Genomic DNA, 51,025 nt, shown 5'->3' with positions numbered 1-51,025 from the left:
GCCGATGAAGGTGGTCTGGGCGACGTAGGGGATGCCGTGGGCCACCATGATCTTCGTCAGGTTCTTCTTCTGCTGGAGCTTGCCGGGAATCACGCTGCCCGCGGGCGTGGTGGTGGTGTCGGCAAAGTGGGGCGTGGAGGAGGAGCGCTGGATGCCGGTGTTCATGTACGCCTCGTTGTCGTAGCACACATACACCATGTCGTGGCCCCGCTCCATGGCGCCGGAGAGGGACTGGAACCCGATGTCGTACGTGCCGCCGTCGCCGCCGAAGGCGATGAACTTCCACGTCTCGTCGATCTTGCCCCGCTTCTTCATGGCCTTGTACGCCGTCTCCACGCCGGACATCGTCGCGCCCGCGTTCTCAAACGCGTTGTGGATAAAGCTGTCCTTCCACGCGGTGTAGGGGTACATGAACGTGGACACCTCCAGGCAGCTGGTGGCGGAGCAGACCACCGCGTGGTCCTCCGGGTTCAGCGCGCGCAGCACCGTTCGCACCGCGATGGGGGAGCCGCAGCCCGCGCACATTCTGTGGCCGCCGCTGAGGCGGTCTTCCTTTTGCAGTTCTTCTTTCAGATTGTAGCTCATGACTGTTCTCCCTCCTTATTCCCGCACGTCCAGATAGCGGTAGGTCTCGCCCGTGACGCCGGTCTTGGCGATTTCGCCCAGCTCGGCAAAGACGCGCTGGATGCTCTCCACCCGCACGTCCCGGCCGCCCAAACCGTAGATATAGCTGATGCCCTTGGGGGCACTGATACCTGCGGCGTACAGGGATGCGGTGACCTCGGCGTACATGGGGCCGCAGTGGCCGTTGAAGCTGTCGTCCTTGTCCATCACGGCAAAGGATTTCACGTTCTTCAGCGCCTCGCAGATCTCCTCGGCCGGGAAGGGACGGAAGGAGCGGACCTTGATGAGACCCACCTTCCTGCCCTGCGAGCGCAGCTCGTTCACGGCCTCCTTGGCGGTGCCGGCGGAAGACCCAATGATAACAATGGCCTCCTCGGCGTCGTTCATCTCGTAGGTCTCGATCATTCCGTAGGACCGGCCGGTCATCTGGCCGAACTCCGCGCCCACCTTCTTGATGACTTCCTTAGCGTCCATCATGGCCTGGGCCTGCTGACGCTTGGCCTCCATGTAGTACACGGGGGTGGCGTAAGCGCCCACGGCCATAGGTTCGTCCTTGTTCAGCAGATAGTGCGTGGGCTTGTACTCGCCCACGAACGCCTTGACCTTCTCGTCTTCCACCAGCTCGATGTTCTCAATGGCGTGGGAGGTGATAAAGCCGTCCTGGCACACCATGATGGGAAGACCCACGGCCTCGCCAATGCGCATGGCCTGGAGGTAGTTGTCGTACGCCTCCTGATTGGTCTCGGCAAACAGCATCAGCCAGCCGGCGTCCCGCACGCCCATGGCGTCAGAGTGGTCGTTGTTGATGTTGATGGGGCCGGAGAGGGCGCGGCAGCTCACCGCCAGCGTGATAGGCAGGCGATCGGATGCCGCCACGTACAGCATCTCGGTCATGTAGCAAAGGCCGCAGGAGCTGGTGGCGGAAATCGCGCGGCAGCCGGCGGCCTGCGCGCCGATGCAGGTGGACATGGCGGAGTGCTCGGATTCCACGGGGATGAACTCCGTGTCCACCTGCCCGTTATCCACGTATGTAGAGAAGTACTGGGGAATCTCAGTGGACGGGGTGATGGGGAACGCGCCCATGACGTCGGGGTTGATCTGCTTCATGGCGAAGGCAACGGCCTCGTTGCCGGATAGTCTTTCTCGAATGCCCATTTTTTTCGTCCCTCCTTATTTCTCGTCCTTGACCATCGTGATGGCCCCGAAGGGACACGCGTTGGCGCAGATTCCGCAGCCCTTGCAGAAGAAGTAATTGAAATCCCCGCGTTTGCCGTCCTTCACGGGAATGGACATATCCGGGCACACGGGAACGCACAGCAGGCACTGCTTGCACTTGTCCGCGTCCAGCACCGGCTTCATGGTCCGCCAGTCGCCGGTTTCAACGGTGCAGGACGTGCCGCCCTCGAAAATATTACAGCCGGGAGTGATATCCTGCCACTTGACATCCGGCGTCATCTCGCTCGCTTTCCAGCTCATCCTACCTGTACCTCCTCCATAGAACGCTTCAGGGCGCGCATATTGCCCTCAATGACCTGGGGCTTGCTTGCAAACTTGTGTTTGAAGGAGCCCTCCATATCCTTGATGAAATCGTCCACATCCACGACGCCGGTGACTTTCACGATGGCGGCCAGCATGGGGGTGTTGGGGAAGTTTTTGCCCAGCTCCTCCTCGCTGATCTTTCCCGCGTCGATGGTGCACACCTTGCCCTTGTAGCCCTTCAGCTTCGGGCGCAGCTCGGCGGGGGTCTTGCTGGAGTTGATGACGATAGCCCCTTGTTCCTTCAACCCCGCGGTCACGTCCACGGACGCGATCAGGGTCTCGTCCACCACCACCACGTAATCGGGGAAGTAGATGTTGGAATGTACCGTGCTCCGCTCAGAGCTGATGCGGTTGTACGCCGTGATGGGCGCGCCCATGCGCTCCGGGCCGTACTCCGGGAAGCCCTGGACGAACTTGCCCGTGTTGAACGCCGCGTCGGCCAGCAGCAGCGACGCCGTCTTTGCTCCTTGTCCGCCTCGTCCATGCCAACGGATTTCTACGATGTCTTTCATAAGTCCTGTATCATCCTCTCTTATTTCGGCCGTCGAAACCGGCGGCGCTGACTGCAAAATATTATAAACCTATCCAATTTAATTTGCAATACCTATGCAAGTTGCACAAAATTCGTTCAAAATGTTTGACGGCAAAATCTTGTACAAAAATTCACCCATCTTTTAGCTAATTAGCTAAAGTGCCCTCCGGTACAACCGGAGGGCACTTTTCAAACGTCAATTACTTTACGCGGACGATGCAGGTCAGGCTGTTCCCGTCGTAGGACATGGTAATGGTTGCGTTCCCGGCGGACACGCCGGTAACGGTGCCGCTGCCGCTGACGGTGGCCACGTTGGGATTACTGCTGGACCAGGTCTGCGCGGTCGTAATCCCGGTGTTCTTCAGCTGGAAGGTCTCGCCCTTGGAAAGGGTAATATCCTCCCGGTTCAGCTTCACCTCGCCGCCGGAGGGTAAAGGCTCCGCAGCGGTCCCGGTGCCGCCCTTTACCCGGACGACGCAAAGGCCCTTGCCGGTGCCGTCGGTGGCATAGATATTGATGGTACCGGCGGAAACGGCCGTCACTGTGCCGTTTTCATCCACGGAAGCGATCCCGTCATCTTCGCTGTACCAGGTATAGGTTCCGCTGCCGCCCGTGGCCGTCAGCTTCACCGCGGGATCCCCCACCGGGATCGTAAAGTCCGTCTTCGATAGGGTCAATGTGTTCGGCAGAGCGGCAACCTCTTCCACGTTCAGTTCACCTGTCCCGGTTCCGGTCCCGGCAGGGGAATTCGGCTCTATGGAAGAATCGCCCGATCCCGGCAAGCCTGCGCTCCCGGACGAAGACGCGGAGGAACCGGCGGACGAACCGCTGCTTTGAGATTGGGAGGACTGAGACGACGAAGCGCCCGAAGCCGCACCCCCGCCGCCAAGCTTCTCCTTGATGCTGTCGCCGAAGAACAACCAGCCCAGCATCAGCGCCAGCACCAGAATCACGATTACCAGCAACGACGTTAAAATACTCGGGTCCTTCCGATAGGACGAACGCTTACCGCTTCGGCGGCGGAGGGGGCGCTCCTCCTTCACGGCTTCTTCCTCCTCGCAGAAAGGGCAGTATTTATATGTATCGGAATATTTTTCCCCACAGTCTGGGCACCGTTTCATGGCCATAAATATCCTCCTCAAAAATGACGGGTTTTTTTATTTGTCTACTTAACATAATACTGAGTTTTTACGGTGCAGTCAATACCGCGCCGCCGAATTTTGTGGAATTCCGTCTTTTTTGCTGGATTCCACTTGCTTTTAGGCGTTACCGCCTCTATAATATTTTAAAAACAGTCGGCCTGCGGAGCTCCGTGAGGTCCTGTATAAAAGGGAGAGACTCCATGGATACGATCCTGATCGGCGTGGCGGGAGGTACCGGCTCCGGCAAGACCACCCTGACCCACCACCTGAAAGACCACTTTGGTGAAGATGTCACGATTATCGGCCACGACAGCTACTATAAGCGGCAGGAAGGCAAGACCTATGAGGAGCGGTCAAAGCAGAACTATGACCACCCCAGCGCGTTTGACACCGATTTGCTGATTGAGCATCTGAAGGCGCTGCAGCGGGGCGAGTCTGTTCGGTGCCCCGTATACTCTTATAAGGACCATAATCGAACCGACCAGACCGTTATCGTTCATCCCGCCAAGGTCATCATCGTGGAGGGTATTCTGATTTTTCAAAATCCAGTCCTACGGGATATGTTCGATATCAAAATCTTCGTGGAAACCGACGCGGACGAGCGCATCCTACGCCGGGTTCTGCGGGATGTGGAGGATCGGGGGCGGAGCCTCCAGTCCGTGGTGAACCAGTATCTCACCACCGTGAAGCCCATGCATGAGCAGTATGTGGAGCCCTCCCGAAAGTACGCGGATATTGTCGTATTGGAGGGCGGGCACAATCTGGTGGCGCTGGAGATGATCATGCAGCGCATTCAAAATCACATCGACAAGGATTAAAAAATTGGAAGGGGCCGCCTGTTGGGCGGCCCCTTTTCCCAACCGGTAGACCGCCGCCGCAGGTGGTCGGAGACTGCACCGAAAGCAGTTGCTTTTCCATGCGCTTCTCCCTGTTTCGTCACTTCTCTTACCAATTAGACGCAAAAACTTCAAAAAAGTTCCCGGACAGAGCGGAAAACCGCCCCATCCGGGAATGAATTGCCGATGCCCTATGGCAGATGCGATTTAGAGGCCGCATCTGTTCAGTAACCATTATTTTGCAGCCGGTTTAATCGTCGCCCTCCGGGCCAGCAGCCAGGTCCCCAGCAGGAACACCGCCGCCCAGACCAGCAAAAACGCAATCAGCGCCCATAGGTCGGATGCCAAAATACGGGCCGGGCGCACCAGCCACGGGGAAAACCGATCGATCAGATTGGGAAGTCCAATACCCAAAAACAGTCCCATGCTCACGCCCAGAATCCACTTGCCCAGTCTGTCCAGCCGCCAGAAGGCCATAGTGCACAGCATTCCCAAAAATCCGAAACACAGGCACAGGGCAAACAGCATACAGGCCATCCGGACATAGTCCCACGCCGGCATGACGCCGACGGTGGAACTACCGTACGCAATCTGGTAAATATCCATCATTTCGATTCTGCCGTTCCTGCCCGGATAAATCACCTGTAAAACCGCAGACAGCAAGGAGAGCACCGTCGAGGCGGCGGCAAACGCCGCCGTACAGCTGAGGACGCTGCCCCAGAAGGTGCTGCGTCGGCTCAGGCCGAACTGGTTTCCCAGCCGCAGGTCGCCCCGCGGGACCACAATGCCGATTACAAGAGCCCAGATCGAACCGACGAAAGAACCCGTTCCGTTCATGGTCACGGAAGATCCGGCAAGCGTGATACTCAGCAGAAGCGGAACCAGAAGCAAAACCGCAATCAGAGCCGCCAGAGATTTCAGATCGTCCAGCAGACGGTAGCGACAAAACGCCTTCATGTCCGGTCCTCCTTATCCATCAGGGCAATAAAATAGTCCTGTAAATTCAGTCCCGTGATCTCAAGGCCCTCCGGAACCTGTCCCGGCTCGCCCTCCACGGCGGCCGTCTTCAGCCCGCCGATGCCGGTCTCGTTCAGCACCGTCCGATCCCTGAGGTATTCGTCCACAGCGGCGGCAGGACCGGATACGGCATACGCTCCCGCGGTCAGTTCCTCCACCGGGGCGTCCTTCAGGACCCGGCCCTTGCGGATGACCACCGCGTGCTCCACCAGATTGGCCGCCTCGTAAATGAGATGGGTGGAGAAGATCACGGTACATCTGTTGGCGGCATATTTTTCCAATAGCAGCTTGTAGAACATCTCCCGGTGTTGGGCATCCAGGCCCAGTACCGGTTCGTCCAGCAGCAGATACGGGGCATTGCAGGCCAAAGCCAGCACTAGCTTAAAAATGGAGCCGTATCCGGTGGAGAGCTTGTTGATCTTACTTTTTGTGTTCAGCTCGAATCTCTGCGCCAATGCCTCCGCCTCCGCCTCCGCCTTGTCATAGCCGGAATAGAATCCCCCCGCAAGGCCCAGAGCCGTCTTCACCTTCATATCCTCCGGGAACAGGTTGCCCTCGCTCATCAGGAACAGTTTCCCCAGCGCCCTGTCGCAATCCGTCCGCTCCCCGTCGATCCGGATTTCTCCCTCCGACGGGAATATCCTTCCCGCAACCAGATTCATCAGCGTGGATTTTCCCGCACCGTTGTTACCCAGAAGGCCGTACATTCTCCCGTCCTCAAAGGTTACGGACACGCCCTGCAGCGCCTCTACCTGTCCGAAGCGCTTTGTCACGTTTTTCATCTCAATTGACATCGCCGTCAAACCCCCTCTCCACCAACTGCACCAGTTCCGTCTCCGTTAGCCCCAGCTGACGGGCCTCGTGCACCATGCTCTGCACAAAATCCTCAAAAAAGCGCTCTCTGCGCTGTCCGCGCAGCTTTTCCCGCGCGCCGGACGCAACAAACATCCCGACTCCCCTTTTCTTATACAGCAGTCCCGCGTCCACCAACAGGTTGATGCTCTTCAGCGCGGTGGCAGGATTGATTTTATAGGTCACCGAATACTCCGTGATGGACGGTACCTGGCTCTCCTCCGGATAAGCTCCGGAGAGAATGCCCTCTTCAAGCTGGTCCGCCAGTTGGAGAAAAATGGGCTTTCCCTCATTGAATTCCACGGCGCGCCTCCCTCTTGTTTTATAGTTAATTAGTTGAGTAATTAACCGTGTAACTAACATAGCACCGCCTGACCAAATTGTCAAGCGGTGTTCCAAAAAAGTTTTATTTGCATTTACTATCAGTCGTACTTATAATAAATAAAAAAACGTAAAGGAGAAAGCGCCATGGCGGTGAAGCTGGAGCTCTATCGGGTATTTAAGGAAGTGGCTGAGGCGGAGAATATCTCCGTGGCCGCAAAAAATCTCTATATTTCTCAGTCAGCGGTCAGTCAGTCCATCAAGCAGTTGGAGACGGCCCTGCAAGCCCGGCTATTTTCCCGCAGTCCCCGGGGCGTGGCTCTGACGGGCGAAGGACAAATGCTGTACGACTATGTCCGCTCCGCTCTCGGGCTGCTTGCCACCGGTGAGGACAAGCTCTCGCAGGCGCAGCAGCTGCTGCTTGGAACGCTGGTAATCGGCGCCAGCGACACCGTGACGAGCCAGTTTCTCACACCCTATCTAGACGCGTTCCACCGTCAGCACCCCGGCATCCGTCTGAAGATCGTCAGCGGCCGAAGTGCAAAGGTCCTGAGCCTTTTAAAATCCGGCGCGGTAGACATTGCCTTCGCCTCCACTCCCACAGAGCGGGAGCATCTGGAAACCTGGCCCTGCTTCCCCACCCACAGTGTATTTGTGGCGGGAAGCGGGTATGGCTGCGACTTTGAGCACGTCTACTCCCGGACGGAAATCGCGGCGTTTCCTCTGATTCTACTGGAGCGCAAGGCCAGCTCCCGTGGCTTTCTGGAGCAGGATTTCCTTCTGTGCGGGGTAACGCTGAATCCGGAAATTGAGCTGAGCTCCCGGGGGCTTTTGGTGTCGCTGGCGAAAATTGGCCTGGGCGTGGCGGGTGTGACGCTGGAATTTGTCCGGGACGCGCTGGACGCCGGAGACATCCGGCTTTTGAAAACCGACTTTACCATTCCCGCCCGGAGCGTTGAAATGTGTACGCTTCGGGACGTGGCTCCCACGGCGGCGGCCGGAGCTTTCATGGAAATGGTAAGGGACGGGACGGGCAAATAAACGTTTGAAGCGCAAAAAGGCGGCGGCGGAAAGTTTTGCTTTCCGCCGCCTTTTCATTTTTCGCCGTCTTCCCGTCAGGCGGAGCTCCTGATGCAGGGACGACACATTTTGCATGGCTTCTATAGACTCCAGGAGAGTCTCCATATCCACCGCGCCCCGGCCGCAGACGGGTTTGGCTTTTCGCGGCGGCTGCCGCGAACCGTCCTCCGACGCACAGTGGTCATTTTCCCGGGGATTGATCCGAAACGGGTCAATCCCTCTATCTCAACGGCTTCGCCGTCCGCCTTGCCGGACGGAACCGGAAACACAAACCTCTTCCGCTTTCTCTGCGGATCAGGCCGCGGGAGTATTGCCCTGGCCGCTTTGGCCGCCCTGCCCGTTCTGGCCTCCAAAGCCGTTGTTAAAGAAGTAGTTGAACAGGTCATCCATGTTGCCGTTGCCATAGTAGCTGTTGCCGTTGTTCTGATTATTTTGGTTGTTCTGGGTATTCTGCTGCGTGTCTTTTTGATCATCGGTCTTCTTGTCCGCGGGCACGCTGCCCCATGTGACCTTTACCGTCTGGGTCTTGCCGTCCCGATAGATGGTGAAGGTGGAGGTGTCCCCTGCGGAGTAAGATTTCTTTGCTGCCACAAGATCCTCGGAGGTGGCGATGTCGGTGTCGTCCACCTTGGTAATGACGTCGCCCATCTTCAGTCCCGCCTTGTCGGCAGCGCTTCCGTTTTCCACAGAGTAGACAAACACGCCCTGCGAGATATTATAGCGGTACTGCTCCGCCATCTGGGCGGTCATGGTCCCCTGGGTGATGCCAAGGTAGGGCTTGTTGGTAACGTAGCCGTTCGTCATGATGTCCTGAATCATGGCCAGCACGTCGTTCATGGGGATGGCGAAGCCCAGGCCCTCCACAGATTCGCTGGAGTAAGAGGAATACTTTGCGGACACGATGCCCACCACCTCGCCGTATTGATTGAACAGCGGGCCGCCGGAGTTGCCGGGGTTGATGGAGGTGTCGGTCTGAATCATGTTGAAGGGAGTACCGTCCACGTTGATGGCCCGGTTCACACTGGAAACCATACCGCCGCTCATGGAGAAGGTCAGCTCGCCCAAGGGGTTGCCCACCGCCAGCACATGGTCGCCGACGTTCAGCGTATCGCTGTCTCCCATGGTCACGGGCTGGAGTCCGGTGGCTTCGATCTTCAGGACCGCAATGTCATAGTCCTCGTCGCTGCCGATGACCTTCGCATCGTACGTATCGCCATTGTAAAGGGTCACTTTCACCGTTTTGGCGTCCGCGATGACATGATGGTTTGTGACGATGTAACCGTCGGCAGTCAAGACAAAGCCGGAGCCGGCGGAAGCAGTCTCCACAGACTGTCCGAAAATGTTGGTGCCGGAGCTGCCGGTGGTGTTGATGGACACCACCGAGTTCACATTCGCGGCATAAACCTCCGAATCGTTCATAGCGGTCTTTCCGTCCACGGTTTTAACGGAGACAGCCGTTGCGGGGCGGCTGGATACGTTCACACTGGTGGAATTTCCGCTTTCGGAAACTCCCCACATGACGCCCGCGCCCGCCGCGCCGCCCATCAGCGCACAACTCAGGGCCAGGGCCACGATCTTGGCGCCGCTATGGTTCTTTTTCCAATCTTTTTTTGAATTGGCTTCCCACGGCTCACGGTAAGATGCTTCTACCACCGGCAGGGGATTCTGCGGTTCGCTGCCGTCCTTGCGGTAAGTGTAATGATACAGGTTGTTTTCGTCGTTATACATATCTGTTTCCTCCTTATGTATATTCGGCGTCATCGCCTACCCGTTCCATTTCCATGTGGACGAGTATAGCGAAAAGACGTGTCTGAATTATGAACTGGGTTTTAAAAAATTCTTAATGTTCGGAACGGGCAATTTATTGATCCTGCAAGGCGTTTCTTTCTTGAACCTTTGACCGAAGTATAATATGCCAAACTTAAAACAACATTAAAGTACAAATAATTTTTTGAACTACTTTTTCAACTTAAAACTATTAGGCATACAGAAATGCAGAAATTTGACAACATTATCCGAATACGCATTATCACTAAATTTCTGCCGTTAGTAACAAATCGCCCTCGGAGAGCAACACTTTCCGAGGGACTTTATTCCTTATTCAGATTGTTTATTCCTTTGCCGCTACGAACCATCTTCCCTTCTCCAGCCAGAGATAGCACTCCTGCCCACGAATCAGGCAGGTATACCGGTCACCCACACCGCCAACGGTCTGGCACGCGGCCCGGCACACATCCAGCACCTTGTCCACGGCATATCGGTGCTCCGGGTCATATTGCCTGCACGCCCCGGTGATGCCAATGGATAGAACCCAAGTATATTCGTTTATTTTATTGCAGAGGCGATATTCTTTGTTGAGAATATTGACTTTTTATACGGTGTGTAGTTATACTTGTGCAAAGATATCCCCGATAATAGCAAACCTGGCAAAAGCCAGGGACGCAAAGCCACGGGTCTAAGGCATTTTATGCTATGATAGCCGGGCTACCGAAGAGGTCACAGAGTTTTTGAAACTGTGTGCCGTTTCGGCATACAGTTTTTTGCTTTACAGAAAGGAAATGAGGAAATGAAAAAATGGCTTTCACTGCTGCTAGCTACGATTTTGGTGTTCAGTTTATCGGTATCGCCTGCTGCGGCAAAAGGAAACTCCGGGAAAAGCAGCTCGGCTTCTGCTTCTTCAAAAGCGACAGAAGAAACTTCCGAGACCGGCTCTTCATCCGAAGCTGCTCCTAAAACAGCCAAGACGCCGAAAGAAGCGTCCCAAAAGACGGAAACCCCAAAAACATTTAAGGATGAACTGAATGCGCAAAAGAAAGATCTTCAGCAGCAGAAGAGCGATTTGAATCAGCAGAAGGGGACGCTGCAGGCCCAGTATAAAGCTATGCTGGCCTCTGGGGATGCGGATGGTGCCGCAGCTCTATTGAAAAACATTCAGGAGCTGAATCAGCAGATTCAAGAGACGCAGGCACAAATCAAAAAAATTATAAACGAGCGGTTTATGGTGGCCAAGACGCTGTACACGAATGAAGAACTTGCACAGTTTTCAAGCGTGTCAGAACTGATTGACCGGATGTATGCAGACGCCGAGGTCTTACGCGCCGGCAGCGTGACTGTAAATAATCAAATCATCAAATTTGACACACCGGCTTATATTAAAAACAGCACGATTATGGTACCGCTCAGAGCTATCGCAGCAAAAGTAGGCGGCGAAGTGACTTGGAACAGCGAGACCCAGACAGTCACGATTACCAAAGATAGTACCGTGATTGAAATCACGCCAGGCAGTATGACAGCGCTGGTCAATGGCGAGCCTGTTAAAATGGATCTCTCTGCCACCGTGACTTGTGGCAGGACGTATATTCCTCTTCGGCTTTTAGCGCAAGCACTTAACCTGGAGACGGAGCAGGACAGTGAGAATGGAACTGTGGACATCGAAGACGGTACAGCGGATACCGACTCCATCGACTCCACCGGCACTTCCACCGGGGACGCTGCAGCGAATACCGCAGCCGCTGATTCCACAAATACAGATACCACTTCTTCGGATGCAGCTCAGGGTTAATCGTCAGAATTGAATTCGATGCAATTTCAGATTTTACTTGGCAAGAAAATGGAGAATAATCGATGGATCAGCCTTGGTCCTCCGCGCCTTGTTCCGTGGGAGATGCGGGATCTTGCAGAAGCGTCCGCAGGATGGACGATGATCAACCAGTCAAGAGTCGCAGCGGCAACAGAATTGATCCCTAAATTGGAAAAGGGGGTTTTTAATTTAATGAACAGGGCGGAGTGTTATTCCCTTTTTGAATTAAAGCATGGCATTGGAGCCATTGATACCATGCTGAAATTTTACAATGAGCTGCTCAAAGAGTGCAGAGAGTACCCTTTTGCGGAGCTTTCCTGTAAAGTTATTGACTGAGAAGGATCGAGTCCTCAGGAAGGACACACTGCGACTGGTTTGAACCAGCTTGGAACACCAGAAATAAGAGCTGTCGCCCCTGTCCTAATCGGATGGGGGCGGTTCTCTCCCCCCTCCACCTCAACCATTAAAAACCGCTGTGGCTCTAATGCTACAGCGGTTTTTAATTTTGGTAACAACCCGGTCAACAACCCGTTCATAAACAATTCTATCGAAGCAACAGCCCCCCGTGAGAACCGCACTGGCTCCCACGGGGGATTGCTTTATTCCGAGGCAACAAGTAACCGGCACTGTCCATTGCCATTATGTAGTGCTTATTGGAGGGGTTCCTCCTTGAGGAAAAATTTTGATATCCTGAATTTTAATGTTGGTATATTCGACACTGTCAAAATAGTACTTGTCCCCAGATATGTTTCCTCTTGTCCGCGAATCAAAGCTTAAATAAATTTCAACGTGGGTCCAAAGTTTTGAATTCGCGTCCCTGACTTCAGCATGAATAACTCCATTTCTTGGTAGTGTCGTTAAAGTTCCCGGGGGTACATACTCGCTGGAAGCTGGGTAAAATGTGACATTCAGCAGCACAATTGAATTTGGAACTGTCGCACTATTTAGCATTCCAAGCAGAGCGCTTTCAACACTCGGATTAACGGAGAAGGTCGCCCTTCCATAGTACTCATTCGTTTTACCATCATAAATATATATGCGCGGTGTTGCGACTCTGTCAAACACACACATCCGCCCCTTTCCCACCCAGTATATTCAATGCTCACAAAAAAAATCCCGCGTTCGGGTGCGCCTCGCATTGATAAACAGGAGCAGCCGGATGCCATACGACGCCCGGCTGCTCCTTTAGGAGATTGGATGAGGGTAAAATGAAAAAACTCGTCTCTTGCAAGTATGATGATACTGACAATATGTTAAGCAGAAAAGCGTAGACTGTTACGAATCTTTAAAATCTCTGCCAAGACGCAAAATTCCCCGGGGCCTGCCAGGCAGTAAGCTCCGGGAATTCTTGTGTCCAATTTGGGCATAGAATTAAAAATGCCCCGTAGGAGCCAAAACTTCCGAGGGGCATTTTTAAGTTATCAGCCGATAGGCCCGCAGCAGCAATGCCAGGAATTTCCGTCCCAGACCCAGCCGCAACACTAGCAACGGCAACAGCATCTACACCACATAAGGTACACCTCCTTTCACCGGGGTATGTACCCTATGTGAAAGCCGCTGCAATACAGTATATTCAGTTGGAGCTTTTGAGGTTCTCCGTTAATCCAGTTTGCATGCTTTTAGTTCCTGCTAAAGTAGCCACCAAATCGAAATATGCATATTATATGGCAGCAGGATTACGCCATTAGGTGTAATCTTGAAATAAGTCTTAGGAGAATAATCATTATGAATGAAACTCTCCCTCGGAATTTAGAGTGCGCTGAATCTATGTCTGACGGTGCAGTCAATGCCGCTCCTGGCGGCCGGCCGTACCCTCCGGTTCCGACAGATGCTGAATCTGTTGATATGGTAGCAGCTGCTGAGGCGCGAATCGCGACCAGCTTGGCCTCCTTCCTGGAACTATTCCTTCAAAAAGTCTGTATGATCCGCGATCCTGCTGAACAGGCTAAAGTTATTAAAGATGTCTTGTGCGCATACACCTGCAAGGAAAAAGCAATGGCAGCTCTGTTTAATGCGCTTGCAAATAAAATTTTGGCCGATAAGGGCTTAGTCCCCGGCGATGGCGGCGATTGCTGTTAAAAACAGAGATGATCCAATTTCTCCGTTTTAAGTGCGTCAGAAAGGCGGAAGCCGATGAATAAAGAAGATTTTAATCGGATCAATGGCTCTTCTATGCCTCAGTTTCGATTTAATTGTCCAGAGCCGAAGAAAGAGGAAACCATTTTCCCCTGCCGCTGCCATGATTGTGATAAGACGGTTCTCTATTATCAAACCTGCGTAAGCAAGTGTGAATCCGAACTTTTTTGCAGTGCCGCTGACCGGCTTATTTGCGAGCTGCAAAAAGCGCGAACCTTATGCGAACTGAAGCAGGTTTTTGATATGATGAGTAGCCTGCTAACAGCTAGTGCAGCGAAGGAGTTATCGCTGGCGGAAATAGTTAGGGCATCCAATTGTATAACTGAAAAGCCAGATCACGAATGTGACTGCTGAACGCCTTCAAGCCCGCCCAGAAATTGTTTTTTGGGCGGGCTTGATTTAAGGTTAAAACAGGATATCGTGGGAAAGTGCCGCCTCGTTAATATAGACTCCCCGAAACATTAAAAAGCAGTCTCACTCTAGCTTGCAATACAGCGTGAGACAAGTCTGGCAGGATTGCACACATTCGGACGCCACCGCCAGAAAACGGCATAGATTGAAACACGTTCAACTAAGAATTATTTGAATATACCGATAGGAGAGGAGCTGAAGCCATGTATAATTTGGTTGCAAATTTGACTAACGAAGTTCACGATGGAATCACAGGTAAATTTTTAGGATATGTCACTTTTGAGTTACCGCAAACAGAAGAAGAGAAACTGTTGAACTTGGTTAATTACGGAGAGACGCCGCAAAGCCTAATTCTGCTTAATGCTGATATAAAAAAAACGGCTGAGGACTACGTTCCTCCTGCGCTAATCAAAAAGTATTCAAGAGCCGGGATTTTACGTGCTTCATTCAGAGACAAAGATTCTGGCACATTTATGCCCGTCGAGATTCACTTAACGTTTGATGTAAGAGGAAAAGGCCGACAATATGCGAATTTATACCATTTTGATAGCGCGGAGTATAGTAATATAAAAGTAGACGCAATCAGGTATAATACAAGCTCAACTTGATGGCCTACTGGGTATGTCCGAAATGTAAAATTTCCCCGGGGCCTACCGTATAGCAGGCCCCGGAAAGTCTCATTTATTATACTGCCGTCTCCATCCCGACGGCCTGCAGCTTCCGGTCGAACCCCCCGCCCCGGTAGATAAATACCAGCGTCCGCACCTGCTCATGCGTCAGGTTGATGATGTCGCCGTTGCCAGCCGCATCGGAGCCATCGCCCTGAATGATGCCCGCCGTCATGAGCTTGTCGATGATGGGTCGGAACTTCTCCGGCACGTCCTTCAGCTTTTCATAAGTAACCACTTCGTCTTCCTCGCTTTCTTCTGGGTCATAGGCGGGCCGCACGGCCCCCTTGATAACATCATTATTGCGTGGCCGCTCCTGCACCTGCCCGCCGTTGGCGTCATTTCCGGTTCCGGTGTTTCCCTCAATGGCAACGATACCGGACGCCGTGATGCTCTCGACGATCCCAGTGTGGTCCGTGGCCGCGCCGCCCGGAAAGTCGTAGATCACCACGTCACCCGCTCGGTAATCCCCGGTCACCCAGCAACCCGCCGCCTGCGCCGCCCACATCATGGTCCCGCAGGAAGCCGTGGTGGTGTTGGGCAGAAGGTCGGTGGCTTCGGCCTGTGCAAAGCACCACTGCACAAACATCATGCACCATGGGTTGCCGTCCATCCCAAACCACTTGCCATATTTCGTTCGGTTGCTGCCGCGCGGGTTTTCCGTGTACTCCAGCTCCGCACGGGCGATGGCAAGGACGTCACTTGCTTTCGGCATTGCTCACCGCCCCCTCGACCGCGGCATTCTGCACCTTTTGTGCAATGGTAGCAGCAATAGAATCAACGTCCGCGTCCGCCTGCACTGTCAAGGATTTCGGCAGGTCCCCGACGGTGATTTGCGCCAGAGCCTCCTTCAGCTTATCGAAACCGAACATTGCACTGTAAGCAACCAGTAAGCCGACGATCACGGCGGCAACCACCATATACCACAGCACCGCTACGGCATTAATCTGGCAGTAGGCAAAAAATGCGACTAATGTCAACACCACGGACAACAGCACAACGAGGATGTTCGTCGGGATCTTGTTCCATGTACTTTTCTTGACAACCTCAGTCAGTAAGTTCACGACCACCGTCAGCGCGCCGATGATGGTGATAAGTGCTGTAATGTTTGTAATATTCATAAGAGCCTCCTATAAATCGTTATCGAAATTGTTGCTTGCGGCGGCATCGTAGGTGATGCCGCCTTTTGTGTTCTCTGCTTTGGATTTCATGAAATAATGCCCCAGCACGTAGCCGGTAGCCATCTGCAATGCCCCGATCAGGGTGGTGAGGTACGGCAGAGATCCGGTGAACTGCATCTTAATGCTGAGCCAACATAGATACAGCACAATGTAGGTGCAACTGCCGTCGACTGCCAGCACGCCCAGCGCGATCAGCTTAGAGCCCGTCCAATGCTTGCGTTTGGTTTTATCCATCCACAACCTCCATCTTGCGCAGATCCTCCACCAGCTTTGTCACGGTTCCGTTTCCGCCCAGATTGTGATACTGCTCATAGAGCTTGTTGACGTTTTCCAGCCCGTGCAGGGTGATCGTCCCGCGCTCCTGGTAGTGGTAATATGCCCGCAGTATCCGGTCCCGCAGCAGTGCCTGAATGCCCAGCTCCGTCGCACGCTGTTTGCGCCACAACATGCGTACAATCACGATCAGCCCGCCGCCGATCAGTCCGAAAAGCCATTTCAGCCACCACTCAGCGGCGATAGCTGCCATATGTAGGCCCCCTTATATCATTCTGTAATGCGGCCTCTGGCCGCCCCGGACCGCGTACCGCATCCAGTCAAGCCCGACGATCACCGGCCCGCTCACAAGGCACCACAGGGCCGCAAACTGCGGGCAAATCTGCCCCAGCAGATTACCAGGCAGACCGGAGTAGTCCCACACGCCCCAGCCCAGCCAGAGGTTGACCACGCACCCGGTCACAAACTCCGCCGCCGTGATGGCGAGGCCGCACAGGATGGCTTGTGCCCAAATCGGACACCGCCACGGCAGCTCCGCGCCCATTCGCTCCATGACCACGCCCACCAGCAGCGCCAGCACCAGCATGGTCCAGCTGATGTCCCCGGGATGGCCCCGTGCGGTCTTCCAGGCGACCTCCAGTAAAAAGTACACTGTCCCGACGAAGCATCCCAGCAGCCCGCTTAAAATCACGTCTCCGGCCTTACGCATTGCCGCCTCCCAGCACCGTGGCCATGTGCTGCGCCAGATCGTCCGGCAGCTCTGCTCCGTAGGTGATGGCCTCCACGTCCGCAATGGCGGTGCAGCGCTTGACCCACGCCCGGACGTGGTTGCAATAGGTCTGGTGGTACAGGACGTGAGCCGTGGCCGCCGTGGCCATGATGGCGATGTCCGCCGCCGGGTAGATTTCGCAGAGCGCCCCGTCCAGGTGGTAGGCGTAGCCGGTCTTTCCTGCGGCAATAGCCTCCTGCGCCGTGGATAGGTTGATCTGATCGGGCAGGGTCAGCGTGATATGCCCCGCCGTGCCGTCGGAGAGCGTCACATCGCACCCGGCGGTGATGGCAGCGTCGCAGGCGGCGTTGACCTCCGTCAGCTTCGCGGCTTGCACATCCGCCAGCGTCGGGACAATCGGCTCCGCCGGGGCCGTGTTGCTGAGGATGATGGTGTTCCCCTCGATGCGGGGATGCTCCCAGTTCGCCACGGTATCCTCCCGGATCTGCATGCCGTCGTCGGAAAAGAGCTTGACCATGGTCCCCAGCGCCGCCGGGATCTCCTCCAGCGTGTAGCGTACCTCAACAATGCCCAGGGCCGTCGAGGCTACGGCATAGTGCTTGGTGCTGCCTGTTGTGATATACATAGGCTTACCTCCTTTTACGCAGTAATATTAAGCCGATACTTACCGTCGCTGCCCAGTGTTTCCGACGGATAATTCTGTGTATCCGAAACTCCATAGCCAACAGTTTGAGTGACCGCCTTTAACATCCCTTCATAATACCGATTTACCGCGCTGCTATCCGTATTGTATACGACACCGTTAATGAGAACGGGCGCAGAGAAGAAGTACTGGCAGGTTGCGTATTTCCCCGTCAAAAGAGAGTTCATGGAGGCAGCATTGGCGCTGCTCGGTGCTGGGGATGTAATGCTGTGAATGGTACCGGACAATACCACCGCACCGGCCGACGAAACTGTTACCGTGTCAGAGTAGTAGATCGTGTATCCGGCAGGAACATCGTGATAATTGGTTCCATACTGCTGCACAACTTTAGCAGATACTTTGTACGCATAGTTTTTTTCTGCGTTTCCTCCGCCCCGGTTAACTTTTAAAGCCTGTCCCATTACCGCGTCACCTCCAGCTTCAGTGGGAAGGCCGTGGTGGGCGCAGCCGTGCAGACGAACTTAATTGCATTTGCAAGGGTCTCCATGGTCTGTACCTTGCTAAACGCCTCGGCATATAGCTTGTTTGCGGCGTCGTCGCTTCCGGGGTATATATCAATCTTGACGCCCTCGTCCGATGCCAGAATCCCAGGCACGCTGACCGTCTGTGTGTAAAATGCACCGCTGGCTGTCCAACTCACAGGCACGGTACAGTAGAGCAACTGCTCAGTTGCTGCCCCGAGCTGCGCCGGGGTCAGCGGATCGCTGCCACCTGTCGCGTGGTTGGCCGCGTGGACCGCCGCCGCCTTGCCCCCCAGCGCGGTATAGGCCGCCGCGATCTCCGCCCCCACGCTGGTCTCCGTCCAGTGGCCCGCCGTCCACGCCTCCGCCGCCGTGATGGCCGTGGTGCATTTGTATAGCTTGCCGTCTTTAGTTCGGTAGGCCCCCACGGCATAGGTTGCAGCAGGGTCGTACTCCTCCGCCGACTTTGCCGCCGACACCACCGTGTCCAGCTTTTGAAAATTGGCATTCAGTACGGCGATGTCGGCATAATCACTGCCCTCCGGCAGATTCAAGCCCAGATTTGCAGTCGTTGTCATGCGTTCAGGTCACTCTCCTTTACATCTGCCCAGGTGCGGGAGGCCAGCGCCCCCCAGGTGCGGGGCTTCACCGCGTCCCAGGTGTTGTAGATGATGATGTAGTCCCAGCCCAGGTGCGCGGGCATGATCTCCCGCAGCGAGGCGGTGAGATCGTCCATGTTGGGCGGGATGCCGATGGTCCCCACAAACTTGATGGCCACCCGGAACTGTTCCGGATTTTCCGTGACCTCCACGTCGCCGTTACTGAAGCTCTCCGCCACGTTTTGGATCATGGCCACGGTGGTGACGCCCGCGCCCCGCAGCTTGGACTTGACCCGGCTGCGCCGGAAAGCGGTGTCCTTGGAAACCTCCACCGGGATGCCCAGCGCCTCCTCCCAGCTTTTAAGGCCCCATGTGGCCGTGTCCACGTTCAGCTGATCACACAGGCTGTCCTGCGCCTGCCACAGGGCCAGCCGTTCCGGCTCCAGCGCCTGCTGGATGTCCGCGAACTCCGCGCCCTTCTGCAAAAACTCCGGGTACCGCTGAATCAGCATACTCACGAGACTGTCACCCCCGATAAGACCGGTACCTCGTCGGCCGCCACGGTGACGTTGGCGGTACCGCCGCCCACCGTCAGGGCGGAGTAGTCCACTACGCCGGGGATGGAGAGCAGCAGGAACGCCACCCGGTTATAGAGCACGGTGTAGGTCTTTTCGGAGATCACATCCAGTTCCGCGTCCAGATTCTGCGAAAAGTTCCCCGCCACAAGGGACTTGAAATAGGCCCCCACGGTCTCCGCCAGCGCCGTCTGTACCGCCGCTTTTGTGGTGGTACCGTCAATGGTCACGGCGGCGCTCACCGAAAGACTCTTGGCCGTGGCGGACAGGACCGTCACCGCTGGCCCCACGGGCCGCTCTGCGCCGATGTGGGCGGCGGCGGCACTGATTACCTCCGCATCCACCGCGCCGCCCTCCGGAGATGCCAGAAGCACCTTCACCGTCCCGTCGCCGTTCCACTTGGCAATTACCCGGGAGTAGCCCACGCCGTCCACCTCTCCGGCCCACGTCTGATAGTGGTAGGGATTCCCAGAGGTAGGGGAGCGCCGCATCCGGGAATAGTAGCGCTCTACCAGCGCCGTGTCCGTTTCCGCGTCCGTGCCGCCCGTGGCCGCGCCGTTGGTGTATGCGGTGATGCCGCTGTAATTTCGCAGGGTGGACACGATCTCCCCGGCCCCGATGTTATAGGCCGCGCCCACCTCCTCTGCTTTCAGCGTCCCCGCTGCCGTGCCGCCTGCGATGGTTGCCGCCCCATCCAGATAAAAGGCCAGCCCCGCCGCCGTGTAGAACGGAGCGCCCGCCGGTATCGTGGCCCCGTCCGTGCCGGTGAAGGTCACGGCGCTGGAGGCAAGCGTTCCAGCCTTTCGGGTGATACCTACTATGGCGGACTGCTTGTCAATGTACGCGCCGCTGGTCTCGTCCACGTAAAACATGGACTGCAGCGCGTCCATGGCGTGGTAGCACTGGCAGATCTCCGTGGCCATGGCGGCGATGATGTCGCCGGTAAAGCTGCCCTCGCAGGTCAGCAGGGACGTTTGCAGCCGCGCGATGATTCGGGCCTTCACGGCCTCTTCCGTCAAATCTTCATACATCCAGCGATACCTCCCCGTAAATTGTTTGTATCGTACACTGAACCGTCAGCCGGTCGCCCTCAAACTCCACGGACGTCTCCGCCACGCCGGTGACATAGGGACTAACCATCAGTGCCTCCCGAATGCAGCGGATGGCCTCGCTGCGCTTCACGTCCGCCGTGAATGCCTTGCCGATCAGATCCTCCGCCTCGCATCCGTAGTCCCAGGAGTACACATCGTCGCGGTATCGGGGCGTTTTCAGCGCCTTCCAGCACCAGACCTTCACCGCATCGGCCCCAGTCACTTCCACCGGCTGCCCGGCAGAGAACACCGGCATGTCTGCGGTAAAGTCCCATTTGATTTCCCGCGCCAGGGGCAGCGCACTGGCGGTCTCCTCCGCCTCCGGCTGGACAATGGGGAAAATAGAGCTCATCCGCACCTCACCACCTTGTCAAGGATGTAAAAAGTCTGGTCATCCGCCGTCAGAAGCAGCACCTCGTCTCCCGCCTTCAGCACCGGGCCGTCCTGGGTGGCCACGGCGTTCAGCGTCACTGTGCCGCCGGAGATCGTCATGGAGGAGTGGCTGCCATTTCCGCAGCTGGCGGAGATATCCAGCGCCCCGGAGACGGCGGACCCGGACACGGTCAGCTTCTCCGCGTGGCCGCTCACCAGCTGGTGGCTGATGTAAAACCGTTCCGCTTCCTGCGTTGTCCCCGCCACGTCGATCTTCAGCGGCGCGACGGACAGCACGGTCCCGTGCAGTAACCGGGCATTCCCCGCCGGAACTGCCTTGCCGCCTGCTTCCATCATTGTCCGGTATAGTCCGCTAAACGGATCTTCTTTCACTCCATCCACCTCTATTCGTTTGTGTCCAATTCGGACACTTTTGCAAATGGCCTTGCTTCTATGGAAAAGAATGGTATACTGATGTCAACGCTGTTTTTTTATAAGGAGGGTTTTTCTTGTATACTTTTGGCATAGGCGGACTGGATGGTCTCATGTTCAACATCATGCCAATTTTCATTGGTATCATGTTTATTGTGGTAATTGGAATCTTCATCACGCGGGCGGTCAAAGGAGCCCAACAGTGGAACAAAAATAACGATTCCCCGGTCCTTACCGTGGACGCCACCGTTGTCTCCAAGCGTTCTGATGTATCGCATTACCACCACAACACCGGCACAAACAATATGTCTTATACGTCCTCTTCAACTACATACTATGTCACCTTCCAGGTTGCCAGCGGAGACCGCATGGAATTCATGGTTCGGGACACGGAGTATGGGATGCTGGTGGAGCAGGATACTGGAAAACTGACCTTCCAGGGTACACGCTATCTTGGATTTGAGCGCGGTACGGAATAACAAACAGCAGACAGATGACCGGTTCTTCCGGTCATCTTTTTTATTTCTTAGGCACCGATCCCGCTTCCTGCTTATCCATCAGATTCCGGAAATCCAGCGATACCTTGGTGTGATACACGCCGCCGGAAAAGCTGTGGCTGTCCGATGTGATCCAGAACTGGCCATACGTGCCGGTGACCGGCTCCTCCACCACCACGGCGTTGCCCGTGATCAGCTTGGGACTTCCGATGCACTCGGCGGTGATGGTGGTCTCGATGCCGTTCTCCTCCAAAATCTCCTTGGCGGTGGTCTCCGGCTTCTCGCTGTCCGTGGCCTTGATGGCCTTTTGCATCAAACCGTACAACGCCACGTAGCCCTTGGGGCTGTCAAAATGGGCCGTCAGCTTGTTTTTGTCGTCGTACACGCCAACCCGGGTCACCAGGTTTTCAATGCTGTCCCCGCTGGTGCAGGAGAGCAGGTTGCTCCCCGGTACCAGCCGCAGGCTGTCCGCCCCGATGGCCTTCTCCACCACCTGCAGCTGATTCGCTGCAAAGCGGACTTGATACTTCTTTCCGTTCTGCTCCGATGCCAGGGTGTACATCGTCTGGATGATCTGGTAAAGGCTCACGCCCAAAAAGTTCCGGCTCAGGCTCACGCCGGTGGCAGCAAGCTGGCCGCAGGGGATACCAAACTCGCTGCAAAGCTCCCGGGTCACCGCCTCCGGCGTTTTCTTGCGCGGTGCCAAATACGTGCTGTTGCGCTTTAAGTACAACCCGTTGTCCAGGGCCGTGCAATCCACGGTCTGCCCCAGGCTGTCCCGCTGCCGGGACACCACATGGCCGGAGAAAAGGATATCCGCCTCATGATAAAGCCGCGCAAGGCCGCCCAGCTCGCACAGTGCCTCGGGCGTCGCGCTGAAGGAGAGTTGCCGGGCGCAGTCGCGGTAGCTTCCGCTCCACGTTTTGCTCTGCACCAGCGGCGTGATGTGCTCCGTGTCCTTCCCGTCCAGGCTCCACGTCCGGATCTTCAGCAAATCATCGTAAGCCATGCCGCCGCCCCCTTAAAGCTTCGATTTGTCCGGGCACTTCACTTTCTGTCCCGGATAGATCAGGTTGGCATTGTTGATGCCGTTGTACGTGGCCAGCTTCCAGCAGAGCGCCCCGTTTCCGTACTGCTTCCGGGCGATGCCCCACAGGGTGTCGCCCTTCACCACGGTATAGGTCTTCTCCGCCTGCGTCGCCCGGGCGGAGGACCGGGTGTTGTTCCCGGTCTCCGTCTTGACGCCCGCCGTCTCTGCCGCCAGCTCCCGGTACCGCCGCATGGTCAGCGTCACGTACACGTCCCCGGTACCGTCCCGCTCTCCGTAGCGCACCGGCCCCAGCAGCACGGGCACATTCACCGGCGTATCGGTGATGATCAGCCGCAGCACCTCCCCCGCCTCCGACCAGGCCATCAGCGTATTCACCAGGGCGTAGGGATCGCCGCTGTAGTCCCCCAGGGTGTAGTTCCGGGATTCGGACGGGAGAAGAAATTCCAGCTGCTCGTCAAACAGGGCGGAGAGGCCCGGAAACGCCGCCTCGCCGATCTGGGCCATGTCCAGCACCGTGATATTCCGCCCGAACTCCACGGCGAACTCAGCGGGCGTCACGGGCATGGCCAGCTGCTTATCGGTCTTCACGCTGCGAAAAAAGAATTGCATACGCCCTCCTTAACCCGACCGTATTTCGGCCAAGTCCACCTGCCGCAGTATCTCGGCAGCGATGGCGGGAACGTCGCTCTCCTGCCGGACGTTGAACTCATTTCCCGAAATCAATATCTGCCTCGCGTCTCCGCTTCCCGCGCGGCTCTCCGCCGCCGTCTTCACGGTCTCGTCCTGGTGCAGCAGATATAGGCCCGTTTCCGGCACTCTCCGCAGCCCGAAGGCGTTGGAGCCGTTTACCCCATGTTTCCATACCTCGTGCTTCCCCGGTCCGGAATTTTCGTTCATAGCGTCTGCGTCTGGATTTGTAAAACTGTATACTATTCCGTCGCCTTTTCCGCCTTTTGTAAAAGCGTTACTGACCTCCAGTGCGTTAGTGGCTGCCGAAAGCCCTGTGGTCAGCTCCCGCGTGGCGTTGATCTGATCCAGTTCCGCATCGTGCAGCTTTTCTGACCAATCGCTGGATTCAAAGGCCGCTGTGGCTAACGACTCAGCCTCCTCCTTCAGATCGGTCATCTTCTGCCCAGCCTCCATGCTGCCGCCGTTCCAGGCATCCTCCGCTTCCTGATACTGTGATCTCAGGCTCTCCAGCTTTTCCGCGTCCTCCGGTGTGAAGGCGGAGGTCTTCTGCCCCAGCAAAACGGCGCTCAGCGCCTCCCGCTGGTACTGATCCTTCATGTTTTCGCCATAGGCCTGTACTTTTCCGCCCACGGTGCTCAGCTCCGCCAGTTTGTCTCCCAGCGCCCCGCCGTAGGCGCTCAGATCTGCGTCCACGGAGCTTTTCCGCTCCTCGGTATAGCCCATGCCCCCGGCGGCCTTGATCTCGTCCATCACATCGCCCAGATTATCCACCATTGCATCATAGGTTCCCGCCAGCTTGTCGCTCAACCCGCCGTAATTCTGGTTAATATAGTTCAGAATCGCCTGCGCGGCCCCTTCCCCGGAAATCTTTCCGCCAGTGATCATATCCGCGATTTTGCTTCTGTCCGCACCGGTGGCGTCGCTCAGCGCCTGATAGACATCAACACCCCGTTCCGAAAAATAGTTCAGATATTCTTGCGTGGCCTTGCCGGTGGTTCGCATTCGGGAAAGTCCGGAGATAAATGTATCCACATCGCTGCTGGTCAGATCCAGCCCCGCGCTGGCATCGCTCAGCGTCTTCAGTACGCCGAACACTCCGTCCGGGTCGTAACTGTTCAACAGTTTTTTGGAATATCCGGTGATCTCGTCAAAGGTGTAGTTGGTGTCCTTGGCCAGCTCCCGTGTCTTGTCCAGATACGCCGTGGCCGCTTCATCGGAACCAAAGCGCTGGGCAAACGCCATCTGCGTCTGCTCCCGACTTCCGGCAATCGTAGTCCCGGAGCCGAGTGTTTCCGCCGTCCCGGATTCTTCTGTCTCATACAGGTTTTTGTAGTAATCCTTAAAGGCGTCGTCCTGCTGCTGATAGATCTGGTTGCTCGCGTTAAGCGCACCAGACACCGTTCCGATAACGCCTCCGGCAACCATACCGGGAACTCCGGCAATTGCTCCGGCCGCCGCGCCGGACACAGCACCAGACAGCGTTTCGCTCAAGGCAGTAGCCACAGGCTGGCCCACCGCACTTTCGATCAGCGTACCGGCCATACCTGAAATACTGTTGCCCAGATCTCGGAAAATTCCGGACCGCGCCAATCCGGCTCCCAAATCGCTGCTAAAAAGCTTTGAAAGTAATCCGCCGTTTCCGGCATTCGCTTCCATCCGCCCGGTTTCGTCGAAGATCTTGCGCATTTCGTCGGTATTGCTCTTCATGGATTTCACCATGATTCCGGAAGTGTCTTTTGTCTCTTTAATAGCGGATGTCAGACGCTCGTATTCCTCCACCGCCTTGGAAAATTTAAGGCCGTCCGTTGCATCTCCGGTTTTCTTAAAAGCTCTCTCGGCCTCTTTCATGGTATTCCGGGCCGTGATCATTTCCTTATTGAGCGAGCCTAATTTTTTCTGCAATTGCGCATTCCCGGATTCCAGCGCCCTGCCTCTCCGTTCCAGCTCTTCAAACTCTTTGCTCAGCCCTTTTCCGCTGGAAGCTATCGTTCGCATAGTTTGGCTGATATTCTCGTGCGCCTTAAATACAATGGATGTCTCCGCCATACTGATTTTTCCCCCCCTTGACGGCTGAATGGTTTTGTGCTACGTTGGTGTCATAAATGATAAGCAGAAAGGAGTTGTACCATGGGATACGTCATTTTGATTTTTGTAATCGCGTTGGCCTGCATCTTTGCCGGCGGCTATGGTATCTGCTCTTTATTTTCGGTTCCTTTCATGAGGGGCGGCTGCAGATACGCCGATATGAGCCAAACGGAAAAAGATCACTTTCGCAACAGCATCCTGCTCATTGCCGCTGCCATTGTCCCTGCGCTGCTGTACATGCTCTCTCTGCTCACTTGATGAAATATGCCGCCCTCCCCGCCGGGAGGGCGATTTTTTTATCCTCTGTTTCGCTGTTCGCACTCAAAGGCGGCGAACTCCCGGATGATCTCCTGCCACCCGTCCCGCGACTCCCACAGGGCCTGCAACTCCGATTTAGGCCAATGGTGGTCGCGGAACAGGTAGAATAATAATGACAGCTCCGGGTCGCTCCCCGCCTCTAGCCGTTTTTTACGTCGGAAATCGTTCTGCGCAGGTATCCGGAAAGCTGCTGAATTTCCATGTACAGCTCATCGATCTCTCCGGAAATCAGCCGTGCCTTGATGGCGTCGATGGGGGTTGCAATGCCTCGGTCCTTGTCCAACAGTGCCCCATCGCCCCATTTGGGGCTGACGCAGCCGTACAGCACACCAAAGGCCGCCTGGTCTCCTCTGGGCTTTTCCTGCACCATCCGTACCTGATCGTAACTCAATCCCCGCAGCGTGAAGACCACCGGCTCTCCGGCAAACTCGCTGAGCCTCGGCACCTCGACCTGCTTTTCCGGCAGCACCTTCCGCACGTCCGGCAGCTCCGGCTTCAGCAGCAACTCCAGCACGCTGACGTCTTTCATTTTTTCATCCATCATTGCACCTCGATCTTATCCAGATATTCCACCCGCGTGGCGGTATAGGGAATTGTGATGCTGCCCTCCTTGGCAGCGGCCCAGTCCATCACCGTCACCTCGTCGTAGCTCACACCGTACACGGCGATCCGCTCCGCGCCGTATGCGTCGGGGTCCTTCAGCGCGCCCACCAGAGTCTTGCGCAGGTCGTGGCCCGCCTGTACCTGCTCCACGTCGTCGCTGCCCCGGGTGTAAATCTTGTGGATCGTGATGGAGCCGGTGATCTTGATTCCGGTGACCTTGCTGTCCTCCGCCATCTGGCCGCAGAAATTGAGGGAACTCTTGTTTTTGGCAACCTTCACCTGGAAGGCACTGACCTCCGCCAGCGTGTTCCCGTCTTCCCATACGGCACCGTGCGTGCCGTTGATAACTCTGTAACCGTCCATAATTGTCCTCCTTTACAGCGTGATTTCCACGCTGACGTCCTCAATGGCGTCCACTGGGTGGATGGACACCGTCAGGAATACGTGGGTCCCGGTACCCGCCTCTTTGATCTCCTGCTCGCTCATGTCCACGGTCGAGGTTCCCTGTTCCTCCATCCACGCCTGCTGCGCGTCCACGTCGATGCCGCAGGTAAAGTTCTCCAGGATCAGGCCATCCCGGGCAAGCGAGCGGAGATATTTGGTGATGGCCGTCACCAGCAGGAGCTTATTTTCGTAGGTATTGGCATACTTGCCGATGTATCCGTCATCGATGGCCGCCCGGAGATCGTGCTGCACCATGTCCAGCAGCTCCACGATCTTGATTTTCTTCCACTCGTCGCTCTTGCTGGTGACGGTGGTCAGGCTGTTGACGGCCCGGCCGGTCTTCACCTTTTCGCCGTCCCAGAACAGCACCAGCTGTCCCGTGCCCACGGCTGCGTCCAGCGCTGCCTCGGTCAAACGGTCCACGTCCCGGACCTCCGCCAGCGGCGCGTAGGTGGCGGAAATACTCATGGGCGTCCCCGCCAGAAGGCCCGCCATCCGCCCGCAGTAGGCGGCGGCCGTGAGCTTGTCAGTCTCGCCGATGTCGATACCGCCCGCCGCAAAGTTGACGATTGCCTCGCTGTCTGCCGCCAGGCCCGCCAGCACCGCTTTAAAAATCGCGTAATTGTCGCTGCGCTGGGTGGTGATCCAGGTCTTGATCACGCCCGCCTCCGTGGCCGTCAGATCCGCAGGCCCCGCCAAATAGTCAAACTGCTGGGTAGCCAGCCAGTTGAGGGCCGCGCAGCCCGCAATGATCACGTCTTCCGCGCCGGTGATGTACAGCAGTACCTTTTTCGGGGGCTTCACGTAGCCGATAAACGCCCGCCGCACCGCCGCCTGATTGGCTGCGCCCAGGGCAGTGGGGAGCTGAGACGGCGCGGTGAGGGAATACGTCTTGTCCGCAAGGGCCGCGTCCCGCAGGATCAGAGCCACTGTCCCCTTCTGGGACCGGGCCAGGGCCGTAGACGCCGCCTGCTGAAATGCAATATTGATGCTGGGCATTGTCAAAGTGCTCATAGAGTTGTGTCCTCCTTTGTTTTCGTTGTCAGCGTCAGCTGCTCCATCAGGGGCAGCACCGCCGCCGCGTCAAAATCCGTCCGGCTGTAAGACAGGGACAGAACTGCAAGGGTTTCGGTGTAGTCGCAGTTGTGGCTGGAGGAGCAGCTGCGCACTTTCAGCGCCCGGTCTCCGGTCTTCAGGGAGCCCTTGGCAAACAGCCCCACGATTATCATGGTCCGCAGGGCCAGCTCGGCCAGCTGACTGTTGTACCGCTCGTCCACCTTTACGTAATCGGTGATCCGGTAGGTGTAGAGCAGCTCCACCCCTCCTGGGGAAACATCTCCCAGGGCAATGCCGGTCAGCTCCACCATATTGCAGGCCCGTTCTGAATTTCGCGGCTTTAGATTTTCATAAACCGTCTCATTAGGAAACGAGCCCTGCACCGCCGCAATCACAGCGGCAGTAATTTCTTTCGGTGTCAGCATCAAAAATTATCCTCCATATCGCGCGTCGTCCAGCTCCTGGTCGAACTTCCGCAGCGCGTTGTCCGCCGCGTCAAGCGCAATTTTGTCCCCCTGCATTGCCGCCCAGCTATAAAACAGGTGTCCGCTGACATAGGTTCCATTGCCCCGCAGGCGTGGCTGATAGCGCTTTGCCCGGCCGCTGGGCTGCCGGACACCATGTCCTCGGTCCAGGTACCGGGTCAGGTCTGCGGAGGTTGTCCACTCCCCGGAGGATTTCGCCGCCTGCACCACGTCGTCAAATGTGGGGGACACCGCCGAATAATGTCCGCCACTGCCCATGCGGACCTCCTGCCAGCGTTTGACTCGACCGCGTGGGTCCGTGACGTCCTGCCGGTCGATCTGGGACTGGACTTCTTTTTGTGCAGCAATGGCAGCGGCATACAGGGCGGTCTTGATCGCCTCCGGGACCTCCTCGATCAGGTCGCCCCAGTAATCCCACAGCTTATTCCACGCTGTAAGGTCCACTTGATAAGACATCAGCAGTCTTCCTTCCGTGTGATCTCATACTCATTTTTCCATGGGTCCAGCGTGTGACACACCTGCACCGCATAAACCTTGCCGCCCGCCTCCACCAGGGAGTTGGGAGCCAGTTCAATGGCCTTTGGCGTCACCAGTACGTAGGTCACCGTGGTAGTTGCCTGAAGGCGCCCCTGTTCATGTCCCAGATACTTCTCTGTCAGGGCGCCGGGGAACTTGCACCCCGCCGAGTCCAGATCCACGTCCTTTTGACATGCCACCAGCTCACACAGCGCCGCCTTGACGGCTACCATGCCCGGCTGCTCCGTATCGGCAATGGAGGTTAAAAAGCAAAACTGCCCGCGCCACAGGAAGGATAGCCCGAGGGTTATGCGGCTGGCCTTGCGCATGATGAAGGTCACGCTCCGCGCCCCGATGCCCACGGAGGAGAAATAGCTTGCCCGGTCGCTCTGCTCTGCCTTTGCCCAGGCTCCCCATGCAGTTGTCCAGCTCCATGCGTTCCCTGCCGCGTCGTGGGTCAGATCCCGGGCCTGTACCCGCTCGTTCAGGTCCCCCGCGCTGATGAAATCCATCACACGACCTCCGTTCCGGTGCCGGTGCCCAAATCGGGCACCGGCTCGGTGAGCTTCAGCTGATTCAACAGCCGCCGGAATGCTGTGTTTTCGACGACCGCACCGTTGATGGACACATCCCGCCGCTGGTAGCTGTCCAGCACCAGGTAGTTGACGCACAGGTCGTATTGCGCCCGGCGATTCGTCCCCGCCTCCGGCTCGCTAACGCCTGCCTGCTCCATGTAGCTCATGGCCGAGAAATAAAACCCGTCCACCATGGCCTTCTCACCGTCGTCCAACGGTGCGTCAATCCGGCAGTACGCCAGCAGCGCCACCCGCCTCGCATCCGTCAGCTCCGCCATGGCTTACTCCTCTGCGGTCGGCTCGGCCAGAAACTCCGTCATGACCCAGCCGCATGTGCCCGATTCGGACACAACCAGCGTCCAGCCCTTGACCTCTGCACCATAGGGCAGCGGCAGGACGGTTACCGGCGCGCCGTCGGGAAGGGTTTCCAGCACGCCATAGTTCATCGCGGGTCCCGTCCGCAGGTTCAGCCCCAGCGGAGCCGCCACCACGGCGGGCAGTTCCTTGTAGTCCGCATACGCCGCCGGGATTTCCTGCATCAGGATTTCCTTTGTAGCCACGTTCTGGGTCTCCGGAACAGGGGTACTTGGCACCTGCACCGCGGGAGCCTCAGCGGCCTGTTTCATAGTCTCCGGCGTGGGGGTATTCTGCACGGGGACGTTCGTTACAACGGCAGTATCAGCCGCCGCGCTTGTAGTTTTTTTACTCATCACGCGCCTCCTTAGCCTGCCGCGTTGTTCTGGGCGTAGCCGGTGGCATACACGGCGGAATCATCCACCTGCTCCGCATCCATGCGGCACAGGCAGCGCAGTTCATAGGAATCAGTAGCCCAGGCGTCGCCCCCCACGTCGGTGGCCGCCACCTCCATGGCCTTGCGGAGGAACAGCGTGGCCGCAGATTTGAAGTTGCCGATGTACAGGGGATCGTAGACGGTGGTCACCGTGTCGACGGTGACGGACTTGGTGCCGATTTGGTCATTATCCGCATAGGTCACCTGGCGGCCCTTGAAACGGCTGAAATCACCGGATACATCCGGCACCAGCATAGGCCGGTTCTGGCCGTCCACCCAGTTGTCCATCTCGTCATAGCCATTCTGGTTGGTCAGAAGCACCGCGCCACGGCTATAGGCCGTGTTCAGCTGGGTGTTGAGGATGTGCTTAATGGCCTTCACCTTGTCCTTATCTGCGGTAACAGTCTGGGGCTTAAAGGTCAGGGTGTTCAGAATGGTCAGCAGCAAGTCGTTCTTGGTCAGAATGTACTTGGGGCCGAACCACTGGGCCAGGTACTGGATCAGGCCTGCGGTATTGTCATCCATCAATTCGTGGGATACCGGAAGCCGGTCACCGTATTTCTTCACAGTGTAGTCAACCTTGGTAAACTTTGGCTGATTGGTCCTGCCAATGGTGGTGTTTTCGCCCACCAGCGGCAGTTTCGTCCGCTGACCGGCGACCTCCACGGCCCTCCAGCCGGAATAGGTATTTACCTGCTCCACGTTGAACAACGTGGACAGATCCACATAGTCTTTCGTCTCCCGGATGATGGCATTGTCAAAATCCTTGGGGACCAGGAATCCACCTTCCTCGCCTGAGGGGGTTCCCCCGGAGACAGTCAGGGCCTTGTGCAGGATGCCGTAGCCCTCCACGCTGCGGGACTTTTTCACGGTCATGCCCTCCCGCAGAGCCTTGGACCAGGTGCGGGCGTATTCCGGGTCGGCGCGGATGTCGTCCACGGACTTCTCCACGCCCGCCTCCTCTTTCTGCTTCTGTTTCTGAAGTGCCAGTGCCTTCAGCTTTTCATCGCCGTCGGCAAAACGGCCCTCCTCAGCCAGCTGCATTTCCGCTGCCTCGATCTCCGGATTCATTTTTTTGACCTCTTCCATAAGGGTCTTGTGGGCCGCAAAGTCCTTTTTGGCAAGGAGCTCGTCACCCTCTACCAGTTTCTTGGCCCGCTTGTCTTTTGCTTCCAGCAATTCCTGATACGTCATGATTCAAAACCTCCATATCGTTTTTCTTCCTGCTCCTGCATGGCCTGCGCCAAGCGGAGAAGTTCGTCTTCAGCTCCGGTATCCGCCGGAGTGGTCTGCGGCCCGCCCTGGCCGCCGTAACGCTTGCTTTTGATAATGCCCGCTCCCGGCTGTGCCGGTACCGCCACAAGGGAAACCTCATAGGCGTCCTTTGCCCCGTCCAGTTCCATGACGCAGAGATTTCCGTCATACTCGCGGCCCTGCCAATGCTCGCAGCAGGCCTTGGAATTGTCCACGCCGCACACGGAGCAGATCACCCGCTCCACCGTGCAGCCCACGCTGCACTCCCGAAGGATGCCGCTCTCAATCGCCGTGATCGTGCCGGTGGTCTGGTCCATGCGGGGCATGTAGCACCGCAGAACCAACTGCTTGATCTCTCCGGCAGGCTCCACACTGGCGGCATAAACCCGGGCGGTCTGGCTCCCGGCGCTCCATTTGTGATCCATCAGCACCGTGCGGCCCACAAACAGCTTTGCAAGGCCCTCCAGTGCGGCGTCGGTGAACCGCTCATAATCCCGATCCACCTGATTGTCACAGGCGGCCAGCCGGAAAGTAAACACCTCATCGGCCACCAGCGGACGCAGGGCCTGCTGATTGATCAGAGCCAGATCCGCATCGTCCAGCGTCTGCTTCTGGACGCTGGCGCTTTTTAGAATCTCATTCATTTTTTGGACTGCTCCCTTCCGGCAAATTTAATTCACTCGCTTTGCCCAGTGCCCGGATGACACTCAGCAGAGACCACTGATCCAAAGGCCCATAGCCCCAGCTGGCGTAATACGAATCTCCGCCGGGAATATTCCCCATATCTTCCAGCGCCCGGATTTCGTTGGCATTCAACCCGCTGATCTCTCGCAGGACGCGATACCATGCCGCCTGTGCGGTAGTGTCGCCCTTTAGGAATACCTTCAGCTCCCGCTTAATGCGGAGGTTCTTTGCCCGTTCGCCGGGAAGCAGCAGCTTGTAGGTGTCTTCCTGCCCCCACTGGGTCTCATAGGCCAGCAGGGTGTAGTTAACAAACTCAATGCCGTTCTGCTCATTGGATTGGTAGGACTGCTTTCCGGCATAAGCCAGATGCAGCGGCACGCCGAAGAACCGGCAAACATCCGCCACGCGGAGCTCACTACTCTCCACAAACTGTGCGTCGGTATTGGTCATGGAAATTGGCTGATACTTTAGCCCAAGATCCAGCACCGCAACGCGCATGGCGTTCCCCGGTCCCTTGTGAACTGAATCCCACGATTTGCGCAGCTCCTCCTTTGGGTCAACCATGATCTTTGTCCCGTCCGCCAGCATCCGCTCTACATTGCCACCTAAATCTGATTCCGTGGTCAGGATGCCGCTGGGCTGCCCGCCGCTGCGCCAGGTGCTGTTTTCATACTGCTGAGCCGCTCTTGCAGTGTCCAGCGTCAGCGACGCCCGCTTCAGCACGCTGATTCCCTCGATTCCGTCCTCGCTGTACGCCTTGTAATGCAGGATATTGTCCGGTCGGAGCTGCGTGATTTCTCCGGTGACGGGATGCGTGAAGAAATACCACAGATGTCCGGATGTATCAATCATCGGAGTCACGTAGTCCGGCGGCAGAGGAAGCAGTTCAAGCGGATGCCCGGAGCTTGGGTCCCGATAGATCCATGCGTAGGCATTGCCGCGAAACAGTTGGTTGCACAGCATGAGCCGCTGATAGTCAAAGGTCGTCATGGCCTCATTTGCCCGGCCCCACAGCACCCGGCCCAGCCGGTGGTCCTTCAGCCGCTCTTTGCTGCGCTCGTCCATGATGTAGACCGGCAGCACCGCCATAGAGTTGGACAGAACCTCCACGCACCGGTTCACCGTGGAGATTTTCATGGCCCGGTCACGGCTCAGGCCCACAGCATCCTCTGCGGTCAGCCAGCCCGCCGGATTATCCAGCGTCATATTTGTGATCACGCCGCCCAGTGACTTCTGGGGGCTGTCCAGCGTCCGTCCGGCGCGGGCCAATCCTTTTTTCAGACTCACTTGCGATCATCCTCTCCCCAAATGGATAGCACTGCACCGGCCACCATCAATCCGCCGCCCACAATCAGCCCAGCAGGCAGATAGATCATTCCGGCCCCCACAGCCACAACGGCGGCCCCGGCCAGCAGGGCCAGACTATTGAGATTCGCCACCAGACTGTTAACAAGTCGTTTCATGCAAATTCCTTTCCGGCCCTCTGGCCTTACAAATGGTAATTTCGTGTCTTCATGGCCTGCGCCAGATCCGGCTTGCCTTTCTTCCAGCTCAGCATCCAGGTGGCCACCGCGATAATCCACGCGACTGTAATATCAATACGCCCGGTGCTCTTGTTTTTCATGGGCTTTTTGTTCCCGTTTCCGTCCACATAGCAGCGGAGATTGCCAAAGCACCATCTGGCGCAGGTGTTGTGGACATGCTGCATCTCTTTACTCAGGATCATCCGCTCCATCGTCTGCATAGCGGGCCACATGTTCTTTAGATCCTGCGGGATATCCACAATGGAAAGGCCCTGGTCTCCCAGCAGCGACGTGATGAGCTGGCTTAGATATGGATCGAATCCCACCGTTTTCAGATCATAGAGCTGCCGCGCCTCCAGAATTGCAGACACCACCATCTGATAATCAATCAGATTTCCGGGACACAAGTCCAAGAAACCGGCTCGCGCCCAATCCCGATAGGCCACATGATCCCGTTTTTCCGCCGCGACGATGTCGCCATCCGGCCGCCAGGCGTGAAACAGCGCCACCGTTTTATCCAAACCTGCCTGCTGAGGGAATAGCAGGACGAAGGCTGTCAGATCTGTGGTAGCGGATAGGTCAACGCCGCCGTAACAGGTCTTCCCCTTCAGCTGCTCCAAAGCCACGTCCCGCTCGGCCTTTTTACTAGGCCCCCACTGCGTTTTGTCATAAAGGTTCAGGCTCAGCCATCCCACCGCCTTGACAGAGATCCACTGATTCAGCCGCAGCCAGCGGAACAGCTTTTCTCCGGCCTCGCTCTTTTTAGCCTCCTGGGCCTCCAGGCGCAGCGTGCGGATCTTCAGGTGCTGCCCCAGAGACGGATTGCACTGATACCATAGTGCCTCATCCCAGATATCCAGCTTGGCAAGGTCGTCCGGATCGTCTCCGTAGACCGCCGTCAAGCCGTACAGGATGGGGAGCCAGTTGGAGAGGTCCCGCCCCAGCAACTCCTGCTCCGCAGCGGCAAGGTCCTCGTCCGCCACATGGCGCAGGCTCAGGATGCTGTGCGGGTCCCCGCCTTCCTCCAGCAACTTTTTCAGCTGCCGGGCATCCCGGACGCCGACGGCCTTCTCGTGAATCTCCCAGCCGATGGAGCCCCGGTCCGGATCGTCTCCGGCGGTCGTCAGGACGATGTAGACTGGCTGCTTCCGGCCGGAGCCGGAGCCGAAGGTCATGACATCCCACAGATCCCGGTTGGGCTGAGCGTGCAGCTCGTCGAAAATGACGCAGCTGGGTTTGTAGCCGTGCTTACTGAATGCCTCGCTGGAAAGGACCTTCATGGTCCCAAGCACCACCCACTTGCTGCCGCCGTTGGCCGTTGCTACTCGCTTCCGGTATTCGATCAGCTTGCGGCTATCCACGATGTGCAGCTCGTCCCTGGCGATCATCTTGGCCGTCCAGGGCGCGGTCGTCAGCATAAAGACCGCCGCGTTGAATACGATACCGGCGTTTTCCTTATCCGCCGCGCAGACGTATACTTCCGCGTTTAGCTCACCATCTGCAAAGAGGTGATAGATGCCCAAGGCCGCCGCCAGCTCGCTCTTGCCATTTTTCTTTGGAATCTCCAGATAGAGATACCAGTAATGTCGCAGCTGCTCCCGGGTGTCCTCGTCCACATCCATGGTGGAGTAAAAATCCATGATGGCGTTTTGCTGCCAATCATAGAGGCGGAAGGGCTTACCGGTGTCGGTGGTGGGCAGGCGCTGGATGAAATCGCAAACAAACCCTCCGGCGGCGGCGTCATACAGTGTGCTGTTTACTTCCGGCATGGATTACTTCACCCCGCTCAGCGCGGCCTCCTGCCGTGCCCGAAGGCGCTGGGTGAACTCGTCCTGGGAATCGTCGCCCGGAGCGGCCGCCGCGTTTTTCAATATCTCCGGCACCACGATCCGGCATCGGCTGGTGACTGAAAGGCCCATGACCTCGGCGCACTGTCGCGCCTGCTTGAAGTAGGTGCCCTGCACCGTCGTCCACTCCTTGGCCAGCTTCTCATCCTTGTCCCGGATAGCGGAGGAGGCCAGCTTGTCCGCCCGCTGCCACCGCTCCCGCGCCACGAAATACTGTGCCAGGACATCCCGGTCAATCTCCGCATACAGCCCGGCAGACCGCAGGATCTCGCCGATCTCACGAAACTCCTGATGAAACTTTTTCGCAAGCCACCTCGGCGGCATCGCCGCGTCCGGAGGCGGCACATGCACTTCACGGTCCCGCCGCGCGTCCTCCTCGGCCTTGCCCAAGTGCTTTTTGCCTTTTTGCTTTACAAGATCCGTCGGCTGCCGCTTTCCCGCCATGTGGATCACTCCTTCCCTCGTCTCGCTTGTTTTCGGCTTCCGCCATCTGCCCAACGGCCGTTTTACTCAAGGGCAAAAACAGTCTGCTATCACAGGCTGGACAGCGGTGCCCATCGTAGCAGCGGCTTCTGGTCTCGACAATACAGCCGCAATCCAGGCAGATATATCTCATGGGTTTTAACATCATGCTGCTCCTTCCTCCCGGCGCATCACCCGGCCCTCGCGGTTGGTTCACGAGGACCAGGCGGAGGAAAAGGGTTCCGGTCTCAAGGGCCGGGTGACACGCCGGTGTCCAAATTGGGCACATTTTTATGCCCCGCTGTCTCTGCATTTCGCTCTCAGGCTAACTCCGTCCGACCGATCAGGCCCCGCCCAGCTCGCCGGACCCGCCTCTAAAATTTCCCGTGGGGCGATTTTCTCGTTCGGAGGAGGGCATGCGGTCTTCCATCATTTTTGTCAAAACATTATTGGCCCGGGGCGGGTTGCAAGGAATCGCCCAAGCGCGGGCTTAATACGCCCGTGCGCCCAAGCGTCCGGCCGATCACCGCCGATAACGGCTTCGCAGCGCATCCTTTTTCGCTCGCATTTCCGCTATGGTCTTGCGGCTGTGGCAGGAATGGCACAGGCTCTGCAGGTTGTTGCGGTCGGTGAACTTGCCCCAGTCGCCCTTGTGGTCCTCGATGTGGTCCACGTCGGTGGCCAGTGTACGGATGCCACGCCGGGCGCACTCTCGGCAGAACGGCTCCCGCAGGAGCTGCGTAGGCCGGAGATCATCCAGCCACTGCGGCGTCCGGTACATCCAACGCCAAGACTGCGACTCCTCGCTGCGCTGGGTACGATCCTTGGGCTTGTGCGCCGGACAGTAGCCGTCACGGGTCAGGGCGCTACATCCCGGATGCCGACACGGTCGGAGCGGCTTCAGGGCCACGGGCTATCACCTCCGGGCAAAACAAAAAGCCTGCACCAACACTCTCTGCGATTGCAGATCATGTGGCACAGGCACTGAGGCACAGGCACTCGTCAATATTCACGACGGATTCTTGTTTGCAAACCTTGCAAAACACCGTGAGGTCTTTTGCCCTGGTTTCCGGGTTGAGCTTCAGGACTTTCCCCCGACCGCACTTGGGACATATCAAGCATCCGTCCTTTACGATCAGTTTAGCACTTTTGATATTCACTTGCAATTCCTTTCTGCTGTTTTCGTGAGTTATTCAACTAGATTCCAAGATTGAAATCATTAATTTAAATATAAAGCGCTTTTTTTATCTCCGATGTACCATCCATAGTAATAGGAGCCAAATCGGTTCTCCACGTTGTTCCGTCCGGACACCCTCACATTGTCCGGGATCTCGATGCAGCCGCTGTGATCGCGCCAGATATCCGGCGGCGGCATCTTTGCTTTTAGGCTGCGGGATGCCACCCACGTCCTGGCACTGATTGGGATAGTAATGCCATCGGTGGCCTCTTTGTTAAAATACTTGGCTGTCCGGCGGTAACTGTCATATGGCCCGCGCAATAGCGGCTCGTCGTCCACATCGTCTCCGTATTTCCAGAGGTGCCGCACCTCAGCCGGTGCAAAATCGCTGTCCCGCAGAACAAGATGGATGTGCAAGCGATGGTCTCCATGCTTCCCTTCGATCAGATAAACATAATCAAACGGTTTGTCATGATGCCACTTGCGCAGTTGATAGAGATAACGCCGCCAGATGTTACGCACCTCTGGAAATGTTGCTGGAAGGTGCGCGGGATCAAAGGAAAGGGTGTAGCTGCTGCCCTCAAACCCGAATAGAGCCAGCCGCAGCTCCAGCCTGTCCACTCGTGTCCGGCAGACGGAAGAGTCCCGAGGCGGACGAAGAATCTTATTTTTCTCCGTCCGCTCATACGGCGTGTCGTTTGCGCTAAGACGAGGACGCAGCGCCCGGCACTCTTTGACCAGCGGACCCGCCCGCTGCCGGGTGCAATACCAAAAAGGTTTATCGCTCATTACGTGCCTCCTTTTTATATTCTTCCATATTTTGGACTTCCATTTACTTGACTAATGTTTAAAAATAGTGTAATATCAATATATCGCTTATGGCGAACTAATATAAAAGAGGTATTTCATGTATCAAGACAAAACTCTCGTCTGCAAGGACTGCGGTCAGGAATTCACTTTCACAGCTAGCGAACAGGAATTCTTTGCTGAAAAAGGCTTTACAAACGAACCCCAGCGCTGTAAATCCTGCCGTATGGCACGCAAAGGCATTTCTTCTGATCGCGGCGAACGCACGATGTACGATGCAGTGTGCGCGGAATGTGGGAGACCCTGCAAAGTTCCTTTCCAGCCCCGCGATGACCGCCCTGTGTATTGCAGCGATTGTTTCAAAAGATAATCTCGTTTATTCTTTTAGCCGCCCTTCACGGGGCGGCTTTTTTAATTCCCCATTTCTTTCCCATGTGCCGTCGTTTCCTCCTCGCTCAAAACGGCAGCTCCCCGTCCTCCGTGTCGATCTCCGCAAGATCGCTGTGCGCATCAACAGGACCCGGAGTGGATGTGCCCGAATTGGGCACATCCTTTTTTGAGTCGCCAAAATACACGTTGTCGGCCACGACCTCGGCAGAGCGGCGCTTGTTGCCCTGCTTGTCCACCCAGTCCCGGAGCTGCAAGCGGCCTTCTACCACGGCCATGCGGCCCTTGCTGAAATACTTGCTAACAAACTCGGCGGTTGCGCGCCAGGCCACAATGTCGATGAAGTCGGTTTCCTTCTCGCCGCTCTGGGACTTGAAATCCCGATCCACGGCCAGCGTGAACGATGTCACCGCCGTGCCGCTGCCAGTGCGGCGCAGCTCCGGATCGCGGGTCAAGCGGCCCATGAGGATAATTTTATTAAGCATCCTGAATCCGCCCCTTCAGATTTTGATAGCGAGTAGCCCCATAATCGTGCATCATGTCCCGCTCTGCTCGGACAGCCGCCATAGTTGAATCAAACGCCGATTTCCGCTGAAGGTACGTCTTCCAATCCGGGCAATTCTCCGGATTGTGGCAGCCCGGACATCTGCGTGGGCAGTTTGGACGGCACGGCGGCTTAACCTTTGCCATTCGGCACCTCCCCATGCAGCCCCAGAAGTTGCAGCAGCTCAACCATGAGGTCAGATGCGCACTCAGGATCTTCCTCTTGGTGGATTTCGTCCGCCAGCCGCTCCATGTCGTGCAGCTTGTAAAGCGCACCGTAGGCGTTGGGCGGGAGCGTGGTAATATCCACGCCCTTGATGCCCCAATTGCCCTTGCCATCGCTCCATGTACACCGACACCGCACCATGCTCACACCTCCGCCAGCGCCCGCAGCACGTCAAGCATTACGGCGCGGCAGTCGTCTCCGGTGACATTGACGGTCTTTATGTAGCCGTTGTCAAAGCGGATGATCACGCTCTCCTCGCCGCCATCGTGATACTCAAACTCCAGCCGGGTCACTCCCTCGTGGGATGCGGTGATGCAGCGGGACAGTTCCTGGGTGATAAACTGCCGCTTTTGCTCAAATGCCTCCATGCTCATCAATCAATACCCCGATCCTTCATAATTTTTTCCAGCGTTTCTTGCCCCATATGCTTCATGCCGCCGGGCAGTGAGGGCTGGTACATCCACAGGTGTATGTGCTTCAGATGATCATTGGCCACGCTCTTGGACGTGGCATCCATATAATCCCCCTGCCAATACACGGACGGCTGCACACAGCCGAAGGCATCACAGACGAATAAGAACCGGCCCTCGTCAGGCGTCTCCTCTTGTGCTGACTTCCACGCACCGGTGAATGGCTTCGGATCGTCTGCGACGCCCAGCAGATAGTCCGTGGAGCAGCCCAGCACATCCGCCATGCGGACCAGATCCGCCCGAGACAGATCATCCGCAAAGCAGCGGCTGCTGTCAGTGATGCCCTCCCCGCGCTCGTTCTCGGCCCACTGCTTGGCCCGCCATGAGTCATACATGTACGACCGATCTTTGTCTTGCGCGTACACCTGTTTGAGAAAAAACTGCGTTGTCATTTTTGCCGCTTTACGGGCCTCGGAAAACCGCGCCCAGCTGGCGGTGACCTCAGCAATGTGAGCGGCTTCCTTGGCCTTCTGCTCCTCGCGCTCGGTCTTTTTTTGCACTTTGGCCTCGGCCTTATGCTTGACAATCTCAGATGCAAAATGGTCACAGGCAAATTTGCAGGAATACAACTGGTCACAGCCCTTACAGCACGTGGCCTTGGTATAGCGGCCGTCGCAATTTTTGGAACACCAGTCCTGCTTTTTTGTAATTCTCTGCCACATGTTGTCCGCGTTGGTGCAGCACTGCTCCCCCTTTGGGCATTTTATGGCATCCAGCGCCGCCAGCTGCTTGCCCCAGGTCTCAACACCATTGCCGTACACACTCAAACCGTCTTGCTTGGCGTCATACAGCTTGCGCTGATAGTCCTCCGAAAGCCGCGCCAACTCATAGGCGGTATCCTCGTTGATCTTGTCTTTTTTGTAGAGCACGGCCCACAGGGGGATCAGCTTTTCCCGGATCACCTTCAGCCGTGCCAGCTTGGACTTCGACAACTTGCATGCCTCGGCCACATGGTCTCGCATCCGGCCGGGGAACTCCACGCCCTCCTCTTTCAGTTGGTACAGCAGGGCTTCCACTCGCTGCACCTGCTTGGCGGTTTCTGCGGAGGTCAGATGTCGGGTGTCCGCGTTGGCGTAGATCAGGCGCAGCTCCTGCATGGCAGCGGAGACCGCCCCGGTCTGCTCCACGATGCAGGGGGCTTCCTGATATTCCGTCCGCCCATCCTCCACCAGCTTCCGCAGTGCCGCCCGGCGGCGGTGCCCGGAAACGATGGTATAGCGTCCGCCCTCGCCCGCCCGCACACGGATGGGCTGCTGCAGGCCGCACAGCTCGATGTTGGCGGCCAGCTCGTCAATGCAGCTCAGCTCATAAAAATTGTTGGGGTCGTCGTTGATCAGGTCGATGCTGATGTACTGGATTTGCTCCCGCCCGGTTGTGTCCAATTTGGGCACATCCGCAAATTGCTGACTAAAAATTGCGGAGATATCCGCTTTTGCTCTAGCCATTGTCCGTTTCCTCCTGACGCAAAAACTCTCGTACAAACTGACGGTAATCGATGCTGGCAGCGCAGCGTGGACTAAACACAGTCAGTGGAATCCCCGCCGATAGGGCATCGGCAACGAGTGGCGACTCTCTTATTTTTGTGTTGTATATAGGCAAATGGGATTTTTCCGACAACGAAGCAAAAAATGACTCGTTTGCGGATGGTCGATGGCACCGCGTGGCTAGGAGTCCAGTAATGCGTAGACGGTCATTGATTCGCTGCATATTCTGGACTTGGACAATCAGATTTGCCACGCCTGCTGTCGAGAATGGATCAATTGCAATTGGGATAATAACCTCATCGGCTGCCGTTAAAGACGCTGTGGTCAACACGCTAAAAGACGGTGGGCAATCAATCAGGATATAGTCATATGCCGTGTTCCTGTCCTCCGAATTTGGAGACGCTGCATCCTCAGCAATGGTTTTGCGCAAATCCTCAATGGCATTTGTGTTGCATTTGTTCGGGTGCAGGATTGCGTCCACCTCTGCGCATATCAAATTCATATCCGACGGGATAATATCCACACCGGGACGGACCGGGGTCACAAAGTCCGGGTAGTACGGCTCATTTGCGCCTTGCAACAGGGCCAACAGGTCAGCCCCTTCATCTGCCGCAGCATTAAAATATTGGCTTGAATTGCCCTGTGGGTCTGCGTCAATCAACAAGACCCGCTTGTGATGATCCAACGCGAGGCAATCAGCCAAGACAACAGCGGTCACGGTTTTTCCGACGCCGCCCTTGTTGTTCATAATTGCAATCGTTCTCATTTGTTTTCCGTCCTCTCATGTCCAGCTCGCAGGGAGTGCAGGGAAACGTCTCCGTCCAGCTGCCTCCACCGGCTGTGAATCTTACGGTGTAAAACTGCTGCTGAGGGTGTATGTACACGACCTCGGCGGGCAGAGGGATAATATCGCCCGACATTCCAAATGTGGTGTCAAACGTGGGTTTGATCCATAGGGTTTCTCCGACTCTCATGCGCCCTCCTTATCCGGCGGGAAGATCCGGTCGACTTCCGTAGCCGTCCTCGTGTCGGTAAGCTCGTCTATCCTGATCTGTCCGGAGCGTGCCTGCGGTTTCGGAGGCTCCACGAAGTCCGACAGCACACTGAACACCTGATGCTCCCCGTCAAAATGCAGCCGTTTTGCATTCATGCGCTCTCCCTCTTTGTTCTTGGCGATTTGAAAAACGCGGGGACTGTCGGCTTTATTTTGCAGTTCGCTGTACAGGAGCAACACCACGTCTGCGTCCTGCTCAATCTGCCCGGACTGACGGAGGTTGCTCATTGTGGGGGCTGGGACCGTCCCGTCCTTCCGCTTTTCCGGCCGTGACAACTGACTCAGCGCCACGACCACGGTACCTGTACTGCGGCCAAATTGCTGCAGGTCCGACGAAACAGCGGAAACCCGCTCAAAGTCGCTCGCATTCCGCTGTCCGCGCTCCGCCGGAATCTTTTGCAGGTAGTCCACAAATACCACATCGAAGTGATGAGCCTGCGCGTCGGCCTGAATGTCAAGCACCGTCATTTTCGACGCCTCAATCAGCTCCAGTTGGTTTTCCGTCAGCTTTGGCTGTAAGCTGAGCAGGTCCTTGGCGTCCTCCTCGGTCAGCTCATTTCTCTTGATGCGCTGCAAATTAAGCAGTGCCTGCGCCGCGATAATACGGTCATGCAGTTTTTCCCGGCTGCCCTCGTAGGTATAATAACCAACACGACGACCGGCAGCGATATAGTATGCAAAGCACAGTGCCAGCGCCGTCTTCCCCTCGGAGGGATACCCGCCAAGTACAATCATATCGCCCCGCTCCGCATAGATGCGCTGGTCCAGAAAACTCATGCCCCAGCGGATAAACACTGGAGGCGTGCTGCCGTCGTGCCGGTCGAAGAAATTTGCAAAGCCCTCCTTCATCGTCATGCGCTTGATGCCGGTTCGCCCTACCAGCAGTTTGTTGGCCTTGTCAATCAGGTCACGCCCGCCGTCCGGATCGACAGCAACCGCGAGCTGATTTCCGATCTCCTGCAGGTGGTACAGCAGCGCCTGACTTTTCAGTTGCTCCGCATATGCCTCCCAGTTGGCGGAGGTGGGCGTGACCTCCATGATCTGGCACAGCAGATCGCCGTATGTATTCCCAAGCGCACCGTTTACCGTCACGGCATCTACTCTTCCAGAATTGGAGAAAAGCCGCTTGATCGCCAGATAGATCATCCGGTAGCGTGGCTCAATGAAATCCGAGTCCGCCACCAGTGTCAGCGTGGGGGCGATCACAGTCTCGTCCAGCAGCATGGAGCCGAGCACGGACACCTGCGCATTCAGAAGCTCCGACGGGCTGTTTTTCATACGAATCGGACCCCCTCGCTTTTCACAACTGCCACGTCTTCGGGTGCAGACTGCGGCAGTTCGTCCTCCCAGCGGCGCTGGTTGAGCCATGTGGCGGGCATGGGGATGTATCTGCCTCCATCCCGCTGCCAGCTCTCGGAGCGCTTTTGTCGTTCCAACGCCGCCGACATGATATGGCAGAGCTGGATATCCGTCTTCAGCCGCCGCCAAGCCCGCCGGGCCGGTTCCTTTCCCTCATGCCGGGGATATGCTTTCCAGAACCGGTCAAACAGCTGCGCCTGCTCGTCCACCGCCTGGGGGACTATAGGGGGTTTATTACTTGTTTCTTTACTTACTTGTTTATTTACTTGTGTCGGATTTACCGGCGACGGTTTATCCGTTGACGGTTTTACCGGCGACGGCTTTTCAGTCAACGGTGACTTTTGGACGGGCGCTTGATCCTGAAAAACGAAGGTTGTCCGTGAAAAATGGCCATGTTCTCCGTGCGGTTGCTCCCGCAGGAGATAGCCTGCATCCTCCAGCTGGCGAAGACATCCACGAATGCCGTCGCGTCCGATTCCAACCCGGGAGGCCAAACCGCTGACGCTGTACTCCCAATCGTCCGGAAACGACTGCACAATGGCAAATAGCCCCTTTGTTTTCAGGTCAAGCCGGTTGTCCATCAGCACGGAATTGTACAGGACCGTAAATCCCTGCCGTTTTCCGCGTATGATGCTCTCAGCCATGGCGCTCGCCCTCCCGCTGCAGGGCCATGATCTCCTGACAGAGCTGATGCATGCCGTCGGCATAGCCATAGTCCCAGTCGGCGATGATCTCAGCCTCCTGCGGCGTCAGATCGTCCCGCCACTCCTCCGTATCCGGGTCGTTGGTCTCCGCGTTCCAATTATCCGCCAGCTCCTTCATCCGCGCTTCGCTGATCTGCGGCATCTCAAGCCCACTCCTTTCGTACTGTCAATTGCTTCTAACCCCCGGAATCCCTGGCTAACGAGCCAACAGACTCCAATGGTGACAAAAACAAGCTCCACTCCGCTCAAGGAAGGCACCTCCCTCCCCGGTAAATCAGGGCTTGCGTTATCGGTCGAACGTGGTATAATAATTTTGTTGAACGTTCTTGTGACGCAAGTCCTGGAACACTGAGCCGCTTCGGGTGCCAGCCCGGGGCGGCTCTTTTTATGCACAGTGGTCACGACGCACCGCCCGCCAAAATTCCAACCGCCCGGTTGATCGCCGTAAGACGCTGGTCGATGATGCGGGTAATACCGTCGGCTGCCATCCGCTGGATATCCTCAATCCGGTACATGGGCAGACTGCCGCGCTTGTAAGCTATCAGCAGCCCGGGGCTTATGTTGTAGGTCCAGGTGCCGGTCTTCTCATTCAGCGAGGCAAACCCGAATGGCGCGCGCCCCTGCTGCAAGGCCAGATACAAGGTGCAGGTGCTCTGCTTGATGTACTGCGCCGTCAGCTCCACGGGGACGTTGTCCAACGCCATGATTACCTCGTCTGTGGGCGCTGTTGCTTTACTCTTTCGCATATTCATTCTCCTTTCGTGGCAATTCGGACCTCCGTGCAGGCCCGGACAATTTCCGTGATATCGCGCATAATGTCCTCCATCAGCGGACGCTCCTCACCCGTGATCACGCCGTCCTCAATGATCTCCATAAGCTGCCGGTCCCGGTGATCTGAGGCAAAGCGCAGCACTCGATTCACCAACCGGATGGCCGCCGTCTGGAGGGAGCAGTCGTCCACGGCCGGGATGATGGACGCCGCCAGCCGGGACTCGTTGCGCAAGTGCTCCACAGCCAGAAACTGACTGTTGTACAGGCGCACCATCCGATACGCCAGATCACCCGGCACACCGCATTCGCCGCTTTCGTACCGCGCCAGCGCCCGGACGGAGCAGGGCAACAGCTCGGCGGCGCGCTCCTGCGTATAACCGGCCTGTTCCCGGCAGATTTTATAGATTGTTTTGCCACTCCCTGTCATGGCACACTTCCTTTCCCGGGTGTATGGTATGGTTATAAGGGGCTGGGTCTTACGCGCTGGCGGTGTCGCGTCCAAACAAAAAATCGATTGTGCAGCCGAGCGCATCTGCCAGTGCCGGTAGTTTTTCGCTGCGAGGCAATCCCTCTCCACGCATCCACTTGCCGACAGCCTGTGGAGACACGTTCAGCAACTCTGCAAGTTCCTTTGTGTTCACTCCAGTCTTTTCCATGAGCAATTTAAAATCTTTCGTAATCCCACCTCCCTTTTTGAATTGCAACTTTAGGTTGCATCTTTATATATACTCTACTTTTAGTTGCATGTCAACCACTATTTTTTACTTTTTCTTGTAAATTGCAACTTTACGTTGTTTAATATAGAAAGAGAGGCGGTGAATGCATGATTGGTCAACGCATACGCGAATTAAGAAAAGAATGCAGTCTTTCACAAAGTGCTCTCGCCAGTCAATTGTTTGTTTCCCATCAGGCTGTTGGAAAATGGGAACGCGATGAATCAACGCCGAACCCTGAAGCTATTGTAAAGATGGCTAATATTTTCGGTGTCAGCACGGACGTGCTCCTTGGAGAAGTATCTCGCCCTGCCCCCTCGTCTCCCAACGGCGTAATGGTCCCCGTTCTGGGCGACGTGGCCGGGGGAATCCCCATGCTGGCGCAGGAGAACATCATCGACTACGAAGAAGTCAGCAAGGACCTGACCGCCTGCGGCGACATTATGGGTCTTCGGGTCAACGGGCATTCCATGGAGCCACGTATCTGCGACGGCGACGTGGTGATCGTCCGGCGACAGGGCGACGCGGACACTGGCGACGTGGCCGTAGTGCTGGTCAATGGAGACAAGGCCACCGTCAAAAAGATAAAAAAAGACGCGGACGGGAGTATCTGGCTGATACCCAACAATCCGGCGTTTGAGGCAAAGCATTATAGCCCGCAGGAGCAACATGACCTGCCTGTGACGATTATCGGCAAGGTCGTGGAGCTGCGCGGAAAATTTTAAATGTGCCCGAATCGGGCACCGGGAGGAGAAAAGGAAAATGGATTTTGTTGATCAGTTAAAACAGTTTTCCAAGAGGGCGGAATCCCTTCAGGCCACTGTCCAGACGGAAGAGGCGACAAAGACCGCTTTAATCATGCCGTTCTTCTCCATGCTAGGCTACGATGTGTTTAATCCGCAGGAGTTCACTCCGGAATTCACGGCTGACGTTGGCATTAAAAAAGGCGAGAAGGTAGACTACGCCATCGTGAAAGACGGCAAACCGGTCATCCTCGTGGAGTGCAAGGCTGCTTCTGAAAATCTGGATAGGCACGACTCCCAGTTGTTCCGCTACTTCGGAACCACCACCGCAAAATTTGCCATCCTCACCAACGGGATTATTTACCGTTTTTACACCGACCTTGACAACCAAAACAAAATGGACGACGACCCGTTTTTGTCGATCAACATTCTGGACATCCGGGACAATCAGGTTCCGGAGCTGAAAAAATTCTGCAAGTCTGAATTTGATATTGATTCCATTTTCAGCACAGCCTCGGAGTTGAAATATGTCCACTCGTTTAAAGCTATCTTTGCCGCGCTTTTGGAGAATCCGACGGACGACTTCACCCGTCTGTTTCTGCAGTCGTGCTACTCTGGGCAGAAAACACAAAATGTCCTGGATAAGTTTCGGCCTATTCTGAAAAAGGCGCTGAACGATCAGATCAGCGAAATGATGAATGATAAAATCAAAGTGGCGCTGGGCGGGTCCGGTGGCAGCGTAACCGTCGCCGGGATCAAAATGCCAGACGCTGCAACGACGCCGGAGGCTTCCGAGGAAGACATCCCCGAAAAGAGAGTCCCCAATATCGTCACAACAGAAGAAGAGTTAGAAGCATATTTTATCGTTAAAAATTTGCTGTCCGGCATCGTTGATATGCATGACATCACTTACAAGGACACGGAGTCTTATATCAACATCCTCTATAAGGCAAATACTCGCAAATGGATTTGTCGGCTGCGCCTGACCGATGCGCAGAAGACGCTGATCGTTCCGGACGAAAACAAAAACGATACGAAGTATCAGCTTCAGGATATTTATGATCTATCCCAGTATAAGGACATACTAACGGCTGTGCTGCAGCGGTATCTGTAAGAGAGTCGACATGAAAAAGCTGTTATCTCTTGCGGTTGCGCTTTGTCTGGCAGTTGCCTTGTGTTCTTGTGGCTCAAAAAAACCCTCCATTCCCGTTGTTGATGGCGCCTTTTCCTGCACTCCGCAGGAGCTTATCGACGGACTGAATCAAGCTGTGGAGCAGGCGGACAGCAGTGTGATCTATTCCGTCGGTGCATATCCGGGCAGCGGTGAGGAATTGCAAGTTGCCAGCACTTCCCTGACGCTCACGCTGAACGAAACCAGCGCCGGGAACCTGTCAAAAATACATCTGTACTGGTATTCCGGGGACAATAGCGAGAATGTGATCACTTCGGCGGGCTGCTACTCTGGGTATATGTTAAATCAGCTTGCCCCGGACAGTGCCAAGGACCTCAGTAACAGCATCGGGCAAATAGTATCCTCTGGGGAGGGCAGCACGGAGCAGACCGTTGGCAACGTCAAGATTACATTCGCAACAACGTCTACTGGAGCAAACCGGCTCGATATCACGCCCACAAAATGAGCAAAAGCGCCGCCCTTCCGGGCGGCGCTTTCCAAAACTGGAGGTGAAAAAATGCGCAGAGCAAACGGTACCGGGACTATCGTAAAGCTGTCCGGAAATCGCCGGAGGCCATACGTGGTCAAAATATCTGTGGTGGATAAATGGGGGCGGATGCAGCAGAAGACACTAAGCTACCATAGCAAAATGGTTGAGGCACAGGAGGCGCTGGATGCTTACAACCACGACAAGGCCGCTGGACTGACTCCCCGTGCGGATAAATACTCCGTTACGCTCCAGCAGATCTATGACCTGTGGTCCCCCCGAAAGTATACCACCATTAGCCGCCAGGCCGCCGATGCTTACCGTGCCTGCTGGGGCCGTCTGTCCCGTTATAATAATATGCGAGTAGCAGACCTGACCATCGACCATCTGCAATCCATTATTGACGAGGACGCAAAAAACAACATGTCCCAGTCTACGATGCAGAATGATAAAATGCTGACGCGCGCGCTCTTCAAGTATGCCATGGAACGCGATATTATCATGAAGGATTATTCCGCTTTTGTCGAGGTTCCATCTGTTGCGGCAAAATATGAGAAAGGGGCATTTGACGATTTGCAGATGGCAAAGCTGGAGCAGCTGGCAAGGGGCGGCTTTCCATGGGCTGACACGGTGCTGATGTTGTGCTACACCGGATTCCGCATTAACGAGTTTCTAAAGCTTACCCCGTTTTCTTATGATCGGGCCGAGGACTTCTTGCGGGGCGGAAGCAAAACCGAGGCTGGGAAGGACCGTGTAATACCAATCCATCCAAAAATCAAACCCTATTTGGAGGGCTGGCTGAGCAGGGGTGGCGAATCGATTATCTGCAAAGAAAATGGCAAGCCAGTGTCCTACGCATGGTACCTTTCCAACCTTTTTAAGTCGGTGGTCGAAGAGCTCGGCGTGCCGCAGGCGACACCGCACTGGTGTCGGCATACGTTCGCTACCCGGTTGCACGAAGCGGGCGCACCGGATCTTGAGATCAAGCGACTGATGGGTCATGCTGACAGCAATGTGACGGAGCATTATACCCATACCGATCTGGAGCATTTGCGGAGCGCTCTTCTGCTTTTGGCATAATCACTATTTGTCTGCCGTTAGTATCATATTAGTAGCGCGTTAGTAACAAATAGGCTGTAATCCATTGATTTTCAATGGACTGAAATTAGAACAACATTAAAGTGCAAAAAAATTTTTGACTTTTTTATGGACTCAGCTGCATCAGATGCGGGGATATAAAAAGATACGCCCACTTTTCAAGGATATACGTTAAGTTTGTAATAAGATAAAGAAAACCACTCGTCCTTGCAGGACGAGCGGTTTGTGCCTACCCGTTACTCGCAGCTTATCACACAGCCAAAACTGTTGACATTGATAAACCGCACTTTTCGGATAAGTCTTGTATTGGTGACCCGGCGGGGATTCGAACCCCGGACCCACTGCTTAAAAGGCAGTTGCTCTGCCGACTGAGCTACCGGATCAGCTTGGGAAAAAATTGAAAGTTGGCTGGGACGGCTGGACTCGAACCAGCGGATGAGGGAGTCAAAGTCCCTTGCCTTACCACTTGGCTACGCCCCAAGATGGAAATCAAAACAGAGGAAATCGGGGCAAGCCCGATCCCCTCTGCTCATTCTGGGGTGGGTGATGGGACTCGAACCCACGACAGCCGGAACCACAATCCGGTGCTCTACCAATTGAACTACACCCACCACATATTGATTAATCCGCACGGCCTGTATTTATGCTGACCCAGAAGGGACTGGTACGCCAGAAGGGATTCGAACCCCTGGCCTACTGCTTAGAAGGCAGTTGCTCTATCCACCTGAGCTACTGGCGCATGTTGTTGGAGCAGGTGACGAGAATCGAACTCGCATCCCCAGCTTGGAAGGCTGGTGCCCTGACCATTGTGCTACACCTGCGCGAGCCCTCCATGGAAACGTCAGCTAAAGTATAATAGCACGAAATGTAGTCCCTGTCAAGAAAGGAAACTTAGTTTTTATAATTTTTTGGTGAATGGATTGCGACTTTCGGTAAATACATAAAATGTTTCAGCGATACGGAATTCAACCTTCAGGAAAATCCTCTGCACTCTGCAAAATAAAGAAGTCTTCTTTGGGTTCTTAATGTTGTTATCAGTTGATGTTTTGAAAAAATAATATATAATTACCAAGTGGAGATTCTAAACCCGTAAGGATGTCGTCATCCGATTGCAAGTGAGGTCTAAAACTATGTTTATTTCAGTAGCTCATCCGGAATTTCTGGAAATTTCGGATGAGCAGACACATCAATCCTTTTTGGGAGGCGCGCAGGAGTGGTATTCGTCCGAGTGGGGACGCAGAGCCGGCTGCGGCCCCACTTGTGCAGCAAATCTCTCGGCCTATCTGGCGTTGACCCGCCCGGAACTGCGGGCCTTATATCACGGTAAGGATATGGACCGCGTTGAGTTCCTCCGGCACATGGAGAAAATTTTCCCCTTTTTTGCGCCTGGTCCCATGGGTCTCAACCGCGTGGAGCTATTTTCGGAAGGCATGGCTGCCTTTGCCGCCAGCAGAGATATTTTATTGATTCCCCATGTATTCGCAGTTTCCGGTAATCGAAACCCGGACCGCCCACCGGTTTCCGCGCTTACGGCATTCGTCCGGGCTGGGCTTGACGCCGACTGTCCGCTGGGATTTCTCAATTTATCACGGGGCCGTGAAAAAAACCTGCAGGATTGGCATTGGATTTCGATTATCTCGGCGGATTTCAAACCAGACCAGCTAACAGCACACGCATCCGACGAAGGAAATTTGCGCGAGTTCGACTTACAGCTCTGGTATTTGAGCACGCGGATGAGCGGCGGATTGGTTTATTTCACGCAGTAACCTAGAGAAGTTCAGCGCCAACAGCATGAT

71 protein-coding genes, 5 tRNA genes, 1 pseudogene and 1 riboswitch (1 of these 78 cut by a window edge) are annotated in these 51,025 nt (G+C 56.0%); of the genes and pseudogenes, 15 read left to right on the top strand and 62 right to left on the bottom strand.

All coding sequences use genetic code 11. From position 1 onward, the window contains the following. From ABWQ15_RS11905 to ABWQ15_RS11885, 5 genes are all read right to left on the bottom strand, one after another. Positions 1-585: the 5' portion of a thiamine pyrophosphate-dependent enzyme gene (locus tag ABWQ15_RS11905; protein ID WP_353908994.1), read on the bottom strand. The gene continues 348 nt to the left of window position 1, outside the view; only the first 585 of its 933 coding nucleotides appear in the window; the start codon lies at positions 583-585; its stop codon lies beyond the left edge, outside the window. 15 nt (positions 586-600) lie between these two features. Further along, complete coding sequence (gene porA, locus ABWQ15_RS11900) at positions 601-1,779, bottom strand: pyruvate ferredoxin oxidoreductase (RefSeq protein WP_353908993.1); 1,179 nt, start codon at positions 1,777-1,779, stop codon at positions 601-603. Positions 1,780-1,794: 15 nt separating this feature from the next. Further along, positions 1,795-2,100, bottom strand: a complete 306-nt coding sequence (locus ABWQ15_RS11895) for a 4Fe-4S binding protein (protein WP_353908992.1) — start codon at positions 2,098-2,100, stop codon at positions 1,795-1,797. Next, a complete protein-coding gene (locus ABWQ15_RS11890; RefSeq protein WP_353908991.1) occupies positions 2,097-2,675 on the bottom strand; it encodes a 2-oxoacid:acceptor oxidoreductase subunit gamma family protein in 579 nt (192 codons plus the stop codon). The genes ABWQ15_RS11895 and ABWQ15_RS11890 overlap by 4 nt, the downstream gene beginning before the upstream one ends. Positions 2,676-2,895: 220 nt before the next feature. Next, positions 2,896-3,822 carry an Ig-like domain-containing protein gene (locus tag ABWQ15_RS11885; RefSeq protein WP_353908990.1) on the bottom strand — a complete coding sequence of 309 codons (927 nt, stop codon included), beginning with the start codon at positions 3,820-3,822 and terminating at the stop codon, positions 2,896-2,898. Positions 3,823-4,037: 215 nt separating this feature from the next. Between ABWQ15_RS11885 and udk the strand changes: the two genes are divergently transcribed. Beyond that, the gene (gene udk, locus ABWQ15_RS11880; RefSeq protein ID WP_353908989.1) at positions 4,038-4,655 is read left to right on the top strand and encodes a uridine kinase; all 618 of its coding nucleotides are present in this window, start codon (positions 4,038-4,040) and stop codon (positions 4,653-4,655) included. A gap of 252 nt (positions 4,656-4,907) precedes the next feature. On the opposite strand, the gene ABWQ15_RS11875 is transcribed toward udk, so the two are convergent. The 3 genes from ABWQ15_RS11875 to ABWQ15_RS11865 are packed head-to-tail and all read right to left on the bottom strand — an operon-like array spanning position 4,908 to position 6,845. Then, on the bottom strand, positions 4,908-5,630 hold the full coding sequence (locus ABWQ15_RS11875) for a hypothetical protein (protein ID WP_353908988.1): 723 nt from the start codon (positions 5,628-5,630) through the stop codon (positions 4,908-4,910). Next, entirely contained in the window at positions 5,627-6,484 is an 858-nt protein-coding gene (locus tag ABWQ15_RS11870; RefSeq protein WP_353908987.1) for an ABC transporter ATP-binding protein, read from the bottom strand. The genes ABWQ15_RS11875 and ABWQ15_RS11870 overlap by 4 nt, the downstream gene beginning before the upstream one ends. Then, positions 6,474-6,845, bottom strand: a complete 372-nt coding sequence (locus tag ABWQ15_RS11865; RefSeq protein WP_353908986.1) for a GntR family transcriptional regulator — start codon at positions 6,843-6,845, stop codon at positions 6,474-6,476. Before ABWQ15_RS11865 ends, ABWQ15_RS11870 begins: the two co-directional genes overlap by 11 nt. A gap of 165 nt (positions 6,846-7,010) precedes the next feature. On the opposite strand from ABWQ15_RS11865, the gene ABWQ15_RS11860 reads away from it, so the two are divergent. Continuing rightward, on the top strand, positions 7,011-7,904 hold the full coding sequence (locus tag ABWQ15_RS11860; RefSeq protein WP_353908985.1) for a LysR family transcriptional regulator: 894 nt from the start codon (positions 7,011-7,013) through the stop codon (positions 7,902-7,904). Between the two features lie 333 nt (positions 7,905-8,237). Here ABWQ15_RS11860 and ABWQ15_RS11855 read toward each other — a convergent pair whose 3' ends face one another. Beyond that, the gene (locus ABWQ15_RS11855) at positions 8,238-9,671 is read right to left on the bottom strand and encodes a S1C family serine protease (RefSeq protein WP_353908984.1); all 1,434 of its coding nucleotides are present in this window, start codon (positions 9,669-9,671) and stop codon (positions 8,238-8,240) included. 382 nt (positions 9,672-10,053) lie between these two features. After that, entirely contained in the window at positions 10,054-10,194 is a 141-nt protein-coding gene (locus ABWQ15_RS11850) for a hypothetical protein (protein WP_353908983.1), read from the bottom strand. Positions 10,195-10,349: 155 nt separating this feature from the next. Next, a riboswitch (cyclic di-GMP riboswitch) is annotated at positions 10,350-10,435 on the top strand. 74 nt (positions 10,436-10,509) lie between these two features. Between ABWQ15_RS11850 and ABWQ15_RS11845 the strand changes: the two genes are divergently transcribed. Beyond that, entirely contained in the window at positions 10,510-11,505 is a 996-nt protein-coding gene (locus ABWQ15_RS11845) for a stalk domain-containing protein (protein WP_353908982.1), read from the top strand. 18 nt (positions 11,506-11,523) lie between these two features. Continuing rightward, positions 11,524-11,859 carry a hypothetical protein gene (locus ABWQ15_RS11840; protein WP_353908981.1) on the top strand — a complete coding sequence of 112 codons (336 nt, stop codon included), beginning with the start codon at positions 11,524-11,526 and terminating at the stop codon, positions 11,857-11,859. A 303-nt stretch (positions 11,860-12,162) separates the two neighbouring features. Here ABWQ15_RS11840 and ABWQ15_RS11835 read toward each other — a convergent pair whose 3' ends face one another. Continuing rightward, the gene (locus tag ABWQ15_RS11835) at positions 12,163-12,588 is read right to left on the bottom strand and encodes a hypothetical protein (RefSeq protein WP_353908980.1); all 426 of its coding nucleotides are present in this window, start codon (positions 12,586-12,588) and stop codon (positions 12,163-12,165) included. Between the two features lie 660 nt (positions 12,589-13,248). Between ABWQ15_RS11835 and ABWQ15_RS11830 the strand changes: the two genes are divergently transcribed. The 3 genes from ABWQ15_RS11830 (at position 13,249) to ABWQ15_RS11820 (ending at position 14,678) form a co-directional block, all read left to right on the top strand. Then, positions 13,249-13,602 (top strand): hypothetical protein, encoded by a 354-nt coding sequence (locus ABWQ15_RS11830; protein ID WP_353908979.1) that lies wholly within the window; start codon positions 13,249-13,251, stop codon positions 13,600-13,602. A 54-nt stretch (positions 13,603-13,656) separates the two neighbouring features. Further along, positions 13,657-14,013 (top strand): hypothetical protein, encoded by a 357-nt coding sequence (locus ABWQ15_RS11825; RefSeq protein ID WP_353908978.1) that lies wholly within the window; start codon positions 13,657-13,659, stop codon positions 14,011-14,013. 260 nt (positions 14,014-14,273) lie between these two features. Beyond that, a complete protein-coding gene (locus ABWQ15_RS11820; protein WP_353908977.1) occupies positions 14,274-14,678 on the top strand; it encodes a hypothetical protein in 405 nt (134 codons plus the stop codon). A gap of 76 nt (positions 14,679-14,754) precedes the next feature. Here the strand turns inward: ABWQ15_RS11820 and ABWQ15_RS11815 are convergent, their stop codons facing one another. The 12 genes from ABWQ15_RS11815 to ABWQ15_RS11760 are packed head-to-tail and all read right to left on the bottom strand — an operon-like array spanning position 14,755 to position 21,116. Further along, positions 14,755-15,453 (bottom strand): CHAP domain-containing protein, encoded by a 699-nt coding sequence (locus ABWQ15_RS11815; RefSeq protein WP_353908976.1) that lies wholly within the window; start codon positions 15,451-15,453, stop codon positions 14,755-14,757. Next, positions 15,437-15,859 carry a hypothetical protein gene (locus tag ABWQ15_RS11810; protein WP_353908975.1) on the bottom strand — a complete coding sequence of 141 codons (423 nt, stop codon included), beginning with the start codon at positions 15,857-15,859 and terminating at the stop codon, positions 15,437-15,439. Before ABWQ15_RS11810 ends, ABWQ15_RS11815 begins: the two co-directional genes overlap by 17 nt. Before the next feature lie 9 nt (positions 15,860-15,868). Next, positions 15,869-16,153: a hypothetical protein gene (locus ABWQ15_RS11805; protein WP_353908974.1), complete on the bottom strand. Its 285-nt coding sequence runs from the start codon at positions 16,151-16,153 to the stop codon at positions 15,869-15,871. Continuing rightward, positions 16,146-16,445, bottom strand: coding sequence for a hypothetical protein (locus ABWQ15_RS11800; RefSeq protein ID WP_353908973.1), 300 nt, complete (start codon positions 16,443-16,445; stop codon positions 16,146-16,148). Before ABWQ15_RS11800 ends, ABWQ15_RS11805 begins: the two co-directional genes overlap by 8 nt. A gap of 12 nt (positions 16,446-16,457) precedes the next feature. Then, positions 16,458-16,901, bottom strand: coding sequence for a putative ABC transporter permease (locus ABWQ15_RS11795; RefSeq protein WP_353908972.1), 444 nt, complete (start codon positions 16,899-16,901; stop codon positions 16,458-16,460). Further along, positions 16,894-17,547 carry a DUF4376 domain-containing protein gene (locus tag ABWQ15_RS11790; protein WP_353908971.1) on the bottom strand — a complete coding sequence of 218 codons (654 nt, stop codon included), beginning with the start codon at positions 17,545-17,547 and terminating at the stop codon, positions 16,894-16,896. The genes ABWQ15_RS11795 and ABWQ15_RS11790 overlap by 8 nt, the downstream gene beginning before the upstream one ends. 14 nt (positions 17,548-17,561) lie before the next feature. After that, a complete protein-coding gene (locus ABWQ15_RS11785; protein WP_353908970.1) occupies positions 17,562-18,026 on the bottom strand; it encodes a hypothetical protein in 465 nt (154 codons plus the stop codon). Beyond that, on the bottom strand, positions 18,026-18,664 hold the full coding sequence (locus tag ABWQ15_RS11780) for a hypothetical protein (protein ID WP_353908969.1): 639 nt from the start codon (positions 18,662-18,664) through the stop codon (positions 18,026-18,028). Before ABWQ15_RS11780 ends, ABWQ15_RS11785 begins: the two co-directional genes overlap by 1 nt. Further along, positions 18,661-19,197: a putative phage tail protein gene (locus tag ABWQ15_RS11775; RefSeq protein WP_353909010.1), complete on the bottom strand. Its 537-nt coding sequence runs from the start codon at positions 19,195-19,197 to the stop codon at positions 18,661-18,663. Before ABWQ15_RS11775 ends, ABWQ15_RS11780 begins: the two co-directional genes overlap by 4 nt. Positions 19,198-19,199: 2 nt before the next feature. Next, positions 19,200-20,291 carry a baseplate J/gp47 family protein gene (locus ABWQ15_RS11770; protein WP_353908968.1) on the bottom strand — a complete coding sequence of 364 codons (1,092 nt, stop codon included), beginning with the start codon at positions 20,289-20,291 and terminating at the stop codon, positions 19,200-19,202. After that, a complete protein-coding gene (locus ABWQ15_RS11765; RefSeq protein WP_353908967.1) occupies positions 20,284-20,703 on the bottom strand; it encodes a DUF2634 domain-containing protein in 420 nt (139 codons plus the stop codon). The genes ABWQ15_RS11770 and ABWQ15_RS11765 overlap by 8 nt, the downstream gene beginning before the upstream one ends. Further along, positions 20,700-21,116 carry a DUF2577 family protein gene (locus ABWQ15_RS11760; protein WP_353908966.1) on the bottom strand — a complete coding sequence of 139 codons (417 nt, stop codon included), beginning with the start codon at positions 21,114-21,116 and terminating at the stop codon, positions 20,700-20,702. Before ABWQ15_RS11760 ends, ABWQ15_RS11765 begins: the two co-directional genes overlap by 4 nt. A 116-nt stretch (positions 21,117-21,232) precedes the next feature. On the opposite strand from ABWQ15_RS11760, the gene ABWQ15_RS11755 reads away from it, so the two are divergent. Beyond that, positions 21,233-21,634 carry a DUF2500 domain-containing protein gene (locus ABWQ15_RS11755; RefSeq protein ID WP_353908965.1) on the top strand — a complete coding sequence of 134 codons (402 nt, stop codon included), beginning with the start codon at positions 21,233-21,235 and terminating at the stop codon, positions 21,632-21,634. Positions 21,635-21,674: 40 nt separating this feature from the next. Here the strand turns inward: ABWQ15_RS11755 and ABWQ15_RS11750 are convergent, their stop codons facing one another. Genes ABWQ15_RS11750 through ABWQ15_RS11740 form a run of 3 tightly spaced genes read right to left on the bottom strand, consistent with a single transcriptional unit; the run spans position 21,675 to position 25,439 of the window. Next, entirely contained in the window at positions 21,675-22,661 is a 987-nt protein-coding gene (locus tag ABWQ15_RS11750; RefSeq protein ID WP_353908964.1) for an XkdQ/YqbQ family protein, read from the bottom strand. A gap of 12 nt (positions 22,662-22,673) precedes the next feature. Then, the gene (locus ABWQ15_RS11745; RefSeq protein ID WP_353908963.1) at positions 22,674-23,312 is read right to left on the bottom strand and encodes a LysM peptidoglycan-binding domain-containing protein; all 639 of its coding nucleotides are present in this window, start codon (positions 23,310-23,312) and stop codon (positions 22,674-22,676) included. A 9-nt stretch (positions 23,313-23,321) separates the two neighbouring features. Further along, positions 23,322-25,439 (bottom strand): tape measure protein, encoded by a 2,118-nt coding sequence (locus ABWQ15_RS11740; protein WP_353908962.1) that lies wholly within the window; start codon positions 25,437-25,439, stop codon positions 23,322-23,324. An 81-nt stretch (positions 25,440-25,520) separates the two neighbouring features. Here ABWQ15_RS11740 and ABWQ15_RS11735 point away from each other — a divergent pair, with 81 nt between their 5' ends. Further along, complete coding sequence (locus tag ABWQ15_RS11735; RefSeq protein WP_353908961.1) at positions 25,521-25,736, top strand: hypothetical protein; 216 nt, start codon at positions 25,521-25,523, stop codon at positions 25,734-25,736. A 199-nt stretch (positions 25,737-25,935) separates the two neighbouring features. On the opposite strand, the gene ABWQ15_RS11730 is transcribed toward ABWQ15_RS11735, so the two are convergent. The 18 genes and pseudogenes from ABWQ15_RS11730 to ABWQ15_RS11650 all read right to left on the bottom strand — a co-directional run bounded on the left by ABWQ15_RS11730 (position 25,936) and on the right by ABWQ15_RS11650 (position 38,001). Beyond that, a complete protein-coding gene (locus tag ABWQ15_RS11730; RefSeq protein ID WP_353908960.1) occupies positions 25,936-26,337 on the bottom strand; it encodes a phage tail assembly chaperone in 402 nt (133 codons plus the stop codon). Beyond that, entirely contained in the window at positions 26,337-26,762 is a 426-nt protein-coding gene (locus tag ABWQ15_RS11725) for a phage tail tube protein (protein ID WP_353908959.1), read from the bottom strand. Before ABWQ15_RS11725 ends, ABWQ15_RS11730 begins: the two co-directional genes overlap by 1 nt. A 12-nt stretch (positions 26,763-26,774) precedes the next feature. Beyond that, the gene (locus ABWQ15_RS11720; RefSeq protein WP_353908958.1) at positions 26,775-27,857 is read right to left on the bottom strand and encodes a phage tail sheath C-terminal domain-containing protein; all 1,083 of its coding nucleotides are present in this window, start codon (positions 27,855-27,857) and stop codon (positions 26,775-26,777) included. Next, positions 27,854-28,324: a hypothetical protein gene (locus ABWQ15_RS11715; protein ID WP_353908957.1), complete on the bottom strand. Its 471-nt coding sequence runs from the start codon at positions 28,322-28,324 to the stop codon at positions 27,854-27,856. Before ABWQ15_RS11715 ends, ABWQ15_RS11720 begins: the two co-directional genes overlap by 4 nt. Positions 28,325-28,330: 6 nt before the next feature. After that, a complete protein-coding gene (locus ABWQ15_RS11710; RefSeq protein WP_353908956.1) occupies positions 28,331-28,840 on the bottom strand; it encodes a hypothetical protein in 510 nt (169 codons plus the stop codon). Next, positions 28,840-29,412 carry a head-tail adaptor protein gene (locus tag ABWQ15_RS11705; protein WP_353908955.1) on the bottom strand — a complete coding sequence of 191 codons (573 nt, stop codon included), beginning with the start codon at positions 29,410-29,412 and terminating at the stop codon, positions 28,840-28,842. The genes ABWQ15_RS11710 and ABWQ15_RS11705 overlap by 1 nt, the downstream gene beginning before the upstream one ends. Next, positions 29,412-29,753 (bottom strand): head-tail connector protein, encoded by a 342-nt coding sequence (locus tag ABWQ15_RS11700; RefSeq protein ID WP_353908954.1) that lies wholly within the window; start codon positions 29,751-29,753, stop codon positions 29,412-29,414. The genes ABWQ15_RS11705 and ABWQ15_RS11700 overlap by 1 nt, the downstream gene beginning before the upstream one ends. A gap of 3 nt (positions 29,754-29,756) precedes the next feature. Then, positions 29,757-30,185, bottom strand: coding sequence for an SH3 domain-containing protein (locus ABWQ15_RS11695; RefSeq protein ID WP_353908953.1), 429 nt, complete (start codon positions 30,183-30,185; stop codon positions 29,757-29,759). 11 nt (positions 30,186-30,196) lie between these two features. Further along, positions 30,197-31,459: a phage major capsid protein gene (locus tag ABWQ15_RS11690; protein WP_353908952.1), complete on the bottom strand. Its 1,263-nt coding sequence runs from the start codon at positions 31,457-31,459 to the stop codon at positions 30,197-30,199. Continuing rightward, a complete protein-coding gene (locus ABWQ15_RS11685; RefSeq protein WP_353908951.1) occupies positions 31,456-32,163 on the bottom strand; it encodes an HK97 family phage prohead protease in 708 nt (235 codons plus the stop codon). Before ABWQ15_RS11685 ends, ABWQ15_RS11690 begins: the two co-directional genes overlap by 4 nt. Next, complete coding sequence (locus ABWQ15_RS11680; protein ID WP_353908950.1) at positions 32,156-33,490, bottom strand: phage portal protein; 1,335 nt, start codon at positions 33,488-33,490, stop codon at positions 32,156-32,158. Before ABWQ15_RS11680 ends, ABWQ15_RS11685 begins: the two co-directional genes overlap by 8 nt. Beyond that, positions 33,487-33,666, bottom strand: a complete 180-nt coding sequence (locus ABWQ15_RS11675; RefSeq protein ID WP_353908949.1) for a hypothetical protein — start codon at positions 33,664-33,666, stop codon at positions 33,487-33,489. The genes ABWQ15_RS11680 and ABWQ15_RS11675 overlap by 4 nt, the downstream gene beginning before the upstream one ends. Before the next feature lie 26 nt (positions 33,667-33,692). Beyond that, positions 33,693-35,495 (bottom strand): terminase large subunit, encoded by a 1,803-nt coding sequence (locus ABWQ15_RS11670; protein WP_353908948.1) that lies wholly within the window; start codon positions 35,493-35,495, stop codon positions 33,693-33,695. A 3-nt stretch (positions 35,496-35,498) separates the two neighbouring features. Continuing rightward, positions 35,499-36,017: a phage terminase small subunit P27 family gene (locus tag ABWQ15_RS11665; RefSeq protein ID WP_353908947.1), complete on the bottom strand. Its 519-nt coding sequence runs from the start codon at positions 36,015-36,017 to the stop codon at positions 35,499-35,501. A 541-nt stretch (positions 36,018-36,558) separates the two neighbouring features. Beyond that, complete coding sequence (locus tag ABWQ15_RS11660) at positions 36,559-36,816, bottom strand: HNH endonuclease (RefSeq protein ID WP_353908946.1); 258 nt, start codon at positions 36,814-36,816, stop codon at positions 36,559-36,561. A gap of 42 nt (positions 36,817-36,858) precedes the next feature. Beyond that, positions 36,859-36,945: pseudogene (locus ABWQ15_RS14130) on the bottom strand (DUF8602 domain-containing protein); the annotation flags it as partial. Between the two features lie 58 nt (positions 36,946-37,003). Then, positions 37,004-37,195 carry a cysteine-rich KTR domain-containing protein gene (locus ABWQ15_RS11655; protein ID WP_353908945.1) on the bottom strand — a complete coding sequence of 64 codons (192 nt, stop codon included), beginning with the start codon at positions 37,193-37,195 and terminating at the stop codon, positions 37,004-37,006. A 59-nt stretch (positions 37,196-37,254) separates the two neighbouring features. Next, the gene (locus tag ABWQ15_RS11650) at positions 37,255-38,001 is read right to left on the bottom strand and encodes a rolling circle replication-associated protein (RefSeq protein WP_353908944.1); all 747 of its coding nucleotides are present in this window, start codon (positions 37,999-38,001) and stop codon (positions 37,255-37,257) included. A 118-nt stretch (positions 38,002-38,119) separates the two neighbouring features. Here ABWQ15_RS11650 and ABWQ15_RS11645 point away from each other — a divergent pair, with 118 nt between their 5' ends. Continuing rightward, on the top strand, positions 38,120-38,389 hold the full coding sequence (locus ABWQ15_RS11645; RefSeq protein WP_353908943.1) for a zinc-ribbon domain containing protein: 270 nt from the start codon (positions 38,120-38,122) through the stop codon (positions 38,387-38,389). 85 nt (positions 38,390-38,474) lie between these two features. Here ABWQ15_RS11645 and ABWQ15_RS11640 read toward each other — a convergent pair whose 3' ends face one another. The 13 genes from ABWQ15_RS11640 to ABWQ15_RS11580 all read right to left on the bottom strand — a co-directional run bounded on the left by ABWQ15_RS11640 (position 38,475) and on the right by ABWQ15_RS11580 (position 45,721). Further along, positions 38,475-38,891: a single-stranded DNA-binding protein gene (locus tag ABWQ15_RS11640; protein ID WP_353908942.1), complete on the bottom strand. Its 417-nt coding sequence runs from the start codon at positions 38,889-38,891 to the stop codon at positions 38,475-38,477. Continuing rightward, positions 38,884-39,096: a hypothetical protein gene (locus ABWQ15_RS11635; RefSeq protein ID WP_353908941.1), complete on the bottom strand. Its 213-nt coding sequence runs from the start codon at positions 39,094-39,096 to the stop codon at positions 38,884-38,886. The genes ABWQ15_RS11640 and ABWQ15_RS11635 overlap by 8 nt, the downstream gene beginning before the upstream one ends. Further along, a complete protein-coding gene (locus ABWQ15_RS11630; protein ID WP_353908940.1) occupies positions 39,083-39,316 on the bottom strand; it encodes a hypothetical protein in 234 nt (77 codons plus the stop codon). The genes ABWQ15_RS11635 and ABWQ15_RS11630 overlap by 14 nt, the downstream gene beginning before the upstream one ends. Before the next feature lie 2 nt (positions 39,317-39,318). Then, positions 39,319-39,549, bottom strand: a complete 231-nt coding sequence (locus ABWQ15_RS11625) for a hypothetical protein (RefSeq protein ID WP_353908939.1) — start codon at positions 39,547-39,549, stop codon at positions 39,319-39,321. Continuing rightward, a complete protein-coding gene (locus ABWQ15_RS11620) occupies positions 39,549-41,090 on the bottom strand; it encodes a ParB/RepB/Spo0J family partition protein (protein WP_353908938.1) in 1,542 nt (513 codons plus the stop codon). The genes ABWQ15_RS11625 and ABWQ15_RS11620 overlap by 1 nt, the downstream gene beginning before the upstream one ends. After that, positions 41,083-41,895, bottom strand: a complete 813-nt coding sequence (locus ABWQ15_RS11615) for a ParA family protein (protein ID WP_353908937.1) — start codon at positions 41,893-41,895, stop codon at positions 41,083-41,085. The genes ABWQ15_RS11620 and ABWQ15_RS11615 overlap by 8 nt, the downstream gene beginning before the upstream one ends. Beyond that, entirely contained in the window at positions 41,825-42,103 is a 279-nt protein-coding gene (locus ABWQ15_RS11610) for a hypothetical protein (protein ID WP_353908936.1), read from the bottom strand. The genes ABWQ15_RS11615 and ABWQ15_RS11610 overlap by 71 nt, the downstream gene beginning before the upstream one ends. Further along, positions 42,100-43,461: a replicative DNA helicase gene (locus ABWQ15_RS11605; protein WP_353908935.1), complete on the bottom strand. Its 1,362-nt coding sequence runs from the start codon at positions 43,459-43,461 to the stop codon at positions 42,100-42,102. Before ABWQ15_RS11605 ends, ABWQ15_RS11610 begins: the two co-directional genes overlap by 4 nt. Next, a complete protein-coding gene (locus ABWQ15_RS11600) occupies positions 43,458-44,186 on the bottom strand; it encodes an LvrA C-terminal domain-related protein (protein ID WP_353908934.1) in 729 nt (242 codons plus the stop codon). The genes ABWQ15_RS11605 and ABWQ15_RS11600 overlap by 4 nt, the downstream gene beginning before the upstream one ends. Further along, positions 44,179-44,388, bottom strand: coding sequence for a hypothetical protein (locus ABWQ15_RS11595; RefSeq protein WP_353908933.1), 210 nt, complete (start codon positions 44,386-44,388; stop codon positions 44,179-44,181). Before ABWQ15_RS11595 ends, ABWQ15_RS11600 begins: the two co-directional genes overlap by 8 nt. Positions 44,389-44,644: 256 nt before the next feature. Then, the gene (locus tag ABWQ15_RS11590; RefSeq protein ID WP_353908932.1) at positions 44,645-44,992 is read right to left on the bottom strand and encodes a hypothetical protein; all 348 of its coding nucleotides are present in this window, start codon (positions 44,990-44,992) and stop codon (positions 44,645-44,647) included. 2 nt (positions 44,993-44,994) lie between these two features. Beyond that, positions 44,995-45,444, bottom strand: coding sequence for a helix-turn-helix domain-containing protein (locus ABWQ15_RS11585; RefSeq protein WP_353908931.1), 450 nt, complete (start codon positions 45,442-45,444; stop codon positions 44,995-44,997). A gap of 49 nt (positions 45,445-45,493) precedes the next feature. Further along, on the bottom strand, positions 45,494-45,721 hold the full coding sequence (locus ABWQ15_RS11580; RefSeq protein WP_353908930.1) for a helix-turn-helix domain-containing protein: 228 nt from the start codon (positions 45,719-45,721) through the stop codon (positions 45,494-45,496). A gap of 119 nt (positions 45,722-45,840) precedes the next feature. Here ABWQ15_RS11580 and ABWQ15_RS11575 point away from each other — a divergent pair, with 119 nt between their 5' ends. The 4 genes from ABWQ15_RS11575 to ABWQ15_RS11560 are packed head-to-tail and all read left to right on the top strand — an operon-like array spanning position 45,841 to position 49,211. Continuing rightward, a complete protein-coding gene (locus ABWQ15_RS11575; RefSeq protein WP_353908929.1) occupies positions 45,841-46,455 on the top strand; it encodes a LexA family protein in 615 nt (204 codons plus the stop codon). A 37-nt stretch (positions 46,456-46,492) separates the two neighbouring features. Then, positions 46,493-47,587, top strand: a complete 1,095-nt coding sequence (locus ABWQ15_RS11570; protein ID WP_353908928.1) for a type I restriction endonuclease — start codon at positions 46,493-46,495, stop codon at positions 47,585-47,587. Positions 47,588-47,597: 10 nt separating this feature from the next. Then, positions 47,598-48,110, top strand: coding sequence for a hypothetical protein (locus tag ABWQ15_RS11565; protein ID WP_353908927.1), 513 nt, complete (start codon positions 47,598-47,600; stop codon positions 48,108-48,110). A gap of 51 nt (positions 48,111-48,161) precedes the next feature. After that, positions 48,162-49,211, top strand: a complete 1,050-nt coding sequence (locus tag ABWQ15_RS11560; protein WP_353908926.1) for a tyrosine-type recombinase/integrase — start codon at positions 48,162-48,164, stop codon at positions 49,209-49,211. A 325-nt stretch (positions 49,212-49,536) separates the two neighbouring features. On the opposite strand, the gene ABWQ15_RS11555 is transcribed toward ABWQ15_RS11560, so the two are convergent. The 5 genes from ABWQ15_RS11555 to ABWQ15_RS11535 all read right to left on the bottom strand — a co-directional run bounded on the left by ABWQ15_RS11555 (position 49,537) and on the right by ABWQ15_RS11535 (position 50,050). Next, positions 49,537-49,612: transfer RNA gene (locus tag ABWQ15_RS11555), tRNA-Lys, on the bottom strand. Positions 49,613-49,634: 22 nt separating this feature from the next. Beyond that, positions 49,635-49,709 (bottom strand) — tRNA-Gln (locus tag ABWQ15_RS11550). Positions 49,710-49,764: 55 nt separating this feature from the next. Further along, a tRNA-His gene (locus tag ABWQ15_RS11545) sits at positions 49,765-49,840 on the bottom strand. Between the two features lie 51 nt (positions 49,841-49,891). Next, positions 49,892-49,968: transfer RNA gene (locus ABWQ15_RS11540), tRNA-Arg, on the bottom strand. A gap of 7 nt (positions 49,969-49,975) precedes the next feature. Beyond that, positions 49,976-50,050: transfer RNA gene (locus tag ABWQ15_RS11535), tRNA-Gly, on the bottom strand. Between the two features lie 309 nt (positions 50,051-50,359). Here ABWQ15_RS11535 and ABWQ15_RS11530 point away from each other — a divergent pair. Continuing rightward, complete coding sequence (locus ABWQ15_RS11530) at positions 50,360-50,995, top strand: hypothetical protein (RefSeq protein WP_353908925.1); 636 nt, start codon at positions 50,360-50,362, stop codon at positions 50,993-50,995. The last annotated feature ends 30 nt before the right edge of the window (positions 50,996-51,025 follow it).

Origin of the sequence: Oscillibacter sp., from assembly GCF_040505565.1 — a bacterium.
Classification (GTDB): domain Bacteria; phylum Bacillota; class Clostridia; order Oscillospirales; family Oscillospiraceae; genus Oscillibacter.
Note: the sequence above shows the minus strand (reverse complement) of the source record. Positions and strands in the feature narration are given on the sequence as shown.

Excerpts from the sequence above, each read along its gene's own strand:
- ABWQ15_RS11775 (WP_353909010.1), bottom strand. The coding sequence starts at position 19,197 with ATGCTGATTCAGCGGTACCCGGAGTTTTTGCAGAAGGGCGCGGAGTTC.
- ABWQ15_RS11630 (WP_353908940.1), bottom strand. The coding sequence starts at position 39,316 with ATGGTGCGGTGTCGGTGTACATGGAGCGATGGCAAGGGCAATTGGGGC.
- ABWQ15_RS11810 (WP_353908975.1), bottom strand. The coding sequence starts at position 15,859 with ATGAATATTACAAACATTACAGCACTTATCACCATCATCGGCGCGCTG.
- ABWQ15_RS11560 (WP_353908926.1), top strand. The coding sequence starts at position 48,162 with ATGCGCAGAGCAAACGGTACCGGGACTATCGTAAAGCTGTCCGGAAAT.
- ABWQ15_RS11815 (WP_353908976.1), bottom strand. The coding sequence starts at position 15,453 with ATGCCGAAAGCAAGTGACGTCCTTGCCATCGCCCGTGCGGAGCTGGAG.
- ABWQ15_RS11725 (WP_353908959.1), bottom strand. The coding sequence starts at position 26,762 with ATGGACGGTTACAGAGTTATCAACGGCACGCACGGTGCCGTATGGGAA.
- ABWQ15_RS11800 (WP_353908973.1), bottom strand. The coding sequence starts at position 16,445 with ATGGCAGCTATCGCCGCTGAGTGGTGGCTGAAATGGCTTTTCGGACTG.
- ABWQ15_RS11650 (WP_353908944.1), bottom strand. The coding sequence starts at position 38,001 with ATGAGCGATAAACCTTTTTGGTATTGCACCCGGCAGCGGGCGGGTCCG.
- porA (WP_353908993.1), bottom strand. The coding sequence starts at position 1,779 with ATGGGCATTCGAGAAAGACTATCCGGCAACGAGGCCGTTGCCTTCGCC.
- ABWQ15_RS11715 (WP_353908957.1), bottom strand. The coding sequence starts at position 28,324 with ATGCTGACACCGAAAGAAATTACTGCCGCTGTGATTGCGGCGGTGCAG.
- ABWQ15_RS11795 (WP_353908972.1), bottom strand. The coding sequence starts at position 16,901 with ATGCGTAAGGCCGGAGACGTGATTTTAAGCGGGCTGCTGGGATGCTTC.
- ABWQ15_RS11745 (WP_353908963.1), bottom strand. The coding sequence starts at position 23,312 with ATGCAATTCTTTTTTCGCAGCGTGAAGACCGATAAGCAGCTGGCCATG.
- ABWQ15_RS11895 (WP_353908992.1), bottom strand. The coding sequence starts at position 2,100 with ATGAGCTGGAAAGCGAGCGAGATGACGCCGGATGTCAAGTGGCAGGAT.
- ABWQ15_RS11675 (WP_353908949.1), bottom strand. The coding sequence starts at position 33,666 with ATGAAACGACTTGTTAACAGTCTGGTGGCGAATCTCAATAGTCTGGCC.
- ABWQ15_RS11625 (WP_353908939.1), bottom strand. The coding sequence starts at position 39,549 with ATGAGCATGGAGGCATTTGAGCAAAAGCGGCAGTTTATCACCCAGGAA.
- ABWQ15_RS11805 (WP_353908974.1), bottom strand. The coding sequence starts at position 16,153 with ATGGATAAAACCAAACGCAAGCATTGGACGGGCTCTAAGCTGATCGCG.
- ABWQ15_RS11730 (WP_353908960.1), bottom strand. The coding sequence starts at position 26,337 with ATGGATGAAAAAATGAAAGACGTCAGCGTGCTGGAGTTGCTGCTGAAG.
- ABWQ15_RS11685 (WP_353908951.1), bottom strand. The coding sequence starts at position 32,163 with ATGAATGAGATTCTAAAAAGCGCCAGCGTCCAGAAGCAGACGCTGGAC.
- ABWQ15_RS11640 (WP_353908942.1), bottom strand. The coding sequence starts at position 38,891 with ATGCTTAATAAAATTATCCTCATGGGCCGCTTGACCCGCGATCCGGAG.
- ABWQ15_RS11870 (WP_353908987.1), bottom strand. The coding sequence starts at position 6,484 with ATGTCAATTGAGATGAAAAACGTGACAAAGCGCTTCGGACAGGTAGAG.
- ABWQ15_RS11620 (WP_353908938.1), bottom strand. The coding sequence starts at position 41,090 with ATGGCTAGAGCAAAAGCGGATATCTCCGCAATTTTTAGTCAGCAATTT.
- ABWQ15_RS11575 (WP_353908929.1), top strand. The coding sequence starts at position 45,841 with ATGATTGGTCAACGCATACGCGAATTAAGAAAAGAATGCAGTCTTTCA.
- ABWQ15_RS11885 (WP_353908990.1), bottom strand. The coding sequence starts at position 3,822 with ATGGCCATGAAACGGTGCCCAGACTGTGGGGAAAAATATTCCGATACA.
- ABWQ15_RS11840 (WP_353908981.1), top strand. The coding sequence starts at position 11,524 with ATGCAATTTCAGATTTTACTTGGCAAGAAAATGGAGAATAATCGATGG.
- ABWQ15_RS11615 (WP_353908937.1), bottom strand. The coding sequence starts at position 41,895 with ATGAGAACGATTGCAATTATGAACAACAAGGGCGGCGTCGGAAAAACC.
- ABWQ15_RS11720 (WP_353908958.1), bottom strand. The coding sequence starts at position 27,857 with ATGAGCACTTTGACAATGCCCAGCATCAATATTGCATTTCAGCAGGCG.
- ABWQ15_RS11845 (WP_353908982.1), top strand. The coding sequence starts at position 10,510 with ATGAAAAAATGGCTTTCACTGCTGCTAGCTACGATTTTGGTGTTCAGT.
- ABWQ15_RS11825 (WP_353908978.1), top strand. The coding sequence starts at position 13,657 with ATGAATAAAGAAGATTTTAATCGGATCAATGGCTCTTCTATGCCTCAG.
- ABWQ15_RS11860 (WP_353908985.1), top strand. The coding sequence starts at position 7,011 with ATGGCGGTGAAGCTGGAGCTCTATCGGGTATTTAAGGAAGTGGCTGAG.
- ABWQ15_RS11740 (WP_353908962.1), bottom strand. The coding sequence starts at position 25,439 with ATGGCGGAGACATCCATTGTATTTAAGGCGCACGAGAATATCAGCCAA.
- ABWQ15_RS11710 (WP_353908956.1), bottom strand. The coding sequence starts at position 28,840 with ATGTCTTATCAAGTGGACCTTACAGCGTGGAATAAGCTGTGGGATTAC.
- ABWQ15_RS11890 (WP_353908991.1), bottom strand. The coding sequence starts at position 2,675 with ATGAAAGACATCGTAGAAATCCGTTGGCATGGACGAGGCGGACAAGGA.
- ABWQ15_RS11605 (WP_353908935.1), bottom strand. The coding sequence starts at position 43,461 with ATGAAAAACAGCCCGTCGGAGCTTCTGAATGCGCAGGTGTCCGTGCTC.
- ABWQ15_RS11670 (WP_353908948.1), bottom strand. The coding sequence starts at position 35,495 with ATGCCGGAAGTAAACAGCACACTGTATGACGCCGCCGCCGGAGGGTTT.
- ABWQ15_RS11690 (WP_353908952.1), bottom strand. The coding sequence starts at position 31,459 with ATGACGTATCAGGAATTGCTGGAAGCAAAAGACAAGCGGGCCAAGAAA.
- ABWQ15_RS11875 (WP_353908988.1), bottom strand. The coding sequence starts at position 5,630 with ATGAAGGCGTTTTGTCGCTACCGTCTGCTGGACGATCTGAAATCTCTG.
- ABWQ15_RS11750 (WP_353908964.1), bottom strand. The coding sequence starts at position 22,661 with ATGGCTTACGATGATTTGCTGAAGATCCGGACGTGGAGCCTGGACGGG.
- ABWQ15_RS11645 (WP_353908943.1), top strand. The coding sequence starts at position 38,120 with ATGTATCAAGACAAAACTCTCGTCTGCAAGGACTGCGGTCAGGAATTC.
- ABWQ15_RS11660 (WP_353908946.1), bottom strand. The coding sequence starts at position 36,816 with ATGTACCGGACGCCGCAGTGGCTGGATGATCTCCGGCCTACGCAGCTC.
- ABWQ15_RS11770 (WP_353908968.1), bottom strand. The coding sequence starts at position 20,291 with ATGTATGAAGATTTGACGGAAGAGGCCGTGAAGGCCCGAATCATCGCG.
- ABWQ15_RS11665 (WP_353908947.1), bottom strand. The coding sequence starts at position 36,017 with ATGGCGGGAAAGCGGCAGCCGACGGATCTTGTAAAGCAAAAAGGCAAA.
- ABWQ15_RS11855 (WP_353908984.1), bottom strand. The coding sequence starts at position 9,671 with ATGTATAACGACGAAAACAACCTGTATCATTACACTTACCGCAAGGAC.
- ABWQ15_RS11780 (WP_353908969.1), bottom strand. The coding sequence starts at position 18,664 with ATGACAACGACTGCAAATCTGGGCTTGAATCTGCCGGAGGGCAGTGAT.
- ABWQ15_RS11790 (WP_353908971.1), bottom strand. The coding sequence starts at position 17,547 with ATGTATATCACAACAGGCAGCACCAAGCACTATGCCGTAGCCTCGACG.
- udk (WP_353908989.1), top strand. The coding sequence starts at position 4,038 with ATGGATACGATCCTGATCGGCGTGGCGGGAGGTACCGGCTCCGGCAAG.
- ABWQ15_RS11735 (WP_353908961.1), top strand. The coding sequence starts at position 25,521 with ATGGGATACGTCATTTTGATTTTTGTAATCGCGTTGGCCTGCATCTTT.
- ABWQ15_RS11570 (WP_353908928.1), top strand. The coding sequence starts at position 46,493 with ATGGATTTTGTTGATCAGTTAAAACAGTTTTCCAAGAGGGCGGAATCC.
- ABWQ15_RS11590 (WP_353908932.1), bottom strand. The coding sequence starts at position 44,992 with ATGCGAAAGAGTAAAGCAACAGCGCCCACAGACGAGGTAATCATGGCG.
- ABWQ15_RS11565 (WP_353908927.1), top strand. The coding sequence starts at position 47,598 with ATGAAAAAGCTGTTATCTCTTGCGGTTGCGCTTTGTCTGGCAGTTGCC.
- ABWQ15_RS11530 (WP_353908925.1), top strand. The coding sequence starts at position 50,360 with ATGTTTATTTCAGTAGCTCATCCGGAATTTCTGGAAATTTCGGATGAG.
- ABWQ15_RS11765 (WP_353908967.1), bottom strand. The coding sequence starts at position 20,703 with ATGAGCTCTATTTTCCCCATTGTCCAGCCGGAGGCGGAGGAGACCGCC.
- ABWQ15_RS11830 (WP_353908979.1), top strand. The coding sequence starts at position 13,249 with ATGAATGAAACTCTCCCTCGGAATTTAGAGTGCGCTGAATCTATGTCT.
- ABWQ15_RS11695 (WP_353908953.1), bottom strand. The coding sequence starts at position 30,185 with ATGAGTAAAAAAACTACAAGCGCGGCGGCTGATACTGCCGTTGTAACG.
- ABWQ15_RS11820 (WP_353908977.1), top strand. The coding sequence starts at position 14,274 with ATGTATAATTTGGTTGCAAATTTGACTAACGAAGTTCACGATGGAATC.
- ABWQ15_RS11600 (WP_353908934.1), bottom strand. The coding sequence starts at position 44,186 with ATGGCTGAGAGCATCATACGCGGAAAACGGCAGGGATTTACGGTCCTG.
- ABWQ15_RS11705 (WP_353908955.1), bottom strand. The coding sequence starts at position 29,412 with ATGGATTTCATCAGCGCGGGGGACCTGAACGAGCGGGTACAGGCCCGG.
- ABWQ15_RS11700 (WP_353908954.1), bottom strand. The coding sequence starts at position 29,753 with ATGGCGGAGCTGACGGATGCGAGGCGGGTGGCGCTGCTGGCGTACTGC.
- ABWQ15_RS11595 (WP_353908933.1), bottom strand. The coding sequence starts at position 44,388 with ATGCCGCAGATCAGCGAAGCGCGGATGAAGGAGCTGGCGGATAATTGG.
- ABWQ15_RS11785 (WP_353908970.1), bottom strand. The coding sequence starts at position 18,026 with ATGGGACAGGCTTTAAAAGTTAACCGGGGCGGAGGAAACGCAGAAAAA.
- ABWQ15_RS11635 (WP_353908941.1), bottom strand. The coding sequence starts at position 39,096 with ATGGCAAAGGTTAAGCCGCCGTGCCGTCCAAACTGCCCACGCAGATGT.
- ABWQ15_RS11585 (WP_353908931.1), bottom strand. The coding sequence starts at position 45,444 with ATGACAGGGAGTGGCAAAACAATCTATAAAATCTGCCGGGAACAGGCC.
- ABWQ15_RS11610 (WP_353908936.1), bottom strand. The coding sequence starts at position 42,103 with ATGAGAGTCGGAGAAACCCTATGGATCAAACCCACGTTTGACACCACA.